The 45032-nt window shown below is 58.6% G+C and carries 29 protein-coding genes and 1 pseudogene (1 of these 30 cut by a window edge); 16 read left to right on the top strand and 14 right to left on the bottom strand.

The window, feature by feature from the left end; genetic code table 11:
* The 4 genes from K8U03_24030 to K8U03_24045 all read left to right on the top strand — a co-directional run.
* On the top strand, positions 1-1955 hold the end of the coding sequence (locus K8U03_24030) for a hypothetical protein (protein MCE9607966.1). It extends 2200 nt beyond the left edge of the window; only the last 1955 of its 4155 coding nucleotides appear in the window; its start codon lies beyond the left edge, outside the window; the stop codon is at positions 1953-1955.
* Positions 1956-2192: 237 nt separating this feature from the next.
* Positions 2193-3032, top strand: coding sequence for a type II secretion system GspH family protein (locus K8U03_24035; protein ID MCE9607967.1), 840 nt, complete (start codon positions 2193-2195; stop codon positions 3030-3032).
* A gap of 386 nt (positions 3033-3418) precedes the next feature.
* Complete coding sequence (locus K8U03_24040; GenBank protein ID MCE9607968.1) at positions 3419-7051, top strand: autotransporter-associated beta strand repeat-containing protein; 3633 nt, start codon at positions 3419-3421, stop codon at positions 7049-7051.
* Positions 7052-7156: 105 nt separating this feature from the next.
* A complete protein-coding gene (locus tag K8U03_24045) occupies positions 7157-8419 on the top strand; it encodes an aminotransferase class I/II-fold pyridoxal phosphate-dependent enzyme (protein MCE9607969.1) in 1263 nt (420 codons plus the stop codon).
* Positions 8420-8438: 19 nt separating this feature from the next.
* Here K8U03_24045 and K8U03_24050 read toward each other — a convergent pair whose 3' ends face one another.
* Positions 8439-9890, bottom strand: coding sequence for a leucyl aminopeptidase (locus K8U03_24050; protein ID MCE9607970.1), 1452 nt, complete (start codon positions 9888-9890; stop codon positions 8439-8441).
* Between the two features lie 213 nt (positions 9891-10103).
* Here K8U03_24050 and K8U03_24055 point away from each other — a divergent pair, with 213 nt between their 5' ends.
* Positions 10104-11213 (top strand): Rieske 2Fe-2S domain-containing protein, encoded by a 1110-nt coding sequence (locus tag K8U03_24055; protein MCE9607971.1) that lies wholly within the window; start codon positions 10104-10106, stop codon positions 11211-11213.
* On the opposite strand, the pseudogene mtnA reads toward K8U03_24055, so the two are convergent.
* Positions 11200-12282, bottom strand: a pseudogene (gene mtnA / locus K8U03_24060) (S-methyl-5-thioribose-1-phosphate isomerase). The gene K8U03_24055 and the pseudogene mtnA overlap by 14 nt on opposite strands.
* Positions 12283-12304: 22 nt before the next feature.
* Positions 12305-13372, bottom strand: coding sequence for a DNA polymerase III subunit delta' (locus K8U03_24065; protein ID MCE9607972.1), 1068 nt, complete (start codon positions 13370-13372; stop codon positions 12305-12307).
* A gap of 380 nt (positions 13373-13752) precedes the next feature.
* On the opposite strand from K8U03_24065, the gene K8U03_24070 reads away from it, so the two are divergent.
* The 6 genes from K8U03_24070 (at position 13753) to K8U03_24095 (ending at position 22098) form a co-directional block, all read left to right on the top strand.
* A complete protein-coding gene (locus tag K8U03_24070; protein ID MCE9607973.1) occupies positions 13753-14574 on the top strand; it encodes a DUF1571 domain-containing protein in 822 nt (273 codons plus the stop codon).
* 256 nt (positions 14575-14830) lie between these two features.
* Positions 14831-15880: a transaldolase gene (locus K8U03_24075; protein MCE9607974.1), complete on the top strand. Its 1050-nt coding sequence runs from the start codon at positions 14831-14833 to the stop codon at positions 15878-15880.
* Between the two features lie 70 nt (positions 15881-15950).
* Positions 15951-18110 carry a hypothetical protein gene (locus K8U03_24080; GenBank protein ID MCE9607975.1) on the top strand — a complete coding sequence of 720 codons (2160 nt, stop codon included), beginning with the start codon at positions 15951-15953 and terminating at the stop codon, positions 18108-18110.
* A gap of 65 nt (positions 18111-18175) precedes the next feature.
* On the top strand, positions 18176-19273 hold the full coding sequence (ribD, locus tag K8U03_24085) for a bifunctional diaminohydroxyphosphoribosylaminopyrimidine deaminase/5-amino-6-(5-phosphoribosylamino)uracil reductase RibD (protein MCE9607976.1): 1098 nt from the start codon (positions 18176-18178) through the stop codon (positions 19271-19273).
* 153 nt (positions 19274-19426) lie between these two features.
* On the top strand, positions 19427-21058 hold the full coding sequence (locus tag K8U03_24090; protein MCE9607977.1) for an HDOD domain-containing protein: 1632 nt from the start codon (positions 19427-19429) through the stop codon (positions 21056-21058).
* Between the two features lie 104 nt (positions 21059-21162).
* Positions 21163-22098, top strand: coding sequence for a site-2 protease family protein (locus K8U03_24095; GenBank protein ID MCE9607978.1), 936 nt, complete (start codon positions 21163-21165; stop codon positions 22096-22098).
* On the opposite strand, the gene K8U03_24100 is transcribed toward K8U03_24095, so the two are convergent.
* Positions 22079-22975 carry an EamA family transporter gene (locus K8U03_24100; protein ID MCE9607979.1) on the bottom strand — a complete coding sequence of 299 codons (897 nt, stop codon included), beginning with the start codon at positions 22973-22975 and terminating at the stop codon, positions 22079-22081. The genes K8U03_24095 and K8U03_24100 overlap by 20 nt on opposite strands.
* Before the next feature lie 160 nt (positions 22976-23135).
* On the opposite strand from K8U03_24100, the gene K8U03_24105 reads away from it, so the two are divergent.
* The 3 genes from K8U03_24105 to K8U03_24115 all read left to right on the top strand — a co-directional run bounded on the left by K8U03_24105 (position 23136) and on the right by K8U03_24115 (position 25609).
* The gene (locus tag K8U03_24105) at positions 23136-24446 is read left to right on the top strand and encodes a hypothetical protein (GenBank protein MCE9607980.1); all 1311 of its coding nucleotides are present in this window, start codon (positions 23136-23138) and stop codon (positions 24444-24446) included.
* Between the two features lie 205 nt (positions 24447-24651).
* Positions 24652-24837, top strand: coding sequence for a hypothetical protein (locus K8U03_24110; protein ID MCE9607981.1), 186 nt, complete (start codon positions 24652-24654; stop codon positions 24835-24837).
* Between the two features lie 139 nt (positions 24838-24976).
* Positions 24977-25609, top strand: coding sequence for a histidine phosphatase family protein (locus tag K8U03_24115; protein MCE9607982.1), 633 nt, complete (start codon positions 24977-24979; stop codon positions 25607-25609).
* A gap of 25 nt (positions 25610-25634) precedes the next feature.
* Here K8U03_24115 and K8U03_24120 read toward each other — a convergent pair whose 3' ends face one another.
* Both K8U03_24120 and K8U03_24125 read right to left on the bottom strand, forming a co-directional pair.
* A complete protein-coding gene (locus tag K8U03_24120; protein ID MCE9607983.1) occupies positions 25635-26099 on the bottom strand; it encodes a RidA family protein in 465 nt (154 codons plus the stop codon).
* Between the two features lie 132 nt (positions 26100-26231).
* Entirely contained in the window at positions 26232-28151 is a 1920-nt protein-coding gene (locus K8U03_24125) for a sulfatase-like hydrolase/transferase (GenBank protein MCE9607984.1), read from the bottom strand.
* A 102-nt stretch (positions 28152-28253) separates the two neighbouring features.
* Between K8U03_24125 and K8U03_24130 the strand changes: the two genes are divergently transcribed.
* The gene (locus K8U03_24130; GenBank protein ID MCE9607985.1) at positions 28254-30029 is read left to right on the top strand and encodes an SUMF1/EgtB/PvdO family nonheme iron enzyme; all 1776 of its coding nucleotides are present in this window, start codon (positions 28254-28256) and stop codon (positions 30027-30029) included.
* A gap of 14 nt (positions 30030-30043) precedes the next feature.
* On the opposite strand, the gene K8U03_24135 is transcribed toward K8U03_24130, so the two are convergent.
* Together K8U03_24135 and K8U03_24140 are read right to left on the bottom strand one after the other, a co-directional pair.
* Positions 30044-32146, bottom strand: coding sequence for a caspase family protein (locus K8U03_24135; GenBank protein ID MCE9607986.1), 2103 nt, complete (start codon positions 32144-32146; stop codon positions 30044-30046).
* A 39-nt stretch (positions 32147-32185) separates the two neighbouring features.
* Positions 32186-33850, bottom strand: coding sequence for a DUF4384 domain-containing protein (locus K8U03_24140; GenBank protein ID MCE9607987.1), 1665 nt, complete (start codon positions 33848-33850; stop codon positions 32186-32188).
* Positions 33851-34743: 893 nt separating this feature from the next.
* On the opposite strand from K8U03_24140, the gene K8U03_24145 reads away from it, so the two are divergent.
* Complete coding sequence (locus tag K8U03_24145; GenBank protein MCE9607988.1) at positions 34744-37254, top strand: glycosyltransferase; 2511 nt, start codon at positions 34744-34746, stop codon at positions 37252-37254.
* A gap of 666 nt (positions 37255-37920) precedes the next feature.
* Here the strand turns inward: K8U03_24145 and K8U03_24150 are convergent.
* From K8U03_24150 to K8U03_24175, 6 genes are all read right to left on the bottom strand, one after another.
* Positions 37921-38928, bottom strand: coding sequence for a hypothetical protein (locus K8U03_24150; GenBank protein ID MCE9607989.1), 1008 nt, complete (start codon positions 38926-38928; stop codon positions 37921-37923).
* Between the two features lie 122 nt (positions 38929-39050).
* Positions 39051-39833 carry a glycosyltransferase family 2 protein gene (locus K8U03_24155; protein MCE9607990.1) on the bottom strand — a complete coding sequence of 261 codons (783 nt, stop codon included), beginning with the start codon at positions 39831-39833 and terminating at the stop codon, positions 39051-39053.
* A gap of 98 nt (positions 39834-39931) precedes the next feature.
* The gene (locus K8U03_24160) at positions 39932-40918 is read right to left on the bottom strand and encodes a hypothetical protein (GenBank protein MCE9607991.1); all 987 of its coding nucleotides are present in this window, start codon (positions 40916-40918) and stop codon (positions 39932-39934) included.
* A gap of 352 nt (positions 40919-41270) precedes the next feature.
* Complete coding sequence (locus tag K8U03_24165; GenBank protein MCE9607992.1) at positions 41271-42281, bottom strand: GHMP kinase; 1011 nt, start codon at positions 42279-42281, stop codon at positions 41271-41273.
* Positions 42278-43579 (bottom strand): HAD-IIIA family hydrolase, encoded by a 1302-nt coding sequence (locus K8U03_24170; protein ID MCE9607993.1) that lies wholly within the window; start codon positions 43577-43579, stop codon positions 42278-42280. Before K8U03_24170 ends, K8U03_24165 begins: the two co-directional genes overlap by 4 nt.
* The gene (locus tag K8U03_24175) at positions 43576-44517 is read right to left on the bottom strand and encodes an NAD-dependent epimerase/dehydratase family protein (GenBank protein MCE9607994.1); all 942 of its coding nucleotides are present in this window, start codon (positions 44515-44517) and stop codon (positions 43576-43578) included. Before K8U03_24175 ends, K8U03_24170 begins: the two co-directional genes overlap by 4 nt.
* Between the last annotated feature and the right edge of the window lie 515 nt (positions 44518-45032).

The following is a 45032-nucleotide window of genomic DNA, read 5'->3' on the forward strand; positions in this document are numbered from 1 at the left end:
AAGCGCAGAACAAGAACGAGCCGGGAAAGCAGCCGAAAGACGAAGGGAAGCAAAACGGTTCGCCGGGAAGCGGCGATAAGAATGAGTCGGGAAATAAGCAACCTTCCGGCAAACAACCCGCTGCCGAATCTGCGAACAAAAAGCCCGACGACCGACAAGGGGCCGGCAAAGAACCCGGCATGAAGGAGGGCTCCGAAAAGGGAACCGAGAAAGGTTCGCAAAAGACGGACGACCCCAACGGCAAAGGTGGCAAGCCGGACCAAGAGAACGGCAAAGAAGGAAAGAAAAACGACGGCCCATCGCAACCCGGCGGACCCTCGGGCGCAGGAAAACAGTCGGGCGGCGACGAGGGGAAGCCCGGCGGCGATCAACAATCGGGCGGCAGCCCGAGCGGCAAGCAATCGGAACGGCCCGGCAGTCAGGCGGGCAGCCCCGGCGGCTCCGAGGGGATGCGCGCCGACGATAAGGCTCAAGGAGCCGCCGAACGTCGTGAAGGGAAAAACGACGGCGGTCGCGAGGTGGAGCGCAAGCCGACCGATGGCAACGGCGGAGAGAAACCGGTAGCGAACGAGAGCCGCAAGCCCGGCGACACGACGGGTGCTAAGCCCGCGGATCGGAACGAGAGTCAACCCGCCGGCGAAAAGAACGGCTCGGAAGCTCCGATGCCGGGCACAGGTTCGAAACCGAACGGGGAAGGTAAGGAAGCACCGCCGAAAACAGGCACGGCGAACGAAGGTAATCCCACGCCGGATCGTGAAGGCAAGCAATCGGGCGGCGGCGATGGTGGTCAATCGGGAAGCGCATCGTCGAAGCCGGGCGAAAAGTCCGGCGCGAAAAAGAATGCGGAGAAGCCCGGCGAGAAGCCGGTCGGCGAACGTGAAGGGGAGAAGCCTTCGGCCAACAATGGTCAGCCGTCGGGCAATCAAAAAAATCCCGGCGATGTCGGCGGAAGCAATACGAAGAACGAAGGGACTCCTGAAGCGCAAGAAACGAACAAGCCTCGCGACAAGACCGGCGGCGCTGATGCCGGCAGTAAGGAAGAATCTCGCGGCGATCCCGGCAAGTCGCCGAGCGGTAGTAAACAAGAATCGGACGCGCAGGGCCAATCGAGCGGCGATCGTTCGGGCAACGGAGAAGAAGGGGGCGGAATGAAGTCGCCCAAGAAGGGGACCGGCTCGGCTGGCTCGAACACTCCCGGCGATCAAGGCTCCGGCGCAGCCGCTGAAGAGGGAGACTCCGTCACGGGGAACAAGCCGGGCGACAAGGCGCGCGGGCCGGCGCCTTCGGAAGGGAAGCAACCGGGAGGCAAACCTTCGGGCGAAAAGGGAGACGGAAATCAATCGCGAGCCGGCGGAGACCGATCGGGCGGTACGGGCCAACCCCCCGCAGATGCATCGAGAGGAGATCCTTCCGACGATCAAGCGAACCAGGGGGGCCGAGATGCGAAGCCCGGCGAACGCCCTCAGGACGGCGCCGCGCAAGGTGACGGCGGGGGCGGAATTCCCAAAGGACCGAGCGGGGGCCGTTTCGGTCGGACGACCGAGCCTGGGGGCGATGCCGCGAATCTCGACTACACGAAGAAGGTGACCGACCTGACGCTCGATCGCTTGAAGAATCAACTCGACAAGGGGCAAGTCGATCCGGAGTTGTTGAAGAAGTTCGGTTCGCGCGAGGCGCTCGATCAGTTCGCGCGGAAGTGGGACGAAATGCGCCGTGCGGCGCAACAGCCGGGCGCTCAAGGAGATGCGGCCCGTAAGCAATTCCAAGAGACGCTCAAAGGCCTCGGCTTGCAATCGCGGACGACGTCGCAGCAGGGGCGCCGCACGGGGGACGATGATTCGCGCGAACTACGTGGTTCGCGCCGAAGCGAGCCTCCGGCCAAGTTCGCCGATCAGTACCGCGCCTACACGACCGGCATCGGCCAAGCTCCTGCGGAACCGGCCAAAAAGCCGTAAAGCGGTCGTACGGCGGCTCTGCATGTCTATTCGCAGCAGACTTCTTGAGTTCGGCTAAAAAACAGCCGTCAACGGCGATTTTATAGCCGTTCATTTTCAATTCCTTAATCTTGTTTCTTGCAAAACGTACGGTATTAACGTTTTGTAAGTATTTTTACGGACTGGCTTGTCCTTTGCATTGGCGGCGCGGCATTACGTTTTTTTAATGTCTGCATCTAATGAGCAGGAGTAGTTTCCATGTCTGAATCGAAGTCCGTACGTGGGCACAAGCGGAGCGGGTTTACGCTGATCGAACTCGTGGTGGTCATCATCATTCTCGCCACGATCGCCGGCTTCGTCATCCCGCAGGTCGGCATGATCGGCCGCTCGTCCGACATGGCGGCGACGGCGAAAACGCAATCGGACGTCGCCTCGAATATCCAACTCTTCTTCACGCTACAGAAGCGCTACCCGCAAGGGCTAGATTCGTTGCTCGACACCACGGGAACGCTTTATTCCGCGAACACGACCAATGGGGATACGCAGACGCACGGGCTCCCTTACTCGGGCGCGGACGATACCCGTCTGCAGGCCCAACTCGCCAAAGCCACGTTTACCGTCGCGGATAAGACCTACGCTCGCTCGCTGACGCGCGCCGGCTTCGATTGGGTCCACGACCATACCGTTCCGACTGCGCCCGCCACGACGAACTCCAACAACTCCGGCGACGTGTTTCGCGGCCTGATAGCCGATGCCAACGGCACCGGCAACACGGCACCGACGACGATCGACGTCGCCGAGGTCACGGGGGCGGCTCTGTTGCTGAAACTGGTTCCCCAGGGTTTGAAAACCGGAGAGCGCGTCGTCGCGTTCGGCGTGGGGCCGAGGAACACGGCGATCAGCAAAACATTGACGAACTCGCCGACTTATCCCGGCGCCGACGGCAAATACTACGGCCGCTACATCGCCTACTTCAAGGTTTACGCATCGGGAGAACGAGCGGTCATGATCGGCACTTCCGATAGCTACGGTCGGACGCCGGACTACACGCAACAGCAGTTCAACGAATCGCTGCCCGACGGTGGTCGCCAAGGCTAATAGTTGAGGCTTCCGAAGCGGCTTTTGAGTCGTCATCGAACGGAGCGGGGGAGCCGAGTGGTTCCTTCGCTCCGTTTTTTCGTTGAAAAGCTGCAGGCCGTCTTCTTCGGCTTTCCCCCCTGTGTGCGACATAGCGCAGCCCGCATTGCGATTAAAATCGAAAATCTTCCCGGTTGGCGCTTTCCGTCGCCGCGCCGAACGCTTATTTTCTCGGAACGAAGATACCTCTAAAGGGGTGTTCTCGACTGGGCCGTTTCGGTGGCTTTCTCAGCGGCATCGGGCGGGATTCAACCAAGAGCCTACAGCGAGAGATTTCCATGGCAGCGGGTTTGCCAGGGGGGCTTATAGCGCGAAGCCGCCTCGTCACTACCGGGTGTCGAGTTGCGATGCTCGCGTTCGTCGTCGGCATTACGTTTTCCGGCTCCGGTGCATTGCGAGCTCAAACGTCGACTTGGCTGAAGACGACCAGCGGCAACTGGTCGCTCGCGGACAATTGGAGCACGTTGCCGATCGGCGGACCTACGGCGCTGCTGCTTTTCAACGGCAGCGGCGCGCAGGCTTATATCGCGACGAACGACTTGGCCGATCCGTTCTTCATGAACCAGATCGTCCTCAACAGCACTTCGAGCGGCACGCCGACGATCGCCGGCGCGCAATTGCGATTCGTCGGCAGCAATGCGCAGATCAAGCAAGACGGCGGCGGCGCATTTATTTTTACGGCGCCGATCAAATTCGACCTCCCTCTGACGCTCGCCGGCTCAGGCGCCGGCTACGTGACCTTCAACGGTGCGCTGAGCGGCATGGGGGGCATCATCAAGTCCGGCACGAGTACGTTCGTCTTCGGTTCGCCGGCGGCCGATACGTTGTCGAGCAATACCTTCGTCGGCGGGCTCACGATCGCCGACGGCACGATTCGCTTCGATAACACACTCGACACCGGTCCGACGGCGCTGCGCTCGAATCGCATCACGTTCACTTCCGGCGCGGGAAGCCTGCGTTTCGGCGGGCCCTCGGCAACCACGCCGACGGAACTGCGGATCGGAGAAATCTCCGGCGCGGCCGGCCTCGTGCTCGCGCGCACCACGGCGGTCAATGAGAACGCCGGCTTGAACGTCGTCATCACGACTTTGGGCGACGCCTCCTACGGCGGCACGTTTGACAATACGGGAACCGGCGCGGGCCTCGCCACGACGCTCAAGATTCGCGGCGTCGGCAATCAGACGTTTTCCAATTCGGTCGCCGACACTTTCAAGATCAACGGCGACCTCGAAACCTTTCACGGTGCTACGACGACGCTTGCCAACTTCGCGTCGACCGGCACCGCAAGCGCAGGGAAAATCATCTTGAGCGGCGGCACCTTCGTGCTCGATAACGTCGCCAGAAACGACAACGACCGCATTCGCACCTCAGGCACCGTCGATATGGCCGGCGGCGGAACTTTTCGCTTGTTGGGCAATGCTTCGGGCACCGCCGAAGTCTCCGGCCGACTTGAGCTCGGAGATAACAATATGATCGCCCGAGGGGGAGCTTTGAAAATCGAGATCGTGCATATCGCGACGTCGTCTCCCACGACCCTCACGTTCAGCGTCTTCGAAAGAGATTCCTCGTCCAGCCCTCGTTCGACGGTCGACTTTGCGGCGGTCAATGCATCGGGCACGGCCATTCCGCTCGGCGGAGGTGGAACGAATCCGCGCATCATCCTTACGACCGGCGTTCGTCTGACGACGACCAATTTGCTGTTTTCACGCTCGAACTCTTCGGCAAGCAACAACACTTACGGCTATGCGACCGTCAACGGCACCGACTTCGCCACTTATGGTTCTAACGGCGTCGTAGCGGCCGGTTTTACGACGTGGAGCGGAACGGCGAATTCGTCGACGAATTTCAATCTCTCGGTGAATGGAACCACCGGAACCTCTAGTTCGACATTTTCCATCGGCTCTCTGAAGCTTACACCCGCTTCCGGCAGCATCGCGCTCGACATCAACGGCTCCGGAAATCTGCAAACGAACGGGATCTTGCTCGCAGGAAGCAATAACGCCGCGATCACGTCTTCGGGCGGCGGGGGCTGGGTCGGTTTCGGGATGCGCTTCGCTCATGTGCAGTCGGCCGTGCTGACGATCGGCGCTTCGATCGGCAGCGATAACAACCCGCTCGTGAAGGCCGGCGGGGGAACGCTCTACCTCTCGAATACCTCGAACGTCAACTCGACGGCGACCCTCACGATCAACGACGGGGTCGTGCGGGCATCGTCGACGACTCTCCCCACCGGCACGATCGAGTTCCGCGGCGGCGTCCTTGAAGTCACCGGCGGGGGGACGTTCAATCGCGCGCTCGGTACCACTGCCAACACCCTGAACTGGCAGAACGGCACCTTCGATCGAGGGAGCGGCGGCTTCGCAGCCTGGGGTGCGGCCGTGACGATCGATCTGAAAAATCTCGGCGCCGATCAGCTCTCTTGGCGCGAGACGAACTTCGTCGGCGAGGGCTATGCGCTGATCTTCGGCTCGAAAACCGCCGATGCGCGAGTCTCGCTCTTAGACGACTTGAACCTTTCCGAATCCTCGGTTCCATCGCCGGAAACTTACAATGCTCGCGAGATTCAAATCGTCGACAATCCGAATTCGCCGACCGATTTCGCGAGGCTTTCCGGCCAGGTCTCGGGAGCGATTACCGACGATCTCCTGAAGACCGGTGCGGGAATCTTGGAACTAACCAATACCAACACTTACTTAGGCGGCACCATCATCGCCGAAGGATCGCTGCTCGTAGCGAACTCCGCCGGCTTGGGAGATCTTAATGCCGCTTATGTATTGCTAGGCGCGAGAAGCGGTTCGGCCGATGTCGCACTACTGACCAGTAGCACGTCGACTGCCATTACGATCAAACGGGACATTCTCGTTCAGTCCGGCGGCACGGGCAGTGCCATGCTCGGCAACACGATCGCGCTCGACGCCGTGTCGGCATCGAACGCAGTATTTAGCGGCAATATCCTCGTCGGACTCCAAGGAGATTCGCTCGCCAAGAGTCTCAAGTTCACAGCCGTCGCCGGCACCACGGTCACGTTTTCAGGATCGATCACGACGCATTCCGGTTACACGGGAACCGTGTCGATGCAAAAGGTCGGCGGCGGCGATGTGCTGCTCAGCGGTGCGACTTCCTACTCCGGAGCGACTACGGTTTCCGCCGGCAAACTCATCATCGGCACCGGCGGGCTACTCGCGGGGAGCGGCGGAGTTTCCGTTGCCGCCGGCGCTACCTTGATGATCGCCGTCGGCGGACAGATTACCGGCAGCGGCGCGATCAATGTTTCCGGCTCGGCTGCGATCGACAACGCGTCAGTCAATCGCGGAACGGTGATCGTCAACGGCACGGCGGGGACATCGAATGCCTCGATCGTCGTTGGGCAAGGAGGCTTGCTGCAAGGGAACAACGGTGTCGTCAACGGCAGCGTCACGATTCAACGCGGCGGCGGCATCGGGCCGGGCAATAGCGTCGGCACGTTGAACATCAGCGGGCCGTCGTCGAGCACTTGGGAGGCTGGGTCTCATGTCTACTTCGAGTTCCGGCATGCCGGCGGTAATGCTCCCGGAACCGATTGGGATTATCTCAATCTCGGTGCGAGCCATCTGAATATCAACGGCACCGCGGCCGATCCGATTTTCTTGCATATCGATTCTTGGCTCTCGAATAACAACGGCCACGGCTCGAACGATTTCGACTCTGCGACGACGTACTACCATTGGAAATTCGTAACGACCGGCGGCATCGATCTCGCCGCGTCGACCGGCAGCTTCGCCGATCGTTTCATCATCGTCGACGCTACGACCAATGCCGGCGTGTTCGGCACCGGCATCGGAAATCCGGCGACACGGCTGAGCGGATCGTTCTACGTCACGCTCGTCGGCAGCGAGCTTTATCTCGATTACTCGACCGTACCCGAGCCCGGCAGCGCGACGCTGGTCGGGGTTGCGGTCGCCGCGGGCATCTGGCAACGGCGTCGATCGACCTCCGTGTGAATCGGCGGACGGCACGAACGCTCGCGTGCAATGGCCGGCCGAGCGTGTTACGATTCTCAGCGCTTGCCTGAGTCCGTTCGGCCCCGTTTCTGTGAGAACATTGCGATGCCCCTTTCCTATAGTCAGTTCGCCGCCGGAGTTCGCGATGAAACGGCTTTCGCCGTGTTGGCGGTCGCCAAGCGTTTGAAAGCTGCCGGCAAGCAGGTAATCGAACTTGAAATCGGCGATAGCCCTTTCGCTTCGACGCCGGCCGCCAAGCAAGCCGGGCACGACGCGATCACGCAGGATCAATCGCACTATGCCCCCTCGCTTGGATTGCCGACGATGCGGGCGGCGGCAGCCGACTATGTGCGCCGTGAACACGCGATCGACGCGAAGCCGGAGAACATCGTCGTCGGGCCGGGCGCGAAAGTCTTCGAGTTGATCTTCTGCGAGGCGTTCATTGATCCGGGCGACGACGTGCTGATCTTCTCTCCCTACTTTCCCACGTACATGCCGAACATCGCTCGTCGCGGAGGTCGCGTGTGGACGAGCGATTTGAAGCAAAGCAATGAGTTTCGTCCCGAGCCTGCCGAAGTCGAGCGGTTCCTCAAGACGGCTCCGCGTCCGAAGGCGGTCTTTCTCAATAGCCCGCACAACCCGACGGGCGGCGTTGCACATCGCAGCGACCTGCAAGCGATCGCCGACTTAGTGCGCGGGAGCGAGGTTGCCGTATTCAGCGACGAACCGTACGACCAAATGGTCTGGCAAGGAAAGCATCATTCGTTGCTCGCCGAGTCCGGCATGCTGGATCAATGCGTAGCGGCTTACACCTTCAGCAAGTCGTATAGCATGAGCGGCTGGCGTGTCGGATTCGCGGTCGGCTCGAAGCCGACGGTGGAGCTCATGGGTCGATTGTTGAATACGTCGTTGTCGTGCGTTTCTCCGATCGCGCAACTCGCCGCCGCCGCCGCGCTGAACAACGACGACGCTCCCCGCGCCGAACAGATGCAGGCGTTTCGCGCTAAGTTGCATTTGCTGATCGACGGCATCAACACGATCGACGGCTTTCATTGCCTCGCGCCGAAGAGCACGTTTTACGCCTTTCCGAACGTCGCCGGTATCTGCAACCAAAACCGGATCACTTCGCATGGGTTGGCGATGTATCTGCTCGAAGGGGCCGACGATGCGCGCGGCGTCGCATGCCTTGGAGGCGAATGCTTCGGACCCGCCGGCGGGGGCTTCCTGCGATTTAGTTGCGCCGAGCCCGACGACAAACTTCTCGAAGCGGTCGAATTCATCCGCCATGCGATCACGCAACAGGACCGCATCGCGGCGTATCTTGCCGCGCACGCCGAGTATCGTCTTGCGAGCCCTTACGCCGCTTAGCGGACGTCGTTGCCGCGGCTCAGCCCTGGCCGAGAAGTTCGATCAGCATCCGCACCATGCAACCCGAGCCGCCGATGTCGGCCCAGGGTCTCGGTTTCTCGTAGTAAGCAGGTCCGGCGATATCGAGATGGACCCAAGGGGTGCCGTCGACGAACTCTTCGAGAAACTTGGCGGCCGTGATCGCTCCCCCCCAACGACCGTCGCCGGTGTTTTTGATGTCGGCGATTTCGGTGCGGATATGTTCCGAATACTCGGGAAACATCGGCATTTGCCAGAGAGGTTCGCCGGTCGCACGGGCCGCAGCGACGACGGAGTCGCACCACGGTTGGTTGTTCGAGAATGCTCCGACCGTGTCGTTGCCGAGCGCCACGACGCAGGCGCCGGTAAGAGTCGCCAGATCGATGATCTTCGCCGGGGCGCGATCGAGCGCCACGTTCAAGACGTCGGCCAAGACCAGTCGCCCCTCGGCATCGGTGTTCAAGACTTCGATCGTCTTGCCGGAGCGCGCGGTAAGGACGTCGCCGAGCTTCATCGCCGAGCCGCCGAGCATGTTCTCGATCAGGCCCGCGAAGCCGATGAGGTTGACGGGGAGCTTCAATCGCGCCGCAGCTTGCACGACGGCCAGCATCGTCGCCGCGCCGGCCATGTCGCACTTCATCGTGGTCATGCCGTCGGTCGGCTTGAGCGAGAGGCCGCCGGAGTCGAATGTGACCCCTTTCCCGACGAGCGCGATCGGCGGTTCCCCCGCTTTGCCTCCTCGGTATTCGACGATAAACAATCGCGGAGGGCGATCCGACCCCTTCGCCACGGAACAAAGCGAGTGGCAACGTTCGGCCGTGAGCTTAGGAAGATCCCAGACTTCATACGTCAGGCCTTCCGCTTGAGCGACCGCGACCGCTTCGGCGACGAACGTCTCGGGATACAGCACATCCGGCGGCTCATTCACGAGGCGGCGGGCAAGGTTGATCGCGTCGCCGATGATCGTACCGCGCTCGATCGCCTTAGAGTCGGCACCATGCCAGAGAAGCTGCTCGAACGAGAAGCGTTTCTTTTCGCGCCGATAAAGATCGCTGCCGACGGTGCCGACCATTGCCCCGGCGATTCCCGCCGCGGCATGCTGACTGCCGGCGTCGCCGAGATAAAAGACGACGGTATTGCGCACTTTGCCCGATAGATGCCGAGCCGCGGCCGCAGCCGTGCGATAAGCCGTTCCTTCCTCGAACTTCGCCGCATCCCCGAGGCCGACGACGAGCACCAGCGGCGTTGTGATTCCCGGCACACCGTGCAGCGCCGTGAGTTCGTAGAGCCGACCGGTCGCCTCGCGCCGCGAGATTAGGCCGGCGATCAGACCCGCACCCGCTTCATCGATCTGGCGGGCTGCGGCGGTGAGAGTTCCGTCGGACCAAATGCCGACGACCAACGCATCGGCATTCACGTCTTGAGGGGAGTGAGGTGTCGAGATGACTTTCATGGGGGGCGTGTTCCTGAGGCGCGAATTCATCGCGGTTGTGACGAATCGGTAATCTGCAATCGAAACTATTTTCAGCCGCTAACGGGATTAATACTCCATTTTTGCCGGCAGGCATTTACCGTTGCAGGTAGAATCACGTTTTAGCGACCCTCTGCCCAGCCCGCAATTTCGTTCGGGCCTCTTTCGGTCGACGTTTCTTAAAGGCGAGGCCGAATGGGTGCGTTGGATCATTGGAATCCGGTGTTTCTTTCCCGCGAATTGAAGAAGAAACCGGAAGCGATTCGGGTCGACGGTCGCAACTTGGTTCTCTTTCGTACCTCCGACGACTCCGTCGGCGCGCTCGACGACTCCTGTCTGCATCGTCGGATGAAGCTGAGTTGCGGTCGAGTTACCGACGATCGCCTCGTCTGCCCGTATCACGGCTGGACCTTCGGCAAGTGCGGCGACGGCGAAAGCCCCGGCACTCCGAAGATGCACGCTCAAGCGGTGAGCTACGATGTGCGCGAGGCGCACGGAGTCGTGTGGTTGAAGAACGCGGGAGTCGAAGCGAAGTTTCCCGATTTTAAGCCGGAAGGCTACTACCAGCTTTGCGCATCCAAGTTCGTCGCGGAAGCGCCGCTGGAGCTCGCGCTCGACAATTTCAGCGAGCTCGAGCATTCCGCCTCGACGCATATTCTCTTCGGTTACGACTTAGAACGGCTTCCGGAAATGAAGATGACGGTGCGCGCCGACGAGCGCAACACGTACGTCGTCACGACCGGCCCTCACAAGAAGATGCATTGGTTGCCGAAGTTGCTGATGGGCCTCAAGACTGACGGCGAGTTCACGTCGGATTGGACGACCCATTTCTCGCCGGTCTACTCCATCTTCGACCACACGATCGTCGACGTCGACACGCGGAAGCCGGCGAAAGTGCAGTGGCGCTTGTGCGTCTTCTTCACGCCGATCGATGCGATGCAAACGCGGCTCACCGTGATCGTCTTTACGAAGTCGTCGTATCCGGGCCCGAACGGCGGAGTGCGACTCGCGAAGCCGATTCTTACGAAGATGTTCGAGTCGGAAATCAACCTCGATCTCGTCATCTTAAAAGACATTTCGGACAAGAACCCGTTGCTCACCGGCATGAAGTTGGGTCGCTACGATAAGGTGCTCGCTTTGAATCGTGAGCGGATCAATCGCGTCTATCGCGGTCTGGATACGCCGTTGAGCATGGCGGGAAGAGAGGGTGCGACGGCGGGCGACGGCACGTATGTCGACGCCGTGGATGTCGCGCCGATCGTCGCGGGGAAGCCGGCGACTGCGGCACCAATCATGCCTGCTTAGGATCATTAAGAACGCGACGGATCGTGGGCTCGTCGACCGGTTCGATGATTCCCCGTTCGCAAACGATCGCCCGAATCAGTCGGGCCGGCGTCACGTCGAACGCCGGATTGTAGACCTTCACTCACTCGGGTGCCGTCGACTTTCCGAAGCCGCGCGTGATCTCTTCGGCATTGCGTTGTTCGATCGGGATGCCGGAGCCGTCGGGAAGCTCGAGGTCGAACGTCGTCGAAGGGGCGGCGACATAAAACGGCACGCCATGCGCCGCGGCAACGACGGCAAGCCCGTAAGTGCCGATCTTGTTCGCGGTGTCGCCGTTGGCCGCGATCCGATCGGCACCGACGACGACGGCTTGCACGTTTCCTTCGCGCATCACCTGCGCCGCCATGTTGTCGCAGATGAGCGTCACGTCGAGGCCGCTCCGATGCAGTTCCCAGGCGGTGAGCCGAGAGCCTTGCAGCAACGGGCGCGTTTCATCGACGAACACGCGTAATCGCTTCCCTTCTTCGTGTGCCGTGTAGAACAACGCAAGCGCCGTTCCGTAGGCGCTCGTCGCGAGCGCGCCGGCATTGCAATGGGTAAGCACGCCGTCGCCGTCGCGTATGAGAGCCGCTCCGTGTCGGCCGATGGCGCGACACATCGCCGTGTCTTCCGCGTGGATCCGCCGCGCTTCTTCCAGCAGCAGTGTGCGCAACTCGGCGATCGAGACTTTTCCTCGTTGTCGCTGGGCAGCGGCGTGCATTCGATCGAGCGCCCAAAAGAGGTTCACGGCCGTCGGCCGGCTGGAAGCGAGATAGCTGCAAACATTCGTTACTCGTGCGTAGACCTCGGCTTCGTTCGCGGCCTCGATCCGTTGCAATCCGAGGCAGACGCCGTAGGCCGCGGCGACCCCGATCGCCGGCGCGCCGCGCACGCGCAGCGAGCGGATCGCTTCGAAGAGCGTTTCGATATCGCGACAAGCGACGTCGACCGTTTCGCCGGGAAGACGCGTCTGATCGAGCAGCGCGAGATGGCCGTCGATGTCACCGACCCAGTTCAAAGTGGGTGGCAGAAAGGGTGAGGCGATCGTCATGGGGGAAATTTCAAACGTTGGTTTAGTGTGCCGACGTCGGTGCGCCGGCGAGAATCTTCGCGATGTCGTCGCACATGGCATCGACGAGCGTGACGTGATGGGCGTTCCGATCGACATGCTCGACCCCGTCGAGGCAGCGCTCGATCACCGCGGCGAGCGTCTCCGCATCGACGTGGAAATCGCGCGCCGCATTTTTCGCGACCCCTTCCAGTTCGGCATCTTCGCGCGGTGCGGCACCGGTCGAGAGGTGCAGCATGGCGCGAAAAAAGTCGACGAGAAAGCCGATGCCGAGCCGAAGTCGTTCGCGGCGTTGCGAGGCTTCTTTGCCGGCGTCTTCGGCAAACTTTACGAGCATCTTCGCCGCGGTTTGCGAATCCCATTCGCCCGAAGAAAGCTGTTCGAGCCACTCGCGTCGGAAAGCGGAGAGTGCGGGATCGGCGAGCCGCGCCGCTTGCGCTAGGCTCCCCTCGGCAAGCAACGCCAAGCGTTCGGCGTCCTCTTCCGAGTCGACAAGCCCGGCCTGTCGAATCAGCCGCGCGAGGTCGACCGCAGCCAGAGGACGGAACCGCACGATCTGGGAACGCGAGCGAATCGTCGGGAGTTGTCGATCGGAGCCGGTACCGATCAGGATGAGCATCGACTTCGGCGGCGGTTCTTCGAGCGTCTTCAAGAGCGCGTTCGCCCCTTCTTCGTTCAAGAAGTCGGCGTCGTCGATCACGGCGATGCGCCTCCCGCCGCGAAACGGCTTCATCGCGATATCGTGGCAAAGCCCTTCGTGGTTTCTGTTTTCCTTACGGCCGATCAGCAACTCGAGCGGAATCTCGCTTTTATCGTTAGGCTTTGCCACACCGATCAGGTCGGGATGGTTGCCGGCGGCGACGAGCCGGCAATCTTCGCATGTGCCGCAAGGGTCGAGCGTGAGCGCGGTTCCGCCGCGGCAAAGCAGCGCTTGCGCGAGTTTTCCGGCAAACGATCGCTTCCCGACCCCCGCCGGCCCGACGAACAGAAACGTTCCCGTCACGCGGCCCGACGCATAACGTCGACGAAACTGCTCGACGACATCGTCGTGTCCGACGATTCCTTGCCACATGACGAAAACTCCGGAGGCGAGCCTATTTACGGCGTTGTTGCAGAGCGGAAAGCGGCCTGCGTGTGGTCGGTTGTCGCTCGCCCTGGGGGGCACGAATTCAGCGAGATTCTAACAAACCAAGCGCCATAAACGAGCGGAACGAAAGAAACTCGTCGACAGGCACGCCCCTTGCAATGCATAAGGTCGACGGGGCCGAGGGGTGTTTCGGCATATCTAACGTAAAACCGCCGAGATTTTCCACACACCGGCCTCAACCTCGTCTGCGGAAACACTCGATAAATAATCATGTCGTCGCGCGAAAACAGGGACGGTTCGATGACGACCAAGCCTATAAGGGGTGCTCAGGGATGAAGAGCAAGCAGTTTCGATTTCCGTACGCCATGATCGTTTGTTTGGCACTCGGCCAGACGCACGGCCTGATCGCTCAGCAACCGGCATCGTCGTCGACGACCGCTGCGGTAGCCGTTCAGACGGCGCGTAATGAGCTTCCGATCGGCAACCTTCAAGAACATCCGCTCAAGCGCGCCATCGAATTGGCGAACGCTTCGCTCCAGCAAGTTCAACAGACCAAGGATGCGTCGTTTATTCTCGTCAAGCGCGAGCGCATCGCCGGCAAGCTCTCCGGCTACGAAGCCGTGCAGATGAAATATCGCGTCGCTCCGTTCAGCGTCTATTGCCATACGCTCGGGCCGGTTCAACCGAAGGGGCGTGAAGCGATCTACGTCGAAGGCCGCAACGGCGGGAAAGCGCTGGTGCATGTGACCGGCTTCCAGCACAAGTTGCTCGGCACGCTGACGCTCGACCCGACTGGGCCCGACATGATGGACGGCAACAAATACCCGATGACGACGGCCGGCTTTCAGAAGATGCTGGTCAATATCTTGACGATGTATAAAGCGGAAATTCCGTTTGCCGAAAACGAAGTTCAGATCTTCCAAGGCGCCAAAGTCGATGGTCGATCTTGCACCTGCGTCCAAGTATCGCATCCGGTACGGCGTCCCGAGTTTGCGTTTCAAACTTCGCGCGTCTTCTACGACGACGAGACGAATCATCCGATCCGCTGGGAAGCGTATGAGTGGCCTCAAAAAGCCGGCGACCAGCCCGTGCTGACGGAAGAATACACCTACCGCAATATCCAGTTGAACCCAGGCCTCTCGGATCGCGATTTCGACTCCAAGAACCCTGCTTACGGTTACAACTAAACGCGACGTATCGAAGTCGTCGTGACCAACCCATAGAGACTCGGCCTTTTACGAGGCCGAGTCTCTTTTTTCGTTAGTGGTCGGTGAACCGGTTCGAGGTGATTCCGCCGCTTCCGAGGCAGGGGGAGTCGGTAGCCCGTCGGCTTGGGTTTTGTTATGCTTCGGGCGTAGCGGAGCGCGGTTGCAGCGGTTCCGTTGCGCGATCGGCGTCTCGTCGCCGTCGTATGCCCCTCGCCGTGAAATCGGGAAGACGAACATGACCTCGCCGTTGAAATCGCTGGTTGCCTCGGGCACGAAACTTTGGCTCGATTCGATCGACCCGGAATTGGTCGTGAGCAATCGTGCGCTGGGTGCGACGGGAGCTACGAGCAATCCGATCATCATCGCCGACTTGCTGAAAACGGGGCGCTTCGACTCCGAGATCATCGAGTTGATCGCGAAAGGAGGCGACGACCACGCCATCGCCTGGGACGTGACCGATCGCCTCGTGAGCGGCGCTCAAGAAAAGTTTCGCGATGTGTGGGACCAAACGCGAGGCGACGACGGCTATGTCAGTTTCGAGCTCGACCCACTCTTGGAAGACTTAGAGCTCGGGCCGCCGCATGCCGAGCGCGTCGCGAAGTACATCGAGCTCGGGAAGAAATGGTCGAAGGGGCATAAGAACCGGATGATCAAGGTTCCCGCGACTCCGGCGGGGCTCGGCGCGTTGGAAGAGTTGGCGGCGCATGGCGTTCCCTTGAACGTCACGCTGATCTTCTCGATGCGGCAATACGAAGAAGCTCGCAACGCGGTCTGGCGCGGCGCGCAACGCCGTAGCGACCTTGCGACCTTCAAAAGCGTTTACAGCATCTTCGTCTCGCGGCTCGACGTGTATACCGAAAAAGCAGTGCCGCAACTTTCGCCGGCCGCTCAGGGCCAAGTCGGCATCGTCAACGCGAAACGGATCTGGAAGGCCAATCTCGACTTTTGGACTCCGAAAAAGACCCCGCTCAAGCAAGAGATGATCTTCGCGAGCACCGGCACTAAGAAGCCGGAAGATGCCCCGTGGAAGTATGTCGAAGCGTTCGCAGGGAGCGATATCGAAACGAATCCGCCGGGCACGAACGCGGCCGTCGAGAACAGCGGGCGAATGTTCACTCGCCACGTCGATGAAATGCCGTCGGCCGCAGTCTTGGCCGAAATAGATCGGCTGGTCGACATGCAAAAGTTGGAACAGACCTTGATGCAAGAAGGGTTGGCGAAGTTCTCCGATCCGTTTAAAGCCCTGCTCAAGCTCATTGCCGGGAAGCGAACGCTCTCGAAGTAGACGTCGCTGCTTGCCGCCGCACACGCGGCGCTTCATTCAAACACCAAACTATTTATCCGGAACGGCGAACATGGCCTCGATCGATCCTTATGCTTACTGCCCGTGCGGCAGCGGCAAGAAGCTCAAGTTTTGCTGTAGCGATATCGCCGACGAGATCGGGAAGATTCAAGACATGCTCGCCGGCGGGCAGCGGGCCGCTTGCCTCGACTACATTGAGTCGCTCGAAAAGAAGTTCCCCGATCGTGCTTATCTCATGACGACGAAGGCGCTGCTGCAATCGGCCCTGGGGTCGGATGCCGCCGCTGCGGCCACATTAGACGAGTTCCTGAAGAAGGAACCCAATAATCCCGTTGCGCTCGCCGAGCAAGGTCTCGTACAAGCTTCCTTGCATGGCCCCTTGGCGGGCATTCAACCGCTGCAAAAAGCTCTTGAAGCCGGCAAGGAATCGCTTTCGGGGCGGGTCGTTGCCAGCGTTGCGCGGCTGGGCGAAATGTTGCTCATGGATGGTCAGGTGATGGCGGCTCGCGGCCATTTCATGCTGGCCTACAGCATGAACCCGCAAGATGAAACGTCGTTGCAATTGCTCGCGCGGTTCTTCTCCGCTCCGACGATCCCGCTGCCGCTGAAGAACGAGCAGACCTTGGTATCCGCTCCCGCCGGTGTGGCGTGGCAAGCCGAGTTCGATGCCGCGGTCGAAGGGGCTCGTCGAGGAATTTGGCAGAGTGCCGCGAATAAAATCGCCGCGATCGCGGAGCAAAATCCCACGGCCTCGGAGCCGTGGCGCAACTTGGCGATCTTGCGCTCGTGGCTTGCCGACACGCCCGGCACGATTGCCGCGCTCCGCAAGCTTTCGAAGCTCGACATTTCTTGGGACGACGCCGTCGAGGCGGAAGCCCTCGCGCAAATCCTCGACTCCGGCGAAGATGTCGATGTCGTTGACGACATGCGCATGTCGTTCGACATTCGCGACTTCGATCGCGCTACGGAAACCTTAGCCACGGACAAGCGCGCCGCGGCTTGTGCTTGGGAGTCGCTCCATATCGACTTAGGAGAGCAACCGAAGCCACGTTCGGCTTTCTTCCTCCTCGATCGGCCGTTGCCTGTTTCGGGTGTCGATATCCGCCGCGAAGATGTGCCGTACATCATTGCGAAGCTGCTGGTTTTCGGTCGGCAAACCGATCGCGAAGCCCGGGTCGACGCGTATGTTCGCCGGCCCGATATCGACGCCGTAAAGAAGATGCTGAGTGAAGTGCTCGGCGATGCGATTGCGCCGGCAGGCGAGCCGGAGAAAGTCGGCGACGTTCCGACTGCCGAAGCATCGCTCAGTTGGAGTTGGCGCTTGCCCGAGGATGTTGCGCCGGCTCATGTGCGCAAGATCGTCGACGAGCAACGGCGTGAAACGGTGTTGAACGTTTGGCCGAATACGAAGTCGGCGCGCTTTGGAGGCAAGACCCCACTCGAAGTCGCCGGCGATCCCAACGTCGCCATCCCCCTGGCTGCGGCCGTGCTGCTGATCGAACTCTCGTTTACGCAACCCTCGGTCGAGCCGATCTTCGCCGAGTTGCGCACTAAGCTTGGTGTTGCACCGCCGCAAACGCCCGACCCGGCTTCGTTCGGGCCGCTCGGCGTTCCTTACACGCGCCTGCATCGGCTCGACCCGAAGTCTCTTTCCGAAGAAGATCTCTTCACCGATTTCCAGCGCGGCTTGCAGGTCATCGCGCGGCAAGCGGTTCGCAAGCTCGGACATGAGATCATCTCGCGGCCGGGCCTAGATGAAAAAGTCGACATGGCCGGCGTGTACGGACACCTCGCCGATCTCGAAGACGGCAGCGACGACGCGGTGCGCTATTTGGATCTCGCACGTCAAGCAGCCGAGAAGCGCAAGCAATCGACCGCACCGTGGGACTTGGAAGAATTGGAACTCCGACTCCGTCGCGGCGAAGTGCAGGAGTTCGGTCGCTTGGCCGATCATATCCAGGCGCAGCATTTGCGCGAGCCGGGAGTCGCCCAGGCTCTGATGCAGATCCTATATTCGGCCGGCATCGTCGACGCTCAAGGCCGTCCGCGCGGCCCGATGCCGGGAGCCGGAGGGGATGCGCCGGGCCTGGTCATGCCGGGCTCTCCCGCTTCGCCGAGCGAAGGAAACAAGCTGTGGACGCCCGACGGCGGCGCTCCTGCTCAGGCGAGCGCCGGCGGAAAGTCGGGCCTTTGGATGCCCGGCATGGATTAATTTGTGCCGTGTCGCAAAAACCGACTCAGACCGGGGACGTCGTTCGCGAGCTCGATGCGTGGCACATGGCCCGCGCGCTGGAGTTAGCCGCGCTCGGTCGAGGAGGTGCCGAACCGAACCCGCTGGTCGGCTGCGTGATCGCGCAGGGTGCCGAGATCATCGGCGAAGGCTACCATCGACGCTTCGGCGGGCCGCACGCCGAAGTGGCTGCGCTGGCCGTCGTCGGTGAGCGGGCTCGCGGAGCCACGGCATATGTCACGCTGGAGCCTTGTTGCCACTTCGGCAAAACCCCTCCATGCACGAAAGCGTTGCTCGCCGCCGGCGTGCGACGCGTGGTCGTCGCGATGCGCGATCCGTTCCCCAAGGTCGACGGCGGCGGTATCGAAGAATTACGCGCTGCGGGCGTCGAAGTCGAAGTCGGACTGCTGGAAGAGGAAGCTCGTCGCCTTAACTCGCCGTATTTGAAGCTGCTTTCGACCGGTCGGCCGTGGGTCATCGCGAAGTGGGCGATGACGCTCGACGGCAAGATCGCGACCCGCACGGGAGATAGCCGCTGGATCTCGTCGGAAGAATCGCGCGCGATCGTGCATGAGCTGCGCGGACGAGTCGATGCCGTTATCGTCGGGGCGGGAACGGCGCGCGCCGACGATCCGCAACTCACGGCCCGTCCGCCCGGCCTACGAACGGCGTTGCGCATCGTCGTCGATGATTTGGCGAGTCTGGATCTCGACAGTCGCTTGGCGACGACGGCGCGCGAAGTTCCGGTCGTCGTCGCCGCGGCGGCGAATGCTTCGCCGATCTATGCCACGCAACTTCGCGACCTCGGCTGCGAGGTCTTGTTGCTGGAAGGAGCAGATCGCAAAGATCGCCTAGCGAACTTGCTCGACGAACTCGGGCGACGTCGCCTGACGAACGTGCTCGTCGAAGGAGGGGCCTCGCTGCTCGGCGTGTTCTTCGATGCCGGTCAGGTCGACGAAGCGGCGGTTTTCATCGCGCCGAAGATCGTCGGCGGGCGAGAAGCTCACGGCCCGGTCGCAGGTACGGGAGCTTCTCGAATGATCGATGCTGTCGAGCTCGAACAAGTCGAGCGTCGCTTCGTCGGCAACGATCTATTTCTGTCGGGGCGCGTCCGTAAACCGGTCGAAAAAGCCGACGGAACCTGAGCGAAGTTCCGTCCGTAGCGGTCGTGCCGATCGTAGTGAATGCCGGCGTTACGGATACCTCGAAGCAAGGGCGTTCGCCCTGCCGATCGAGAGGTGTGGCCTAGAGTTGAGCGGATTTCACCGGCGCTCCCTCAGATATCGCTTCATCGCTCCATGCGCGCTCGAGAAACGACGCTCGATTCCTTCGTACAAGGTGCGCGCAAGCTCTATAGCTTGCCTGCGGTCGCCGTCGAAGTGTTGTCGTTGGCCGATGACCCGAAGGCGGACTCGTCGCGATTGAAGACGTGCATCGAGCGCGATCCGGCCCTGACTGCGCGGCTGTTGCGCGTCGTCAATAGTTCGATGTTCGGTTTGGTTCGACCCGTCGCCGATTTGAACCAAGCGATCGCCATGCTCGGCGCAAACGCGTTGAAGTTGCTGGTGCTCGGCTTCAGTTTGCCCGAACAACTCTTCGCGGCTAAGGCATCCGACGTGCTCCGGCTGTATTGGCGACGCGCACTGACGCGTGCCGTCGCAGCCCGCGATCTTGCCGCTGCCGTCGGGGATCGACACGGAGACGAGGCCTTCATCGCCGGGCTCTTGGGGGATCTCGGGATCTTGGTGCTCGTGCAAGAAGGAGAGGATCGCTATCTACGGCTCTTCCTCCGTGCTCAAGACGAAGGAACATCGCTCGTCGACGCCGAACGACGTGTTTACGGATTCAATCACATCGAGTTGACGGTGAAGATCCTAAGGGAATGGAAACTCCCTGCGTCGATCGTCGAGGCGGTGAGTTGCGGGCTCGCGGAGTCGCCGGCGGAGAATTCCGAGCTTGAGAGCCGCCCGTCCGGCGCGCAGATTCTGCATTGTGCGAATCTCTTGGCCGAACTATTGGTCGAAGAACGAACGGACCTCTGGCCCGAGCTGCTGGACATCGCCGAAGAGCAGTGGCGCTTCGGTGCCGACCGGTTGGCGGAGCTTTCCGAATCGCTCCAAGAAAAAGTCGATCATCTCGCCAAGGCTTTGAACTTGGAACTGGCCGACGGCCGTTGCTATCGCGACACGCTCGAACGGGCACGACAAAAAATCATCGTCGCCTCGGAAGCGGTGGCGGACGAACTTCTGCACCTGCGCCGCAACGACGCAAACGAACCGTCGGCAGAGCTTTTGAACGATGCCGAGTCGTTGCACCGTGAAGTCGAAAACGCTCACCGTGACGCCGCGCTATTGACGTCGGCCCATCAGACGTTGCGCAACGAAACGGCTCGGATGGCGACATTGCTCTCCGCGAAGTCATCGACGGTCGCCAAGGAGCCTGCGGCACCGACGTCGCCGCCGAAGATCGACGAGCTCGATGCGGCGCTTCGGCAGGCGGTCGTGGAATGTCGGCAGTCGCGCGCGCCGCTGAGTTTGGTTTTCGTCGAGCTCGATCGTTTTTCGGAATCGGTCGAGGAGTTCGGGATGTTGTGGGGAGAGTATGCCTCCCGCACTTTGGCCGATGTTTGCGCCGCGATCGATTGGCCGAGGTTGCGCGTCGTCGGAGAGGGGGCCGATCGTCGCGCGCTGATTCTCGCGAACGCCGATCGTTACCAAGCTTCGCGAATCGTGGGAGAGATCGTGCGTCGCTATCGTGCGCTCTGCCCGCTCGATGAGGTCGGCTCGACGACGCTGAGCACCGGTGCCGCCACGGTTGCGATGCCGGCTCGCAACTTTCCGTCGGAAGAGCTGCTCGCCGCCGCACGTCGCTGTTTGTACGCTGCGAAAGTCGCCGCCGGCGACAACTCGAAGAGCATCGAAATCAGCTGAGCCGGCGCGCTAACGGTGCATAAGGCTTCCGGGGACCTGTCGATCCGGCGGTCGATTTGTTAGGTTGCAAGTTCGCCTAACCGTCCCCTTGCGAAGAATGTCTCTTGGACGAATATATCGCTCATCAACCGGAAGCAGACACGGAGCAGATGCCTTCCGAGGTTCCGCCCACGATCACGACGGCTCCGCTTCGACGTCGCCGAATTTTGCTGCCGCTGGTATTGTTCTTGCTGACTTGTTGCTCGACGTTCTACGCGGCCGGCGTGCGCGATTTCGATCCCACCGTATGGCCGCCGCTGGTCGACATGGATTGGCGCAGCGGCTTGATGTATATGGCTGCCGTCATGTCGATCTTATTGGCGCATGAGCTAGGGCACTTTCTGCAAGCAGTGCGCTATCGCATTCCGGCGAGCCTTCCCTATTTCATTCCGATGCCGATCTTGCCGCTCGGCACGATGGGAGCCGTGATCGGCATGGAAGGGTCGCGCGCCGATCGACGCCAGCTCTTCGACATCGGCATCTCGGGCCCTTTGGCAGGGCTCGTCGTCGCGATCCCCGTGGCTTGGTATGGGATCAAGACCGCGGTCCCTTACGAAGGGCTTGAGCCGCCGCTGACGTTGATGGATCCACTCGTCTTTCAGTGGATGACCCGCTATCTTCATCCGGATCTGCCGGCGAATCAGGTCTTCGAGTGGAATCCGTTTTATATGGCCGGCTGGGTCGGCATGCTGATTACGGGCCTCAATATGATGCCGATCAGCCAACTCGACGGCGGTCATACCGCCTACACGCTCTTCGGACGCCGCGCTCATTTGTTGGCGCGCGGCGTCGTGATGGCGGCGATCGCGTTTATGATTTGGAACCAGCAGCTTCAATGGGGCTTGATGCTGCTGCTCGTCACTTTCATCGGGCTCGATCATCCCCCGACGCGCGACGACCGAGTCGAGCTCGGCTGGCCGCGCAAGATCATCGGCCTCGCGGCTCTGACGATTCCGATCTTCTGCTTCGCGCCGATTCCGATCAGCGTGGGGCTGGAGTAATCGGCGCGCGTTTGAGAACGAGCGGTGTGAGGTAGCGCCACGAGAGGCCGCAGAAGATCAACGCTCCACCGGCGATCGTCCACCAGGCGGGCCGTTCTTGAAAGCAGAGCCAAACCCAAATCGGCCCTAGGATCGGTTCGAGTAACCCGATGCCCGAGCCTTCTTGGCCCGAGATGGTACGCATGCCGCGCGCAAAGCAGAAGTAGGCGGCTCCCATCTGCAAACCGCCGAACGCGATCAGGCCGAGCCATTGATTGCCGCTCGGCCAGATGCCGGTTTGCCAAGGAGTGGGCGAAAGGAGAACGGCCGTCGTGGTGAGGTTCACGACGATGAGCCAAGCCGGATCGTAGTGGCGCAGCTTGCGCAGAAAGTAGATCACTCCGGCATAGAACAGCCCGGAGAGAAAGCCAAGGAGGACGCCGCGCGGCGCGGTGCCGCTCCAATCGGTGCCGGATAGTTCGCAGACGAGAATGAGGCTTACGCCGGCGACCGAGAAGACGAGCGTCGTGAGATCGCGGCGATCGAGCGTTTCGCCCGACAACCGGGCAAAGATGCAAACCCAAAGCGGAGCGATGTTCTGCAACCAAATGGCGTTGGCCGTGGTCGTCCAGACCATCGATTGCAGAAACGTGACGCTCATCGCGAAGAATACGATCAGCATCGGAAGCAGTTTGATGCTGAGGCGCGGGGTGCGCACGAGCGGCAGCAACACGAGGGCCGCGAACAGGGCGCGCCAAAAAGCCAGCAGCAGGCCGCGTTGTTCGTGAGGCCAATCCGCGAAAAGCGTGTTCTTGACGAACAAGCCGTTGGAGCTCCAAAGTAGCGCCGCTGCGACTACGAAGAGACGTCCGCGCGTCGAGTCCGAAAGAATGGGCATCCGGGGAGTATAAGAAAGGGCCGAAGGCGACGACAGACGGAAACGAGATCCGGAGGCGGCGTATTTTTTCGGCTGGGACGCTGATTCGCCTTGGACACTTTGCCGACCGCATTCATACTACGGCCCCCTTCCAGTTCGTGGTCGTATGCTCGGAAAACGGATGAATACTTCGACTCCGATTCGCCTCAGCGATTTTCAGCAGATCATGCTGTATTGGAATGACGTTTGGCCGTTTCAAGTGGTCGACGTCGTCGAGGTGCGCGCGGTCGTCGATCCGGTTGCGCTTCGATCGGCCGCAGGTGCGGAGTTGGAACGGATGGGCGCGGTCGGACCGATATTGAGTGCGCGGCGTGAGGACTACACGTTTCGGGGCGGCGCGGCGAACGTCGAGGTGCGCAGCATTGCGAACCATCCGGAGAAGTCTTCGGACGTCCAATTGCAAGAAGAAGTCGTCGCAGAGCTCTCGCGACGTTTCACGGCGAATGAAGATGAGTTGATCCGACTTTGGATCATTCCCACGCCGAGCGGCACGATCGTCGGCATGACGTGGCAACATTGGTTTGCCGACGGCCTCACCGCGGCCGATCTTTTGCGCCGGATTCTGCGCCGCCTGCTCGATCCAGCCGGCGACGATGGACCGTCGCTGACGGATCTTTCTTCACCTGTAGAAAGCCCTTTCGAACGCTGTGGTGCGGCGCTCTATTTGAAGGCGACGGTCGATGTACTACGCGTGATGACGACAAGCCCAACCGTTGCTTGCGACGAGCCGATATTCAACGGCACGCTCTCGGCCGTTCCGGCGCTCGTCGCGCAGCCGCAAGATTGCTTGGCGAAGCTATCTCAACTTTCTAAGGCGTGGCGAGTGACCGTGAACGATCTTGTCGTGGCGGTGTTGATGAAGGCGTTTCAGGAAACGTCGGACGTCGCACTCGGGGACCGGTCGTTGAGGACGCGCATCGGGAACATCGTCGACTTGCGCCGCTTCGGTGACGAATCGTTGGCCTGCAAGGCAGGACAGTTTCTCGCTTTGATGTTGCTCGACGCTCCGCATTCTGCCGGGATGTCGTGGCGCGAGCGTGTGACGAAGATAAACCGGCGCTCGACCTATTTGAAAGAGTCGCATCTGTTTACTTCGACTCTCGGCGCTTTCCGCTTCGGCCGGAGAATCCTGGCCGTCATGCCGAGGCGGTTTCTGCCGGATGCCATCGCAATGTCGATGCGCATGTCGGCCGTCATCACGAACCTGCGATTGCCCGACGCCTGGAGCGCAGCGAAATGGACCGAGCTTACGCACGGCTACCGGCGCTTTCTGCCGCCGAACCTCTGTTCGTCGATCGTGCTCGGGCTGACGACGAAAGGGAAGGAACTCACGATGACGTTCACCATCCGCGATGGCGTCGGTTGTGAACGAACGTTACAGCCGGCTTTCGAGCGGGAACTGAATTCGTTACTCAAAGAAGTGCCGACGTAGCGGAACTGCGCGTTACTGCTCGCTGGAAGCCTGGTTCGGCAGGAGCCGAGATGGCGAATCGTGAATCGCATCTCTTTTAATAGTAATGACATGCGACGATCGCGGCCCCGGCTTTTCAAGGCCTGATTTCGGCGACTTTTTTGCTAACCGTAAGCTATGGTTTCCCATCAGCGCCCGCGGTTGCGATTCCCGTAAGAGGCTCGAAATGCTTCCGTTCTTATTGATGGTTGCCGTGTTGAACCTAACCATCGGCTTTTTAGTCGCGGTTTATACCGGCGCGGCGCCGCGCTACTACAATCCACGCTTTCCGGTTTTGCGCGAAGGGCGTCGAGCGCCGACCGGACTGATAGCGAGAATCGTCGGAATGTTGCGACCCGGTAAAAGCGTTTAGCCCGATGGGCTCGTTTCGGGTTGAATCGCAAAGGGTGCGAAGAGTCTAATCGGACTTTCGCGATCGCTCGTCGTCGTTGCTCGCAAGGGCCGACCTTCGTACGAGCGACGTCTTCGTTCTCGCATTCTTCGGTATCTCGATGCTGCTCTATTGTATTCGTCATGGTGAGACGACGTACAACGCCGAAGGGCGTATTCAAGGTCAACTCGATACGCCGTTGTCGGACCTTGGTCGGAGGCAAAGCCTCGCGGTCGCCAAGGCATTGGCGTCGCTGCCCATCGAACTGATCGTCAGCAGTCCGCTCGCGCGAGCCTACACGACCGCGGAGCCGTTGGCGAAGGCGCTCGGTGTCGACATCCGCACCGATGACCGACTTAAAGAGATCAACGCCGGAATCTTCCAGAACCTCGTGCCGAGCGAGATGGCCGAGCGATTTCCGGAAGAGACCGCGAGTTGGAAGTCGCACGATCCCGACTATCGCATTCCTCAAGGGGAATCGCGACGCGAGTTGATGATGCGCGGCGCGGCGGCGCTGGCGGATCTTCTGCATTCGCCGCTGAAAACGGCCGCCGTCGTCGCCCACGGCGGCTTGCTCACCGCCGCCTTCAAAGGGCTGCTCGGCATTCCCGCCGAGCGCAGCCCGTTTATGCTTTACAACGGCTCGATCAACGTCTTGGAATTCACGGGGCAGATCCGACTCATGTCGTTGAACCAGATCGATCATCTGCGCGACGCCGACGGCACGCTGCAATCGCGGCTCGGCGATCTTTAAACGGTCGATTGCGCCGGCGCGCTGTTTACGAATTCAATTCGAGGATCACTTCGATCTCGACGGGGATATTGCCCGGCAGCGATCCCATTCCTACGGCGCTACGCGCGCCGATGCCGGCCTCTTCGCCCCACACCTGAGCCCAAAGTTCGCTGCAACCGTTGATGACGGCCGGATGCGTGAGGAAGTCGGATGTCGCGTTGACCATGCCAAGCGTCTTGATGACCCGCTTCACTCGGTCGAGGCTGCCGAGTTGCGAGCGAAGCGTCGCCAGAATCGTGAGCCCGACTTGCCGAGCCGCATCGTAACCGGCTTGCTGATCGAGGTCTTGCCCGACGCGCCCCGTCAACATCGTGCCGTCGTTTTTTAAGGGCCCGTGACCGGAAACGTAAGCCAAATTATTGACGATCACTACCGGCTTATAAACACCGCCGAGCTTCGGCACCGGAGGAAGTTGCAGGCCAAGTTCTTTAACGCGGGCTTCGGCACTCATAATGGCATTCGCGATTGTAGGTGTAGGATTCTTGAGACGACTCAGCCGAAGGGCCGACGGCACATCGGCAGATGTGAGCGACGATTCTACCGGTCGCTTTGCGAGGGGTAAAGCAGGAGTAATGCGAGGCCCTCAACGAGCATCGGGCACCGGCCGCAACACGATCTGTCGCACGTCCATCACCGCCGCCTTCGCTTTGGTTTTCGGCTTGATGGCGAGCACGTATCGCCCGGGCTTCGTAAGCTCGAGATTGCCGATCACTCGCGGTTTGAAGTTCTGGAAGTGACCGGTGTCTTCGACGGTCATCGTCAACGTCTGCTCGCCGACGATCACGTCGACCACACTCCCGCCGTTCCCGGTTCCGCATCCTTGCGACACCTCGACCTCGAATCGACCCGGGGTTGAGACTGTGAATTCCCAAGTCGCATAGTCGGTCGGATCGATCCAGAATCCGAGCGTGTTTTTGTGCGGCAGTGGTTCATAGCGCAATTGCACTCCGTGGACCTCGGCATAGCGCGCCGGGAGCAAGATGCTGCCGTCGGCCGCTTGCGGATTCGGCACATAGCCGGGGTTCGGCGTGGGCATGCGAGCATCGACCGCGCGCCGCCACGCGTCGAGTTGCTTTGCGAGCCGCTCCACGATCTCCGGCTTCTCAGCAGCCAAGTTGCGCGACTCGCCGAGGCCGGCTTTCAAGTCATATAGTTCGCGGCGTCCGTTTTCATAAAACTCGATGAGCTTCCATTGCCCGGCACGAATCGCACCTCCCGGCCGGCCACCTTGGTTGGCATAGTGCGGATAATGCCAATAGAGCGCTTCGCGAGCGCGTGCGGGAGCTTTCTCATCCGTGAGGTCATCTTTTAAGAGACTCGCGATGCTCACGCCATCGACCGGCATGGCAGGCAACTTACTCAGCTCCAAGACCGTCGGAAGAATGTCGCAACTCCAAACTGGAACATCGCTCGTGCGCGGCTTCGCCTCTTTTGATTTCATAGTTCCGAAGCCGCTGATCACGAGCGGCACTCGAATTCCTCCTTCGTACAGATAGCCCTTCCCTTCTCGTAGCGGGCCGTTGTACGTCGCTGGTGTGTTCGGGCCTTCGGTCGTTGCAAGGCCGCCGTTGTCGGACGTGAAAACGATCAACGTCTGCTCCGAGAGCTGCAATCGTTCGAGTTCGGCGACGATCCGGCCGACTCCGGCATCGACCCGTTCCAACATGGCGGCATAGATCGGATTCTCTTGCCGACCGTGAGCGACGCCGTCCCAAGACTTGTACTTGGCAACGGCATCGTCGGGAGCTTTGAGCGGCGTATGAACCGCATAATGCGGCAGATATATGAAGAACGGCTTCTCTTTATTCGCCGCAATGAATCGGATCGCTTCCTCGGTTAAGCGATCGGTTAGGTATTCTCCCGGCTTCGCGCTTTCGAGGCCCGGCATGAATTGCGAAGGTTGCCCAGACTTGTTGCTTTGAAAGGGAGAGAAGTAACTGCGCGGCGTGCCCGTATGGTCGCCGGCGATGTTGAGATCGAATCCTTGTTCGCGCGGACCGTAGCCTTCGCCGCCGAGATGCCACTTGCCGATGTGAGCCGTAGCGTAACCAGCCGAGCGCAGAACTTCGGCGAGCGTCGTCTCTTCCAACGGCAACTCCTGACGGATTTGCGGACGATTTAACTTCTGATCCGGCCGGTCGCCGCGCCCCGGCAGCCAATCGGTAAGATTCAATCGGGCGGGCACCTTGCCGGTCATCAATGCTGCGCGCGTCGGCGAGCAGACAGGGCAAGCGGAATAAGCGTCCGTAAATCGAATGCCCGACGCCGCGAGCGCATCGAGATGCGGCGTCCGATGAAACGTACTGCCGTAACAACCAAGATCGGCCCAACCGAGATCATCGGCGACGATGAGCACGATATTCGGCCTACGCAGATTGCCAGCTACATCCTCGGCGAAAATCGTGTGCTGTAAACTAGCTGTGGCGAGGAAGAGCGTAGCAATTCTCTGTAGTAATCGGCAGAATAACTTCCGACCGGTTCGCTGTCGGCTAACGGGCTGCATGGACTTCGACTCCTCACTTGGACGGCTTTGACGGCGGCGAGCGAGCGCTAGTATCGGTCGCGAGCACCTACCGGTCAAACAGACTTACGGATGAATCGACACATGGCAAGACCTCGTAAGCTCAGCAACAAGCTTGAGAGTAATCTGATGCACTTGCGGCGTTCTTGTTCATGCTGCTTTCAGGCGTGGTGCTGGCTCGTCGTCGCACCGTTCTTCGCTCACGCAGCGGACGAGCCCAAGGTCGCAGAGCGGTGGGCTCTGCTGATCGGCGTCGACGATTACGCCAACGCCAACGATTTGAACTATTGCGGAGCCGACCAACGGTCGTTGCGCGATCGGTTGCGAGCTTCGGGCTTTCCCGAAAAACAGATCTTCCTGATGCACGACAAGGCGGAAGAAAACCGCTATCGGCCGTCGCAGCGTAATATCGAAAAACAGCTCGACGTGGTTCTCAGCCTCGCCGGAGAAAACGATCTCCTCATCGTCGCCTTCAGCGGGCATGGCGTTTCGCTCGACGGCAAAAGCTACCTCTGCCCGAACGATGCCACGCTGCAAGACCCGGCGACGCTCGTAGCCCTCGACAGCCTCTACGAGCGGCTCCGTGATTGCTCCGCGAAACTCAAGCTCGTGCTCGTCGACGCCTGCCGCAACGATCCACGCGTCGGCGGCGCGCGATCGATGACGCCGACCGAAGAAACCAAAGCCTTGGCTCGCAACCTCAAAGATTTGCGACTGCCGGAAGGAGTCGTGCTGCTCAATAGCTGCGCGCCGGGCGAAATCTCGCGCGAAGACGAGAAGTTCGGGCACGGTGTCTTCATGAACTTCATCTTGGAAGGCTTAGGTGGCGCGGCCGACAAAGACGGCGACGGCGCCTTATCGCTGTACGAGCTCCAGTCGTATGCGAGCATCAAGACGAGAGTCTACGTTGCCGACCGGTTCAATGATTCGCAGCGCCCCTTTTATAAGATCGAAGGGGAAGCGGCTTCGATGGAATTCGCGCTATTGCCGACCGGACCGATCAGCAATGAAAAACGGTGGACGAATACGGTCGGCCTTGAGTTCGCATTGATTCCTCCCGGCGAGTTTCAGATGGGTGCCGTCGACGACGATCCCGATGCCGACGACGATGAATTGCGGCATAAAGTGAGAATCACGAAACCGTTTTATCTCGGAATTCATGAGGTGACGCACGCTCAGTTTTCGCAGTTCGTGAAGGCGGACAACTATAAGACCCAAGCGGAAACGGACGGCGCCGGCGGCTGGGGCTACGATGAAGCGACGGATACGTTGTCGGGCCCGAAACCGCAGTACGATTGGCGGAACACCGGTTGGCCGCAAACGGATGAGCATCCGGTGGTGAACGTCACTTGGCGCGACGCAAAGGCGTTTTGCGATTGGCTCTGTCGCAAGGAAGGGAAGAACTATCGCCTACCGACCGAAGCGCAATGGGAATATGCCTGCCGGGCCGGAGCAGCGACGAAGTATTTCCACGGAGACGATCCGGAACGGCTCGCGGAATTCGCCAACACGGCCGACGCGGCTTTCAAAACGAAGAAGCCGAGCGGGCACGCATACGGCATCGATGCGGACGACGGCTTTGTGTTCACCGCACCGGTCGGCCGACGGAAGCCGAATGCGTTCGGGCTATACGACATGACCGGGAACGTGTGGGAATGGTGCGACGATTGGTACGACCCGCAATTCTACAGCCGATCGCCTGAGAATGATCCGTTCGGGCCGGTCGAGGGGACCTTAGGCGTCTATCGAGGCGGGAGTTGGTTCAGCCGGCCGGCGTATGCTCGTCCTTCGAATCGGGGCGGCGACTCGCTGGAATATCGCGACGACAGCTTGGGATTTCGCCTCGTCTTAGCCCCCTGAGGTTGTGTCGAAGCTCAGTTCGCTTCCACGTACTTCACGTGCACCACCCCGATGAGATTGCCGGGAGCAACTCCCTTGGCGTGTTTGACCGTCTCCGCGACCTTTTCTCCGGCGGTGGTACCGACCGCACGTTCGGAACTCGCCGTGAGCGTGTAGAAGGCGGCGGTGATCATGCCGATCTGATCGGAAAACTTGTAGCGCGCGGCGAGCGACTGCGACGCATCGACCACAGTGAAGCGGCGCATTTCGTTCTTCTCATTGTCGTTGGAGAGGAAGCCCTGCACTTGCCACAGCGCGACGTTGTTCACCTTGAATGTGTCGGGCAAGGTCGGATCGAGGACCCAAGACCGCGCCGTGTCGAGGCCGACGCGCTTCCCGATGATCCAGGTCTCGATCCCCTTGGTCGATTCCTTTTCCGAGACCGTGTTTAAGCCGTCGACCAAGAGGCGCATCGCGACCGGTTGCTTGCCGGAGTGTTCGACCTGAATAGTATACGTTTCCCCTTTGCGGAGTTCGACGATCCAATCGTTGCCGACGGCTTTGCCTGGTCGCTCGACTCCGCCGACCATGATCCGCAGCCGAAATGGAAACGCCGGATCGAGAAACGGGTGCGGGCCCTTGGCACGCTCGTCGGCTTCGCGCACCACCTTGTCTTCGATCGGCTTGATGTCTTCGCCCGGACGCTGACGGTCCGGCTGCCGATCCTCGGGTCGGATAACCGAACTCTTGCCGATCATCGCCCATTCGCTTTCGTTGAGCAGCGCGGTGCCGCCGGAGTGCCCGAGATCGGCGCTTCCTTCGGTTTGCGTCAACTTGCATTGCACATGCACGACGCGCGGATTTCGCGCAGCACCTTCTGCCTGATCCCCTTTGAGCTTGCCGATGACGACGACAGGCATTCCTCCGGTCGAGGCGGAAAGTCCCTTGAGCGCCGCATCGGAGCCGAGATCGGCAAGCCCGAAGCGATGCTGCTTCAACGCGGTTTGTACCCTGTGGCGATCGACGACGCTGAACCGTCCGCTGCCGAGATCGATGAGTCGCTCTTGCAGCATTTCGGCGCACGAGTTGCCGAGCAAGCCGAACTCCTTTCCTAAGAGCTCGCCCCCATCGGTATCATTGATGAATTCCAGCACGCCGATCTTCGCGACTTTATTTTCGATGAGCTTATCGGCCAATTGCTCGGCGACGTCGTTGATTACGGTCTTCAGCGATTGCGGCGTAAGGCGTACGACCGTCGGGACGCCGTCGATCGCCGAGCGGACGATACGCACCGGCGTTTGCAGTCGGCCGAGCCTTCCTTCGCTGGTGCGTTTCACGGCGCGATGCACGTAGTCGAACAGTTCGTCGATGTTGACTTCGCCGTCGCCACTGGTGTCGGCATTCCCTTTAAGCCCTTCATTGAGCCAATAGGTAAAGAGAGAGTGCTGCTTTTCGTCCCAGATTTGGCTCGGCTGATTCGCGGTCGAACTTGCGATGGTAACGACGTTCGCCAGATCGCCGAATTGATTGCCGATCTCTTCGGAATTCGCTGGGGCTTTCGTAGGATCTTTGCCGCCTCGCTCGCTCCCCGCATGGCAGGCGTCGAGAATCAGCAGCTTGAAGCCGGCCGGGCAGGCAGCGAGCCGTTCGCGTAGCCATTGCACCGCAACACCGCTTTTTTCAGGGCTTTCAGGATCGCAATCGATTGGCGCGAGATACATCTTACCATCGGCGGCGCGAAAGCCGTGACCCGAGAAATAGACGACGATCCGGTCGTCGGCGGCGGGCTGCGCAAGAAACGTCGTCACCGCTTGCTCGATCACCGCGCGGCGCGGCTTCTTGTCGTCGGCCGCACCGTCGTGAATCGCCGTGATCCGCTTCGGGTCGTAGCCGCCGCGAGCGACGAGCGTTTCGCGAAGCGTGTCGACATCGCGACGGATGAAGTCGAGACGACGCGCCTTTTCATACTCGCCGCACCCGATCAGCAAAGCCCACGACTTCGGCCGCGCGGCCGGAGCATCCGCCGCGAGCGCGCGTCGACCTTGGTCGAACGCACCTGCCCCGAACAAGCCGACGACGATCAGGCCTACGCATACTTGACGAAGATCGGTCGTGAACGAACGACGACGGGAGATCATGGCAACCCTCTTAAAAGCGAAACGAAGGGTTCTAGCGGCTTACGGTTTTAAGTAAATCGGACGGGTCGAGAAATCGTAGAACTGCGGCTCGTGGCGAAGTTTGCCGTCGGTTTCGGCGAAGTTTTTCTCGTTCGCCGCGATGTACTTCAACACACGGTCGCGGATGTCGCGGAAGGCGACGTCGATCGGCTGGCGCGGCGGACTCACCGCGAGACTTTCGATCAGCCCGAACGGCAAGGTGTGCATGAAGTCTCCCTGCTTGAGCGTGAGGTCGGCGCCGGTGCGGCGCTTGAGAGCGTCGATCGTGTCGTTCGACAAGCTAAACGAATACGAAACCTCCTTCGTGGTGCATGCGCTGATGACGACAGTGTCGGGCTGCCCGATATCCTTCAATCTGCCGAGCTCGCCGGTGAGGAAATCGAAATTCGCGATTTCGGCTGCGCGTTCAGCCGGCTTCAACGACTTCTCGTTTTTGGCGAATCCTCCGGCGTGGCAAGTGGCCATCATCACGACTACCTTCCGGCCCGCCAGCTTCTGCAGCCAATGACCGAAGAGATCGTCGGTGACGCAGGACTGGTGAATCAAGACCATGTTCAACAGTTTATTAAGCTGCTCATCGCCGAGCTTTTTCATCGTCTGCTGGTTCGCGGCGATAAAAGCCTCGAAAACTTCCAAACTGCGGCGATCGTCGTCGGAAATGGTTCCCGCAGTGCGCTGCTTCCTGAAATGAGAATATAAACTGAGGTCGGCGAATTCCTGGGTCATGAAGTATTCGTCTTTGCCGTCGCGCTCGTCGCCGTTGTCGTCGTCGACGCCGTCACCATGCGTTTCGATAAAGATCACGACGGTATCCCCCGGCCGCGTCACCGAGGGGAGCCACTTCGTAATTCCTTCTTCGATGCCGGCCTTTGTGGCCTCTTGGTTGACGAGAATGCGGACTTCGTCCAAGTGAGAAACTTCCTTCATCACTTGTGCGGTGAGCCGTGCGTCTGGTGCGCAGCAATCCAAGTTAGGGGACCATTTCCCCTCGTGGATTTCCTTATATCGATCGTTGTATTTGAACTCCGACACGCCGAAGAACAGCCCCACGCGCCGGCCGGTCGGTTCCTCGGTCTTCGGATCGGAAGCGTAGGTCGTGATGTCGATCGAGTCTTCGGCCCAACCTTTCGGGTCGGCACTGCCGAGCGCCTTCTTCGTGTCTTCCACGACTTGCGGAGGTACCTTGTTGAATCGCCCCTCGTAGAGCTCTTGCGCCGACAACGACGGGAGCTTCTCTTTAGAAGCGATCACCTTCAACGTTTCGCGTCCATACGGAGCGCCGACGGTCCAAGTGAACGTATCTCCTTCGGCGGGGATCGACGTCGGTTGCTTGGCGCGAAGCAGATTGTCGGGCTGCGCGGAATTCGGAAAAATCTGATAGACCTTACCGTCGGCTTGTTTGTAGAGCACATAGGCATAAGCGTCGCTCTCGCTTGTGACCTTCACGACGAGCGGATCTCCGTGACGATACTGCCGCGTGACTCGATCCACGCCGATGCGGACGAAGAAGCTCGGGTCTTCCTGCTTGATCGCTTCGGGATCATCCTTCGCCGGCGCTTCATCGGCAGCAGTTGCCGGCCGCGACCAGAAGGCGAACGTAAAGAGAGCGACGCACGCGAAGATGCCGACGATCGTATGTTTCCGGCTTTCAAACTGAATCATCATCGCGCGTCCTTGGGATTTAATCCGGAACGGTTCCATTGACTTTTCGAGCTCAGCCGCGGCCGATGGAGACGCTCTGCGCCACAAATCGCGGCAGTTCGTATTCGGGAAAAATTACCCCGCGAAGTATCAAGTATAAAGGGTGCTCGAGTGACACACCAATTTCTCAGGCGTTTCACAAGCGGCGCGGCGAGTTATCTGCACTGCGCCCGGCGGTTTCACTTCTTTTCAGTCGGCGCCACCAACCGCATTTCCGCCGATTCTCCGCCGACACCGACTTAAGAAGCAGCCGGCCGTGTATTTCGGTGTCATCTATCGGTAGCTGGTGATACCTGCGCGCTAGAATCATGCTCGCATGGATGAAGTCTTCATGGAGCCGGAATCGGCCATCAAGAACCGCGTGCTTCAAGAGCATGCCGGAACTACCGCCGCCGTTGCCGCAATACCGCCACCGCATCGTGCGTCCTGCCTGGATCCGATCTCGAAAGTGAACTGTATTTCACTTGGCGCAGCAGGCATCGAAAGCAATCCGACTGCCGGCAACGCATGCTTACGGACACCAAGCGAATTGCTTGGTTCGACTGGGCGTTCGACGTATTGTCGCCGAACTTGCTTGCCGGCAGTTTCTAACGTTTCGTGTTCGACACCCCGCTTCCGGAGAAGTCTGCAACTCAAACATTGACCATACGACGAAGGTGCCTATAAGGCAGGCTCGCGTTGCCTAAAAATTCATGCCATCGATACAAATGCTAGCGGCATCGACAGTTCGATTGATCTTCTCTACGGTGCACAAACTCGATACATTTTGGGCGCCAAATATCTTAATGAAATAAATTCAGCGGCAACGTTAATACTTGCAAAGACTTAGTGCGAACAGTGCCATTGGGAAGGATCCTATGAGTAGTCAAAAAGCGCCGGTGATTTGTTGTGACAAGGATCCAAAAGACTCCGGGCCAACGGCGAAAAGCTTGCCGATCGAAGTTGTTAGCTTGGAACGAAAAGCGCGCCGTCTCAGTCGGGAATTGGCAGCGGTCTCCGTCATTCGACCGAACCCGTTTACGGAAAGCTTGAATCAATCGCTCGACGCCATGGTCACGGTGCCGCCAAAGCGTGGGATACTCGGTATAGTCAAAGGCGTCCGGCGCAGAACTAGAAGAATTGCCTTAGCTGCTTGGACCGAATGGCGTCAACGAGGTTTGGTCTCTCTGGCAAAGAAGTTAAAGCGTAAGTTGCGTCCTACGCGACCATCGAACACATTGGGACCAATGCCCGATACGTCGGCCAAAGAACAAAGCCCTGCTTGTGCGAAATTGCAGATTTCAGAGCGAAGTGTTTTGGAGTCGGAAGATAAGGTATTAGCTAAAATCTTGTCCTTTAAGCCGAAACGCGAAGGAAAACTAAATAAACCGGTAGACATCATCATTCCGGTATACAAGGGACGAGGAGAGACATTTCGATGCATTCAAAGCGTGCTAGCCGCGAAACTGCCGCTTGATTGCGAAGTTATTGTGATCAGCGATTGCGGACCAGATCATTTATTAAACAACGATCTACGAAAAATCGCCGACGGCGGCCGTGTAACACTTATTGAAAACACGAGTAATCTCGGCTTCGTTAAGTCCGTCAACCGCGGGATGAAGCGGGCGTTGGACCGTGACGTGATCCTACTAAATTCCGATACGGAGGTCTTCGGCGACTGGATCGGACGTCTTGCGCGGGTGGCTTACAAAAACAGTAGGATCGGCACCGTAACGCCATTCTCCAATAATGCATCGATTTGTAGTTATCCAACCTTTTACACCGGTAGCCAGATTCCGGAAAATATTACGCCGTGTGAAATCGATCGCATTTGCGCCGATGTGAACTGTAGTGAGGCTGTTGATGTGCCTACAGGTGTCGGATATTGCATGTATATTAGGCGCGACTGTCTCGACCAAGTCGGCTTTTTCAATGATAAGTTGTTCGGTACCGGCTATGGCGAAGAGAATGACTTTTGTTTCCGCGCTCGAAACCTTGGATGGCGCAATCTATTGGCGACCGATACCTATGTTTATCATAAGGGTGCGACATCCTTCGGCGCCAGCAAGCAAGCCGCCTGTGACCGAGCCCAAAAGATCCTTAATAGTCTCTATCCATCTCATCAGTACCATGTTGAAGTGCATTTGCGTCATGACCCTGCCTTTGAGTATCGTCGCAATATAGACCTTATTCGTCTTTCTCGGCAGTCACCTCAAGGGAGTGCGGCGATACTTCTGGTCTCTCACAATTTGGGCGGTGGCACCGAACGTCATGTGGTCGACTTGGCCTGTCGACTTGAATCCGAAGGGGTGCGAGCTATTATTCTCCGCCCAGCCGACGGAGGGCGAGTGCGCCTTGAACGTCCGGGTATCGCCGATACTCCCAATTTGTTTTTTTCGCTACCGGATGAATATTGGTCATTCCGGCTAGCCTTGCGACAACTCGGAATTATTCATGTACACGTACACCATACCGTGGACGTGCCGGACGACGTGCTGGAGATTATTCATGACGAAGAACTACCGTACGATGTGACGCTCCACGATTATTTTACCGTCTGTCCGCGGATTAATCTGATGGATGAATCCAACAGCTACTGCGGAGAGCCCGCAAGTACGAAGTGTCGGGTCTGTATCCAGCGAGGCGGAAGTCCGGCGGGTCGCAATATCGACATCGACGACTGGCGCGCCAAACACGGAACTTGGTTATCCCGTGCTCGAAAAGTCTTCGTTCCCAATGAAGACGTTGCAATTCGAATGAGTCGCTACATGCCGAACATCGAATTTACGATAAGACCTCATGAGGCGGTTTACAAAGGAGCTCGACCGGTAGCTGCTCCATTTGTCCAAGATCAGGCATTGCGAGTCGCAGTCATTGGTGCGATCGGACCTCACAAGGGTTCGGCAATTCTTCTTGAATGTGCTCGCGATGCTTTGCGTCGTAGTTTGCCGATCACGTTTCACGTGATCGGTATAACCGATCGTACGGAAGAATTATTGTCGGTCGGAAACATCACGGTCACAGGCGCCTACGATGAGCGAGAAGTATTTAATTTGCTTGAGGCGAGCGGTTGCCATTGCGCATTTTTCTCATCGGTCGTGCCGGAGACATTTTGCTACACGCTTTCGATTGCATTTCTGGGGCAATTGTTGCCTATCGCTTTCGACATCGGAGCTCCGGCCGCTCGAATTCGTGAGACAGGTTTCGGACACGTAATTCCATTCACGACGGATCCCGCGGAGATTAACTCCGGGCTTCTCGCGGCGTACCGCAAGTTCGCAAGTGCGCCCGATGCATCCTTCAATAAACAACAAGATACCATCTACTTCGATCTTTGGACCGACTATTACGAATTCCCTTCGCGTCGTTCCGAATTAAGCCTCGCTTGACCTCGACTTGTCGATCCGAAATCGGATCCGGCTCGACCAAAGGCAAGCATGGCTCGTGATGAGACTTTAGAACGATCTGTTGTCCGTCAATATCGCGATTCTCGGTCAGTGGCAAGACTTGCCGTAACTCTTCGGCCTTTGGATTCACTATTTCAACTTTGCCGCTGAGCAAAGGCGGATGTTTGGCCGCAAGTATGCGAGGAGGGGCCGGCGGTGCTTCGGTCCTCACACGCCGAATTAGGCCATGCTGCATAGATTCGCGAGTTTCGGGCCCCGGGCAGCGAGCACGACATAACGCGAGCCGACAGAACTGCTTGACAAACATCGACCGCGTAAGACGATCGCATATTATGAGGGCTACCGATCTTCCTCGTCGCGATCATTTAATGTCGCGAAATCGAGGTTTTCATTCCGCTGCGGAGCAATCGTCTCACGCTCTGCGACTGTAGACGGAATGCCTGCAAAACAGGCGGCTTTGTCGCGCTACGTCAAATGCTCAATGGGCTCCGCGCAGCGAGTCCGAACTCGACTCTCGCAAGACTGGGAGCCACGACTCCGAGCAGTGCATTCAATGGTATGCTCGAAGCATGCACGAAGAACTAAGCGGTGGATTAAGTCGGCCGGAAAATGGTGGACGGATTTCAATCGCGATCGAAAGATGCTTCGCTACCGTTTGATTCCGAGGCACCTTTTCGCGGCGGCATGAATCATGCGGACGAAGCCATGCGTGCGCCAGTAGCAATTGGCTCTTAGGGTTAGTTGCATGGCGCGGTAACGAAGGCTGTGGTCCGGAGCGATTCGCTCGCGAATTCGGATCAGTCTTCTTGCGACGGAATGCGCTGCATCCGTTTCTACGACTTTATGAGTAGCGCTCCAATTTGGGAATCGGCGCAACAAATCCGTATCGAGATTCTTGTCGCGAATCTGCGCGAGATTGGAGGCATTTAACAAATCCACCATGCGATTGTTGCCGGCATATTGTTGTCGAATACGCAAGAGAGCGCGTTCGATTTCGGAATTCGACTTTGAGGCAACTACCGCCAAGCGACTCGAAACAAACGCATCGCTCAGTTCACGTGTTAAATGTAACTGAAAAGGGGACGAGATCCCGCACTGGGTAACCAGTGCTTCGATGATCGGACACTTTCCCGTCACGCCGATATCGAACAACAGAAGGATCGTATCGTGGGAACATGTGACCCAGCACTCGATCAATTCCGTAAGATGCGCGGCGGCGATCCCCTTTGCGTTCACCAGCACTACGACCGGTCCCTTAGGCGTATTCCAAGGGCTCAATTCTTGCTTAGTCGAGAAGTTTAGGTGTGAGCGGCCTTTGCAATGGCTACTTGCGAACTCTTCGAGCGACCGCCTCACCTGTTTGCCGGAATTAGATTCCTCCGACAATACGACGACGTCCGAAACATTCGGATGCCGTAGCGAAAGAATGCTGCCGACCCCTTCATTCGTAAAAGCGCTTAAGTCGACGACCGATTGCTTGCCAATCAGTTTGTCTAATATCGAATGAGCCAGCATGACATCCACAGGATTAATGAAGTCCGTGAGGACTTCATCCCGGCGATCAGGTCGGCAGGAGTTCCAGTATTCTTCGATCGGATGAAAAATCGAATAAATCGATGGAAGCCGACAACGATCCGTTTGAGAAGTGATTTGCATGCGTATATTCGGAGTGAGCTGATCCGTTTATTAGAAACGCGCGATAGTCGTTAGTCGCAACGGATCGATAATCGTTTCAGCAAGGTTTTGTAGTAGTCGGCTTTCGATATAACGAATTGGCTTCAGATGTAGCCGATGTCCGGGAAGTAACGAAGATGTTTCGTGTTAAATGCGAGTCGGCTTCGGACCTTAAACTGGTCGTACATTCGTCCGAAGCGAGGTGCAAATTCATGGTATCGATCGAGGTTATTGCTCATCGATTGCGGAAGAACATAGTAATAGCCGAACACCACCGGAACAAAAACAATGAGCCTACCGTTCGTCACTAAGTGATGCCACTGCTCATAGTCTTCCATGACATTGAATGTCGTGTTGTATCCCCCGACGTCCAGCAATTGATCTCGGTCTACTAAAGAAAAAGAGTCGATATAGTTGTGTTCGAAAATGGCGCCTTGGACAGGTTCGTTGCTTAAGACACCGAAAGCACATTGAGAAGCGGCCGTGCGATACAGCAGATTGCCGTATGCGACGGCGGCGCTCGTGTCGTCCAGCGTGCGAACTAAAGTGGGTAGGTTTTCGGGCACTAACTCATTGTCTGCATCTAGGAAAGCCACGTAACGGTATTGCGCATTCAACAAGGCTTGATTTCTTGCTTCCGCCAAGCTGCGCGAATCGGAAAAAGCCAAGAGACGCATTCCGTCGGCATAATGGATCGCCTCCAGTTGTCGCAGCAACGTTAATGATCCGTCTCTGGAGCCGTCGTCGATGACCAATATTTCACAAGGAGTTCCCCGTTCACGAAGAATTTTTGCCGATGCGAGCGCGGAGATGATTGCCCGAGGCAATACAAGCTCATGATTCCAATTCGGTATGGCAATCGTCACGCCTGCCGGATTCGCTCCCACTGCGATGCTCCTTGATTCCGCTATTGATTCGATGCGTTGCTTCGACAGCCGCAAACATCGCCCGATCTAAGTTGAGTCGGTGCGTCGGTGTTGTTCGGTTAGGCTGCCAGTTGAGTGGGTTGTTCGGTAATCATCGTCGGCAGCGAGAACACTCTGGCAAGTTCTTGCGCCAATGTGGGAAACGATCTCCATTCGGCGAGATATCGAGCTCTTAAATCCGAGAACATCTTCGGCTGCATTTGCTTTACGGCCTGTTCGATATTTAAGACTAAATAGTCGAACGGCATCTTCGGCGGGGGCCTGTCGGACGTTAGGGTTACCTTGATCGGCACTCCACCGGTCAGAAGCGATGCCCGAAACCGTTCGGGCTCCAAGTAAAAATGGTGATGATGCGAGCACCACACTTGATATTCGGTACGCGTTAGAACTTTTTCGAACTGCTGCTGATTCAGATGCGGCGAGCCCTTTTCCGTGTAGGGTGCCGCTGCCGGCATGTAAACGAATCCTCGGGGATCGACGGTCTGAACCAGAAGATCCACTAGTGCGGCGCGATGCGACGTCGCGTGCCCGACGAATGCCCAGGGAATGGTTCGCGTAGCATCGTGCGCTTGGATCGTATCGAGAGAGGCTGTCTCCGAAGGAGTCAGGCCGGACAGAAGAAATCGGTATTTAGACCGACTTTTCGAATGGAGAAGGTCGGTTTGGTCATAGAGACCTAAGTCGAGGATGACGTCCGCTTCGCAACGATTGCTTAACTTGTGTAAGCTGGTGTACCACGGTGTTCGAGCACAGTCGATTGCGCAAGCTGCCATCACTCGAGAGCGACGTCGCAAAGAAGAAAGCCGAGCTAATGCGGCTGTGCGATCGCCGTAAGCGTGCAAGATCTCGGTTAAGTTCGTCGCGATGCAAAGATCGTAATCACGGTCCGGCGAGACCTGAGATAGCGTCAGTATCTCGGATTCGACTCCAAGAACGTTTAACGCTTCCGCAATGCGCACGCCACATTGGTTGTAAAAGTAATTCACGGTGCCGGGAATTACGATCAGCGCGCGAGTGCCATCGCTCGGATTAAGTTGAATACGCATACCCGTGGTCTTTGTGCCTTGCGCGAATGCCGTAGGATCGTAGAATGCCGAAATGCATGCAATGCCGGCAGAAATAGACGCATGGCATCTAGTCGAACGAGGGAATGTAACACGAGGCAGGAGAACTCAACAAGCCTGATCGGTTCGTATTACAGCTGGGCGAATTACGAGGCGAAGAAGGCTTATGCGCCGCGCTGAATGCCCGTGTCGTTCCGTGAAGCTAGCATGCAACTCGTACAAGAAGCGTGTCGTACAAGCACCGAGGCCGAATCGACATTCGACTTCGTCCGCGGAGCTCTGAGCGGCCTTTGCGGTCCGGTTCGTCGTGGCTGCGCTCCGTAAGTTGTCAGGCCTATGCCGCAAGTGCGATGTTTCGAGATTGGGTTTGATCGTTATAGATCACGGTGCTGCCTTCGCTGTCGAACTCAACCTCGTATTCCTTCAGTTCCCTGAGCGAATATCGCAACTGCTCTTGTCGCCGTTCCGGCACGTAAAAGAGCAAAAAGCCACTACCGCCCGCTCCGAGTAGTTTGCCTCCCGTCGCGCCGTTCTTGATGCCAAGCTCGTAATAGTGATTGATCTTCTCGTTGGAGATTCCGGAAGCGAGTTCCTGCTTGTGCATCCAGCCGGTGTGCATGATCTCGCCGAAGGCATCGATGTCGCCGCTTCGGACGGCGATTCTCAAGTCTCTGGCAAGCTGTGTGATCTTCTTTAGCGAGGCGATCTTCGCCGAATCCTGCCGAATGTTATCGCGCTGTTCGCGAAGGACGGCGCTCGCCGATCGACTCGACCCTAAGTAGTACATCCGTAGGCTGTTTTGGAGTCGTCGGGATACCGTTTCCGATAATGCTAACGACTCGACCTTGACTTCACCGTCGGGCATAAATCGAAGATAATTCATGCCTCCTATGGAAGCCGCATATTGATCCTGTTTACCGATCGGCTCTGCGAGCTTGTCGATTTCGATTTGGCAGGCGTATTCCGCGGCTTTGAACTTGTGCATGGCGCGGCGTGTATAAGCGTTGCATAAGTTGATTAAACCGACGGTGAATGCCGACGACGACCCTAGGCCCGTTCCCGCAGGCACATCCGCACTGGAATTAAAATCGACGCCGGAGATCCCGTATTCGTTAAATACCTCGCGAATGATTTTGTGCTTGATGTCACTCGTCGAATCGACGAGTTCGCTCTCCGAATACTTCAAAAAGATCTTGTCTTGGTGGAAGAACGGATGCATCGACAAATAAACGTATTTACGAATCGCCACACTGAGGACCGCTCCCCCGTGTGCCGAGTAAAACTCTTTCATGTCGCTCCCACCGCCGGCGAAGCTGATTCTCAGCGGAGTTCGTGAGATAATCATGCGACTGCTTTCTTGGTAACCGTGTGCGGCTGTTCGAGGATCGTGCGAACGGCATCCGGCAAGTCCATTGCCGATGCATCTCCCCACGGTGTCGATGAGTTCGCTCCGATGTGGATCGTACGACAGCCCGCTCTTCGTCCTGCGATCAAATCGCTTTCCTGATCGCCGACCATCCAAGAATGTTCAAGAGCGATGTTCAAATCCGCGGCTGCTTGCAGCAGCATGCCGGGCTTAGGCTTCCGGCATTCGCAGTCGACTTTCAATTCGCCGACTTCGCCTGCAAAGCCCGATCGAGGATGATGAGGACAGAAGTAAATGGCATCGAGCCAAGCGTGCTCTCGACCTAATAAGGTCTCAAGCCGAGTATGAATTTGCGCGAGTTCCTCGAAACTAAGCATTCCTTTAGCCAGCATCGGCTGATTGGTGACGAGTACGGCCAAATGCTCGCTACGATTGATCGCTCGAATGGCTGCTGCGGCGCCATCTGCTAGTTCCAGATCTTCGGGACGAACAAGATGATCTACGAATCGGACCACCGTTCCGTCGCGGTCGAGAAATACGGCCGAGCGAGAATGGGCCAAGTTCATTCGAGAAATGCGCCCGCTTACAAACGCATGATCGATCGCCGCCAAGCGATCAGGCGTGCCCATGTCTTTGAGGAATTCGGGAGTCCGATAAGCAAACACGCGCCGGCCATCTTGGATCATGGATGGGATAACGTCGCGTCCGAAATCGCTCGACTTGCCATACGAGATGTACGAAAACACTTCCGGTGAAAGAATATAGACGCCGGCGTTTACGGTGTTACCGTAACAGGCATTTTCAGCATGGGGCTTGGCATGCCACTGTCGGGCGAAACCGTTTTCGTCGACCTCAAGTAAATCGCTGTCGTAGGGATGGTCGTTGGGGTGAACGACCAGCGTTGCCAGGGCATTCTTTTCTCGGTCACAGGCGATGAGTCTTGCCAGATCCATATCTAGCATCACATCTCCATAGAACACCATAAAGCGATCGTCGATGACATGTCGAAGTAAGGCGACGCTTCCTGCAGTACCGAGAGGAGCGGGCTCGACGACATGCGTAATCTTCATTCCGAGGGCGCTACCGTCGCCGAAGTGATCGAAGATCGTATTCGCCAAGAAGCCGCTTAGAATGAATACTTCGCGGATCCCATAGCGATAAGCCAATCGCAGCTGATGCTCGAGCACCGCCATCCCGCCGATCGGAACCATCGGTTTCGGTATCGTGGTGCAGCCGAGGCGAGTTCCTTTTCCGCCGGCGATGATGACGAGTTTCATGACTTCACGTCTAAAATGGCTCGCACGGCCGTTACCACCGCTTCATCGGAGCTGCACTTCGCCCGCCAGCCGAGCGAATGGAGTTTGTCGATCCGATACGTCACTTGCGGGACATCGCCGATCCATCCGCGAGAGCCGCCCGTATATTGGATCTCAGGCGTGAGTTGCATCTCGCTCACCACCGTATCGACGATTTGCTTGACGCTGGTACGCGAGGCGACGCCGATGTTGTAAACGTTGATTTGCTCATGGGCGTGCTGCCAAATATGCAGCAGTCCGTCGACGAGGTCGCGCACGTAAAGATAGGGCTTCGCCTGCCGGCCATCCCCTAAGACTCGCAGTTTGTGTGGGTCGCTACGAAGGCGATTGATAAAATCGAAGATCGCACCGTGAGTGGCTTTTTCGCCGACGACGTTCGGAAACCGCGCGATCCAAGCCTGCATGCCGTAATTGGAAACAAAGCTGCTGATGAACGCTTCGCCGGCCAACTTCGCTGCGCCGTAGTGCGAGACCGGCAGCAGCGGACCATAGCTCTCGTCCAACGGTTGCGAAGAGTCGCCGTAGATCGCGGAAGTCGAGGCGAATACGATCTGTTTTACGTCATGAGCGCGCATTGAGCGCAAGACGTTGTAAGTAGTTCGTAGCGTGCGATCGAAATCGACATCCGGATTATCGTGACTACGCGCGATATCGGAGTTGGCTGCTAGGTGAAATACGCATTCGATCCCGGCCGAGGCCATCAGGGCGTCGAGAGCGCACGAATCAAGTAGATCGAATACCTGGAGCTGGAACCGCTCATGGTCTAGGAGATGCGAAACGTTATTGCGACTCCCTAGCGAGAGGTCGTCGACCACCGTAACGTCGTGGCCGAGCTCAAGTAAGGCTGCCGATGCATGGCAACCGATAAAACCGGCTCCGCCGGTAATGAGTACCCTCACGCTTTGTCCTTGATATTCCTTACTAAGGGTCGGAATCCGAATCGCAATTTCGGAGGTTTTCCATTTCTAGCGGCTAGACAAAACAGGACCAATAGCAAACGGCATCGCCTCATTCGTTGGAAGTGCCGGCAAATACTCGCTAGCAATGACGACAATGACATCGGCTCGCCGACCTTGCCGCTCGGGTCTTAGTCGCACAGCGCGACGGACACGGTTTGCGATGATCGCTCGCTTTGATTGAGCGGCTTAGTCATGGCGGTCTTCGGACGTCGGCTTCAGACGAAAACTCGACGTTGCTTCCAGGCTCTGCTTCGGAACGAAAACGAGGACACTGTCCTTAGGCCCGTATCACCGCGCAGCTTTTGGGATGATTCTAGAGCGGTTTCAAGTTAGGTGTGTCGGTATCCGCAGTGTTTGAAGTAGTTCCGGCATTCGGTTTCGGTGAAGCGATCGAGGATGGTGCCGCAGAGCTTCCAGAGCTTGTCGACGGTTCGTTCGGCTCCGTCGCGGAGCAG

This window comes from Planctomycetia bacterium (genome assembly GCA_021413845.1).
Lineage (GTDB): Bacteria > Planctomycetota > Planctomycetia > Pirellulales > PNKZ01 > PNKZ01.

Excerpts from the sequence above, each read along its gene's own strand:
- K8U03_24045 (MCE9607969.1), top strand. The coding sequence starts at position 7,157 with ATGCCCCTTTCCTATAGTCAGTTCGCCGCCGGAGTTCGCGATGAAACG.
- K8U03_24105 (MCE9607980.1), top strand. The coding sequence starts at position 23,136 with ATGAATACTTCGACTCCGATTCGCCTCAGCGATTTTCAGCAGATCATG.
- K8U03_24040 (MCE9607968.1), top strand. The coding sequence starts at position 3,419 with ATGCTCGCGTTCGTCGTCGGCATTACGTTTTCCGGCTCCGGTGCATTG.
- ribD (MCE9607976.1), top strand. The coding sequence starts at position 18,176 with ATGGCCCGCGCGCTGGAGTTAGCCGCGCTCGGTCGAGGAGGTGCCGAA.
- K8U03_24140 (MCE9607987.1), bottom strand. The coding sequence starts at position 33,850 with ATGATGATTCAGTTTGAAAGCCGGAAACATACGATCGTCGGCATCTTC.
- K8U03_24170 (MCE9607993.1), bottom strand. The coding sequence starts at position 43,579 with ATGAAACTCGTCATCATCGCCGGCGGAAAAGGAACTCGCCTCGGCTGC.
- K8U03_24120 (MCE9607983.1), bottom strand. The coding sequence starts at position 26,099 with ATGAGTGCCGAAGCCCGCGTTAAAGAACTTGGCCTGCAACTTCCTCCG.
- K8U03_24115 (MCE9607982.1), top strand. The coding sequence starts at position 24,977 with ATGCTGCTCTATTGTATTCGTCATGGTGAGACGACGTACAACGCCGAA.
- K8U03_24080 (MCE9607975.1), top strand. The coding sequence starts at position 15,951 with ATGGCCTCGATCGATCCTTATGCTTACTGCCCGTGCGGCAGCGGCAAG.
- K8U03_24160 (MCE9607991.1), bottom strand. The coding sequence starts at position 40,918 with ATGCGTATTCAACTTAATCCGAGCGATGGCACTCGCGCGCTGATCGTA.
- K8U03_24055 (MCE9607971.1), top strand. The coding sequence starts at position 10,104 with ATGGGTGCGTTGGATCATTGGAATCCGGTGTTTCTTTCCCGCGAATTG.
- K8U03_24130 (MCE9607985.1), top strand. The coding sequence starts at position 28,254 with ATGGCAAGACCTCGTAAGCTCAGCAACAAGCTTGAGAGTAATCTGATG.
- K8U03_24070 (MCE9607973.1), top strand. The coding sequence starts at position 13,753 with ATGATCGTTTGTTTGGCACTCGGCCAGACGCACGGCCTGATCGCTCAG.
- K8U03_24075 (MCE9607974.1), top strand. The coding sequence starts at position 14,831 with ATGACCTCGCCGTTGAAATCGCTGGTTGCCTCGGGCACGAAACTTTGG.
- K8U03_24125 (MCE9607984.1), bottom strand. The coding sequence starts at position 28,151 with ATGCAGCCCGTTAGCCGACAGCGAACCGGTCGGAAGTTATTCTGCCGA.
- K8U03_24150 (MCE9607989.1), bottom strand. The coding sequence starts at position 38,928 with ATGCAAATCACTTCTCAAACGGATCGTTGTCGGCTTCCATCGATTTAT.
- K8U03_24165 (MCE9607992.1), bottom strand. The coding sequence starts at position 42,281 with ATGATTATCTCACGAACTCCGCTGAGAATCAGCTTCGCCGGCGGTGGG.
- K8U03_24090 (MCE9607977.1), top strand. The coding sequence starts at position 19,427 with ATGCGCGCTCGAGAAACGACGCTCGATTCCTTCGTACAAGGTGCGCGC.
- K8U03_24050 (MCE9607970.1), bottom strand. The coding sequence starts at position 9,890 with ATGAAAGTCATCTCGACACCTCACTCCCCTCAAGACGTGAATGCCGAT.
- K8U03_24135 (MCE9607986.1), bottom strand. The coding sequence starts at position 32,146 with ATGATCTCCCGTCGTCGTTCGTTCACGACCGATCTTCGTCAAGTATGC.
- K8U03_24065 (MCE9607972.1), bottom strand. The coding sequence starts at position 13,372 with ATGTGGCAAGGAATCGTCGGACACGACGATGTCGTCGAGCAGTTTCGT.
- K8U03_24035 (MCE9607967.1), top strand. The coding sequence starts at position 2,193 with ATGTCTGAATCGAAGTCCGTACGTGGGCACAAGCGGAGCGGGTTTACG.
- K8U03_24110 (MCE9607981.1), top strand. The coding sequence starts at position 24,652 with ATGCTTCCGTTCTTATTGATGGTTGCCGTGTTGAACCTAACCATCGGC.
- K8U03_24145 (MCE9607988.1), top strand. The coding sequence starts at position 34,744 with ATGAGTAGTCAAAAAGCGCCGGTGATTTGTTGTGACAAGGATCCAAAA.
- K8U03_24100 (MCE9607979.1), bottom strand. The coding sequence starts at position 22,975 with ATGCCCATTCTTTCGGACTCGACGCGCGGACGTCTCTTCGTAGTCGCA.